We start from the raw sequence: 56,501 nt of genomic DNA, 5'->3' as shown, positions 1-56,501 counted from the left end.
AATCAAAGCCTCCTGTCAGCGCTGGCTGAACCGTCGCTCGCTCCGGCTCATCGAGCCGGAGCGCACACCGCCAGCCACACTCCCGCGGCAGCGTCCCGAAAAAGGGATGAGGGTGGAAGGGTCCGGGAAGGAGGGAGAACTCCTTCTCCCTCCTTCCTGGCCACGGCGGTCCCGCCCCTACGCCGCGGCGCCCCGCATCAGCCGCTCGCACAGTGCCACCAGCCGGTCGATCTCCGCCTCCGTGTTGTAGAGCGGCGCGGATCAGCGTCGGCAGCCCTCGTGCCTCGGCATCGAGGCGTGTCGAGGAAGGTTCCGAAGCGCCGATGCTGATGTGTGCCGCCCCGGCCCGCGCCACCACGTCGCGCGCCCGCTGCCCGTCCGGCGTGAAGCTCACGATGGCGGATGGGTCATGCCCCAGGTCGCGCGCGCACGGCGGCGCCGGGAATGGCTCGCAGGCCGTCGCGCAGCCGGTTGGCCAGGGCGCGGTGCCGGCATTGTGGAAGCAGGCGCGCCGCGCCGTGGCCGGCGTGTCGGCCCGCACACGTTCGAGGTCGATCATCCCGCTCCCATCCCCCTGCCCGGGATCCGGCGCAGCAGAGCAGGATTCCCCACCCGCTCAAGGCCGGGCGGGCTGACGTGGCGGGGTCGGTGCCCTAGATACTCGCCTGCGACACGCCACCCTCACCGAGAAGCAGGACGACGCGCATGAAGAACCTCAGCGGCATGCTCAAGCAGGCCCAGCAGATGCAGACCAAGATGCAGGAAATGCAGGCGAGGCTGGAGGCGCAGGTCGTCGACGGTCAGGCCGGCGCCGGCATGGTCAAGGTGTCGCTGTCGGGCAAGGGCGAGCTCAAGAGCGTCAAGATCGACCCCTCCCTCCTGTCCGCTGAGGAAGGCGAGGTGCTGGAGGACCTGCTGGTCGCCGCCCATGCCGACGCCAAGAACAAGGTCGAGGCGATCGCCGCCGAGGAGATGCAGAAGGCCACCGCCGGGCTGAACATCCCCGGCATGGGCGGCGGCCTCGGCGGCTTCAAGCTGCCGTTCTGAGCCTCACGCGCCGTGCGGCCGGTCTCGGGGGCCGGACCGCACGGGGCGCCTAGCGGCCGTAGATGCGGTCGAGCACCCGCGCCACCTCGACCAGGCGCTCGGCCGCCGGGTCGAAGCCGGCGCCGGCGGCGAGGCGCCCCGCCCAGTTCGCGGCGGCGCGGCCACCCCAGCTATCCGGCGGTTCCGCCAACACCTCGCGCGAGGTGCCGCGGTAGCGCTCCGCCACGAAGTCGTAGAAGGAGCCGTCGCGGTTGCGCAGCGCGGCCCCGCCCCCGGTGCCGTAGAAGCTGGCGCCGATTACCGCGTCGCAGCCCGCCGGCAGCTTCCAGGAACAGGCCAGTTGCACCGCCGTGCCGCCCGCCAGCTCGATCGTGGCCAGGGCGTAGTCCTCGACCTTACCGTCCTCCGGCCGCAGCACCGCGCCGCCCGAGAAGAGCCTGCCGGACACCGCCGTGACCTCCGGGAAGTCCAGCACCCAGAGCGCCAGGTCCACCAGGTGCACGCCCAGGTCCATCACGCAGCCGCCGCCCGAAAGCTGCGGGTCGTAGAACCACGCCTTGTCCGGCCCGTAGGCATTGTGGAACACGAGGTCCACGGCGAAGACGTGGCCGAGCTCGCCGCCCGCGATCACCTCGCGGATGCGCCGCATCCCCGCCGTCGCGCGATAGGACAGGTCCACGTCGAGCAGCCGGTCCGCCCGGCGCGCGGCGGCCACCACGGCCTCGGCCTCACCCGCCGTGCGGCCCAGCGGCTTCTGGCAGAACACCGCGGCGCCGCGCTCCAGCGCCTGGATCGACTGCTCCGCATGCAGGGCGGAGGGCGTGGCGATCACCACCCCGTCGAGTTCCAGCGCCAGCATGGCGTCGAGCGAGTCCACCCGCGCCGCGCCGGGCGCCAGCGCGGCCGCCTGGTCCAGCATCTCGGCGGATGGGTCGGAGATCGCCACCGCCTCCACCTGTCCGCCCTCGAGGATCGCCGCCATGCGGTGGCGCCCGATCCAGCCGGTGCCGAGGAAGCCCAGGCGCGGCCTGCGCCCCGTCATGCCGCTCACCGGAAGCTCACCAGCGCCTTGAGAAAGCCGTCCGGCCGGTCGCGCGTGGCGTCCAGCGCCTCGCCCAGCCGTTCCAGCGGGAAGCGGTGGGTGTAGAGCGGCGCGGGATCGAGACGCCCCGCCGCCACCGCCGCCACCGCCTCGCGGATGCCTTCGACGTAGACAGCCGGGTCACGCTCATGCGCGTTGATCACGTCGATGCCGCGCCAGTTCCACAGCCACATGTTGACCTGACGCGGCCCGTCCTGGTGATAACCCGCGACGATGAGGCGCCCGCGTTCGCGCACCAGTTCGCCCGCGAGGTCGAGCGGCCACTGCTTGCCAACCGCCTCGATCACCCGGTCGCAGAACTGGCCGCCGGTCAGCGTCTTCACCCGCTCGATGATCGCGTGGTGGTCCTCCATCGGGATCACCTCCGCCGCGCCCATCCGCCGCGCGAGGTCCAGCGACCAGGCGCGGCGCGAGATCGCGATCACCCGCGCCCCGGCATCGGTGGCCAGGCGGCACAGGATCGCGCCCAGGAAGCCGATGCCGACGATCGCCACCGTCTGCCCCGCCTCGATGCCGCTGCGGCGGAAGATGTTGAAGGCGCAGCCCAGCGGCTCGCCGGGGAAGGGCTGGTCCGCCAGCGCTTCGGGCAGCGGCACGAGGTTGCGGGCCTCGGCAAGGTCGTACTCGGCGAAGGAGCGGTAGCTCAGCGCCGCCACCCGGTCGCCGAGGCGAAAGCCCTCCACGCCCTCGCCCAGCGCATCCACCGTGCCCCAGCCTTCGTGGCCGAGCTCACCGGGCGCGGCCGGGAACTGCATCCAGTCCGGCCCGGCCCAGGGCGTGAGGTTGGAGGCGCAGACGCCGCAGCCTTCCAGCCGCAGCCGCACCTGCCCGGGCCCGGGTTCGGGACGCGCGACCTCCTGCACCTCGATCCGCCCCGGCGCCGTCAGCACCGCGGCGCGCATGGTCGCGACCGCCTCCGCCGCAACGGGGGCCGGAGGCGCTTCGGTCGTCACGCCCATGCGCCGTGCTCCCGCATCGTGGACTCCGCCGGGGTCACGCCCCCGGATGCAGCGGCATCAAACATCGTCGGTCCGGTCAGCACGTGCAGCTGTTCAGGCCGCCGCCACCTGGGCGGAGGCCGGGGCGTAGCGGCGGATCATGGAGGCGCAGAACTCCGCGAACTCCTCCTTCACCTGCGGCGCGCTGGTGTGGTGCGGCGCGATGCCGCGGTGTTCCGGCGTGAAGCAGAAGGTGACGGTGACGTCGAAATCCTGCAGCGCCTCCATCTGCCGGTCGAACCAGTCGAGCGCATTGGGCCGGAAGCTGTCGGCCCAGGACAGGCCGGTGCGCAGGTAGGTAACGCCCATGCGCTTCATCCAGGCCACGGCCTCGTCCAGCCGGTGATCCTGGTAGTGGAACCACTGGCACAGGCCCATCTGCGGCGCGTGCTTGCGGAAATGCTCGGCGGCCGGCTTGGGCGAGCCGTCCTCGCGCAGCAGCCCCATGTAGAAGTGGCGGTAGTAGGAGGAACCCTCCGCCTCACGGTGGCGGGTGGTGGCGCCCCAGGCCTGCGGCAGGTCATACAGGCTGTACCAGTGGATGCGCGGCGCCTTGCCGATCAGCAGCTCGGCGGTGCGGTTGAGCCCCCAGACCTGCACCTCCTCGGCCCCGAAGGTCGAGATGCCGACCTCGCTCACCCAGATCGGCTTATTGGTAACGGCGCGGATCTCCTCGATCTGCGACGGCCACTCGTCGATCTTCCACAGGTTCCAGTCGAGCGGGAAGCCGTGCACCGCCACCGCGTCCACCGAATCCAGCACGCCGCGTTCCTGCATGTTGCGCATGAAGCCCGGATCGATCGGCGAGATGCCGCCCAGCACGCGCGTCAGCTTCGGGTTCACCGCGTGGATGGCGTCGCCGGCGCATTTCGCCATGTCGGCGAACATCACCCAACCCGGATCGACCTCCTGGTCCCAGTGGGACTTGTTGTTGGGCTCGTTCCAGATCATCGCGGCTTCGATCACGCGCGCGGCTCCTTCGGGGGATAAACGGCGGCGGCGCCGTAGGGGGCCTCGACGCGCCGGCAAAGATAGACCTCCTGCTCCGGGTGCGCCTCGATCCGGAAGCCGGCGGAGCGCAGCATCGCCTCCGTCGCGGCGGCGTTGGGCACCCACCAGTTGGTCGGGTCGTGGGAATAGCTGTGCTCGACGAAGTGCAGCTTCGGGTAGCCGGGCTGGTCGAACACCGCCGTCTCGCTGAAGTCGTAGTCCCGCTCGACCGGCGCGACATCCTTGGCGCCGCGCTGCATCGACTGGAACAGCAGCATGTCGCCCGCCACGTGCTCGTGGATCAGGTCCAGCGCCAGCAGCGGGTGCCGCAGGTGATAGAGCACGCCCATGAAGATCACGAGGTCGAAGCGCTCGCCCAGCGCGCCCACGTCGTAGACCGACATCTGCCGGAACTCGATGTCGAGGCCGCTGACCTCGGCCGCGAAGCGCGCCTGCGCCAGGTAGCGCTCGTCCCAGTCGATGCCCAGCACGCGCGCGGCGCCGCGGCGCTTCATCTCCAGCGAGTAGAAGCCGCCGTTGCAGCCGATGTCGAGCACCGACTTGCCCGTCAGGTCCGCCGGCACGGCATGGGCGAAGCGACGCCACTTCTGCGCCGGGTAGTCGTAAAGGAAGTGGTTCGGCGCGGTCTTCACGCCGTTGAGGTCGATGTTGTGGAACCACTCGCCCAGCGCTTCGGCGCGGCGGCGGATCTCGTCGGGCGACAGCTTCGTGGCCTGGCTCATCGCGCCTGCCCTTCCATGATGGGGGTTTGGGCGCCGTCGAGGCTGCGCAGCACCGCCAGCAGCTCGTCCACGCGGTGGGCGCAGCTGTGCCGCGCCCGGATGGTTTGGAGGCCGCTGCGAACCAGGGACTCGCGCAAGCCCGGATCTTCCCGCAGCGCCCGCAGGTGCCGTTCCATCTCGGCCCCGTCGCGCGCCACCAGGAAGTCCTGCCCCGGGCGGAACAGGTTCTCGGCGTCACTCCAGGGCGCGGAAACCAGCGGGATGCCGCAGGCCAGCGCCTCGAAAACGCGGATGGTCGGGATGCCCGGCAGGGTTTCCACGTAGAAGCGGCGCGGCACGTGCACCGTGGCCAGGTGCCGCGCGAAAACCTCCGGCGCCCGGGCGTTCGGCAGCCAGCCGCGATACTGCACGCCGTAGCGGCCGAGCATCGCCAACGCCTCCTCCGGGTAGCGCACGCCGTAGATCTCGAGCGGCAAGCCCACCGCCTTCGCGGGCGCCAGCAGGAAGCGCTCCAGCTCGGCGCTGCGCTCCCCGTCGCCCCAGTTGCCGATCCAGACCAGCCCTTCGCGCGAGCCCTCGTGCTCGGGTGGGTGGAACAGGCGGGTGTCCGCGGCCTCGTGCCACACGAAGACGCGTCCTTCCCAACCCCAGCGCCGGTACACCTCGGCCAGGGTTTCGCCGAAGGCCAGCACCGCGTCGTAGCCCGACAGGTCGAAGCGGCGGATCGCTTCCGGCTCGCTCACCGCGCGATGGTGGGTGTCGTGGAACAGCAGGCGGAAGCGCGCCCCCTGCCGGCGCAGCCGCCCCACCGCGGCCACGAGCTCCGGCTCGTTCCACTCGTGGACAATCACCACGTCGGCGCCGTCGAGGTGTTGCTCCACCGCGGCCGCGTCGTCGAAGATTTCGGTGCGAAGTTCCGGGTACTTCATCCGGAAGGCGTCGAGCCCGGTCTCGCCGTGGTCGCGCAGGAGGTTTTCCAGGCTCCAGGCGCCGCGCGGCTCGATTGCCAGAACCTCGTGCCCGCGCGCCACGAGGTCACGCAGCACGCCGCGCAGGAAATGCGCGTTGCCGTGGTTCCAGCAGGACAGCAGGGAATGCGTGAGGTAGACGAATTTCATGCGCGCGGCCGCCCAGTCCGGCGGCCCTCCGCGATGCGGCCCGTCACAGCGGGGCCGCTTCCGCCCGCGCCGCGATCCCGTGCTGCGACCGCAGCCAGTCCGCCAGCGCGGCCAGCCCTTCGCGCCAGGGCCGGGCACGGCCGAGGCCCAATGCCCGCGTCGCCTCGGTGGTGTCGGACACGTAGTAGTGCTGGTCGCCCGCGCGCCAGCCCGAGAAGCTGGTTTCCACCGGGTGCCCGACGATCTCGGTGATCGCGGCCAGAACCTGCCGCAGGCTGACCGCATTGGCCGGCCCGCCGCCGAGGTTGAAGGCCCGCCCGCGCACCGCGTCGATGCGCTGCCACGCCGCGACGTAGGCCGCCACCGCGTCGCCGACGTCCATCACGTCGCGCACCTGATAGCCGTCGCCGTAGATGCTGATCGCCTCGCCGCGCAGCGCCCGGATCAGGAAATGCGCCACCCAGCCCTGGTCCTCGGTGCCCATCTGCCGCTGGCCGTAGATGCAGCTCATCCGCAGCACCGCGGTGGGAATGTTGAAGGACCGGCCGTAATCCAGCACGTACTGGTCCGCCGCACCCTTGGAACAACCGTAGGGCGTGTGGAAGTCGAGCGGCCGCGCTTCGCCGATGCCGCGAGCGCGCACCGCGGGATCGCTCGGCTGGTAGGCATCGCCCACCCGCTCCAGCGCCACGTCGGCGAGGTCGCCATACACCTTGTTGGTGCTGGCGAAGACCACCGGCACCGCCTCGCCCCGCTGCCGGAGGAGGTCCAGCAGCTCGAAGGTCGCGCGGAGGTTAATGTCGAAATCGGCGCCCGGGTCGGTCAGGCTCGTGGTCACGGCCACCTGCGCCGCGAGGTGGAACACCGCACTCGCGTCACGCACCGCCTCGCGCAGCGCATCCCCGTCGCGCACGTCGGCCACCATCGTGGTGATGCGCTCCGGATGGCGCGCCCGCAGCCATTCGAGGTTGCGCTCCACGCCGCGCCGCATCAGCGCGTCGAAGACCAGAACGTCGTGCCCTTCGCTCGCCAGGCGATCCGCGAGGTTGGAGCCGATGAAGCCCGCGCCGCCGGTCACCAGGATCGGCCGCCGCCCCGCACCCAGGCGCGGCGACGAAACGGCAGAAGCCGTCGTCATGCCACCAGACCCCGCAGCTCCAGCTCGTTGCGCGCCTGGCTCACCTTGTCCAGCGATTGCTGCCGCGCCACCCATTCCGCCAGCTCCGCCAGGTCGGCGGTGAAGTCGGTGCGCTCGGTGCGGTAGCCCAGCTCCTGCTGGATCTTGGTGATGTCGGGGATGTTGTGGCGGATGTCGCCCGCGCGCGTCTTGCCGGTGATCTCCGGCAGCAGCCCGTCACGCCCCATCGCCCGCGCGAGGTCGGCCGCTACCTCCTGCACCGTGCGGTCCACGCCGCTCGCCACGTTGTACACGCCGCCCACCGCCTTCGGGCTTTCCAGCGCCAGCAGGAAGGCGCGCGCCACGTCCTCGACATGCACGAAGTCGCGGCGCTGCAAACCGTCCTCGAAGATCATCGGCGGCTGGTTGTTCTGCAGCCGCGCCGCGAAGATCGCCAGCACGCCGGTGTAAGGATTCGAGAGCGCCTGCCCCGCGCCGTAAACGTTCCACAGCCGCAGCGCCACGCCTTCCATGCCGTAGGCATTGGTCAGCGTCAGCGTCAGCCGTTCCTGCACGTACTTGCCGATGGCGTAAACGGAAGCGAGGTTGGTGCGCTTCCATTCCGGCGTCGGCACCGGCACCAGCGGGCGCCCCTGCGCATCCACCGGGTCCCAGGGCGCGTCGGGGCCGCTGCGCGGCACACGCACCGCATCCTCGACCATGTTGCCGTCGGCGTCGCGGTACATCCCCTCGCCGTAAACGCTCATGGAGGAGGCCACCACGACGCGCTTCACCGGGTTCTCGATCAGCTGCTGGAACAGCACCGCGGTGCCGTGGTCGTTGACCGACACGTAGCGGTCCACCGCGTACATGCTCTGCCCGACACCGACCTCGGCCGCGAGGTGGACGATCTTGTCCACGCCCTTGATCGCGCGCCGCACCGCGTCGCTGTCGCGAACGTCGCCGCGGATGATCTCGACCTCGGAGTCGAGGCCGTCGGCGCCGCGATGCGCGTGCACCTGCTCCAGGAAGCTGTCGAGGACGCGGACGTGGTGGCCCTGCGCCAGCAGGGCGCGCGACACGTAGCGCCCGATGAAGCCGGCACCGCCGGTGATCAGGATCGTTTCCGTCAAGGCACGCTCTCCAGCAGGTTCAGCCCATCGTTCTGCCCGGCAACGGCCGTGCGGCAGCACCCGGCAGGGATCATGTGGTGGCAGCCGGAACACGCGGACAGTGGTCCCGCCCGGCGCCCGGCGAAGGACATTCGGCCTGGATTCTCACCTGATTTTGCCCGCTTGAACAGGGTCACGCGCCGTTCACATTTCCGTTGCGGCACTTCAAGGCAGGGGTTCCTTGATTGCCGCTTCATGAAGCCCGAAGCTACATTCAAGCTCAAGTGCATCCGGTGTCGCACTCCGTCCCTCCCGGGATCATGCGATCCCGGCAGATGGCTGAGGGGAGTGCAAGTTCTTGGCGCCTGATTCAACAGTTATGGCCGCAGCGTGAGCCGCCAGCCCCTCCGCGTGGCCATCGTCGGCGTCGGCAACTGCGCCTCGTCCTTCGTGCAGGGCCTGCATTATTACCGCGATGCCAGCGCGAACGAGCCGGTGCCGGGACTGATGCATGTTGAGCTCGGCGGCTACCACGTACGCGACATCGAGATCTCCGCGGCCTTCGACATCCACGCGGCCAAGGTCGGCCGCGACCTGTCGGAGGCGATCCTGGCGACGCCCAACAACACGCAGGTCTTCGCCGATGTGCCGGCGGCAGGCGTCACGGTGCAGCGCGGCAACACGCTGGACGGCATCGGCCGCTACCTGCGCGACGAGATCGAGGAAGCCGAGGCACCCGTCGCCGACGTGGCGGCGGAGCTGCGCCGCAGCGGCACCGACGTGGTGGTATCCTACCTTCCGGTGGGATCGCAGCGGGCCACCGAATGGTATGCCGAGGCGGCACTCGCCGCCGGCTGCGCCTTCGTGAACTGCATTCCCGTCTTCATCGCCTCCAACCCCGACTGGCGCCGCCGCTTCGAGGAGCGCGGGTTGCCGATCATCGGCGACGACATCAAGAGCCAGGTCGGCGCCACCATCGTGCACCGTACGCTCGCCAACCTGTTCCGCGAGCGCGGCGTGCGGCTCGACCGCACCTACCAGCTGAACTTCGGCGGCAATGCCGACTTCCTGAACATGCTGGAGCGCGAGCGCCTCGAATCCAAGAAGCTGTCGAAGACTCGCGCCGTTACCAGCGAGCTCGACGTGCCGCTCGCCCCCGATGACGTGCATATCGGACCGAGCGACCATGTTCCCTGGCTGACCGATCGCAAATGGGCGCAGATCCGCCTGGAAGGCACGGGTTTCGGCGGCATGCCGCTCAACGTCGAGCTCAAGCTCGAGGTCTGGGACTCGCCCAATTCCGCCGGCATCGTGATCGATGCGGTGCGCTGCGCGCGCCTGGCGCTGGATCGCGGCATCGGCGGCGCGCTGACCGGCCCGTCCTCCTACTTCATGAAGTCGCCGCCGCAGCAGTTTCACGACAACGAGGCGCGCGAGCGGACGCTGCGCTTCATCGCCGGCGAGGCGTGAGGCTTGCGCGCGGCCACCACGGTCTTTCTCGTGCGGCACGCCAGCCATGACCGGGTGGGCGACACGCTGTGCGGCCGCATCGCGGGGGTGAGGCTGGGCGCGGCCGGACAGGCGCAGTCGCGCGCCCTGGCCGGCTTCCTCGCGGCACAGCGGATCACCGCGCTCCTCAGCAGCCCGATGGAACGCGCCCGCGACACCGCCGCGCCGGTGGCCGAGCAGACCGGCCTCGCCGTGCGAATCGACGCGGGCTTCAACGAGATCGACGTCGGCGAATGGGCCGGCCAGCGCTTCGACGCGCTTGCCGGCGATGCGCGCTGGACGGAATGGAACCACCGTCGCGCGACCGCGCGGGCACCGGGCGGCGAAAGCATGGCCGAGGTGCAGCAGCGCGCCCTCGCCGCCCTGGCACAACTGGTGGCGGACCATCCGGGCGGCCGCGTCGCGGTGGTCAGCCACTGCGACGTGATCAAGGCCGTGCTTGCCGCCCATCTCGGGATGTCGCTGAATGATTACATGCGCTTCGAGATCGACCCCGCTTCCGTGAGCACCCTGGCGGTCTGGCCGCAGGACGGCGATCTGCGTGGCAAAATCCTGTCGCTCAACATCCATCCCGACATGCCGTCGCAGGCGGCCGCGGCATGAGGATCGCCTTCTACGGCTCCAGCCTGCTGTCCTCCTACTGGAACGGCGCGGCCACCTATTACCGCGGCCTGCTGCGCGACCTCGCGGCGCGCGGGCACCAGATCACGTTTTACGAGCCCGACGCCTTCGACCGGCAGAAGCACCGCGACATCGACCCACCCGACTGGGCCGAGGTGCGCGTGTACCCCGCCACGGCCGAGGCGCTGCGCGAGGTGGTGGCGGAAGCCGCGCGCGCCGACGTGGTGGTCAAGGCCAGCGGCGTCGGCGTCTTCGATGATGAGCTCATCACCGGCGTGATGGCCGCCGCGCGCCCCGACGCCATCCGGATCTTCTGGGACGTGGACGCGCCCGCGACCCTGGCCGAGATCCGCCCGGTTCCCGACCACGCGCTGCGCCGCACCCTGCCCTCGCTCGACCTGGTTCTGACCTATGGCGGCGGTCCGCCGGTGATCGCGGCCTATGAGGAACTCGGCGCGCGGCGCTGCGTCCCCATCTACAACGCGCTGGACCCCGAAACGCACCATCCGGTGCCGGCCGACGACCGCTTCCGCGCCGATCTCAGCTTCCTGGGCAATCGCCTGCCCGACCGCGAGGCACGGGTCGAGCAGTTCTTCCTCGACGCCGCCGCGCGCCTGCCGGAACGCCGCTTCCTGATCGGCGGCAATGGCTGGGACAGCAAGCCGATGCCCGCCAACGTCCGGCATCTCGGCCACGTCTATACGCGCGACCACAATGCCTTCAACACCTCCTCGCTGGCGGTGCTGAACATCGCGCGCGACAGCATGGCGGCCACCGGCTACTCGCCCGCCACCCGCGTCTTCGAAGCCGCGGGCGCCGGCGCCTGCCTGATCACCGATGCCTGGGTCGGGCTGGAGCTGTTCCTCACGGAGGGCGAGGAAGTGCTGGTGGCCCGCGACGGCGCGGACGTGGCCGAACACCTGCGGACCCTGACGCCCGAGCGTGCGCGTGCCATCGGCGAGGCCGCACTTCGCCGCGTGTTGCGCGAACACACCTATGCCCGGCGCGGCGCCGAGGTGGACGCGCTGCTGCGGCAGCAATCGGCGCTGCGCGCCAGTCGCGTGCCGGCATGAGCGCGCCCCTGCGCGTCGTGGTGCTGGGGCTCAGCCTCAGTTCCTCCTGGGGCAATGGCCACGCGACCACCTATCGCGCGCTGCTGCGTGCCTTCGCCGCGCGCGGCCACGACGTGCTGTTCCTGGAGCGCGACGTGCCCTGGTACGCGCCGCACCGCGACCTGGAACATCCCGATTTCTGCCAGCTGGCCTTCTACCGCGACCTCGAGGACCTCCGGCGCTGGGAAGCGGAGATCGCCGCGGCCGAGGTGGTGATCGTCGGCTCCTACGTGCCCGAGGGCGTGGCGGTCGGCCGCTACGTGCAGCGCGTGGCGCGCGGCGCCACCGGTTTCTACGACATCGACACGCCGGTAACGCTGGCCAAGCTCGCGCGCGGCGACGAGGAATACCTCTCGCCCGCCGTGATCCCGGGCTACGACGTGTACCTGTCCTTCACCGGCGGCCCGACGCTCGATCGGCTGGAACAGCAGTTCGGCTCGCCCGCGGCACGGCAGCTCTACTGCTCGGTGGATGCCGGGTCCTATCGTCCGCTGCCGCTCGCGCCGCGCTGGGACCTCAGCTACCTCGGCACCTACAGCCCCGACCGGCAGCCGACGCTGGAGCGCCTCTTGATCGAGCCCGCCCGCCGCGCGCCGGAGCTGCGCTTCGCCGTGGCCGGTCCGCAATACCCCGAGGGCATCGACTGGCCCACGAACGTCGAGCGTATCGACCATGTGCCGCCGGCGGACCACCCCGATTTCTACGCGCGCAGCCGCTTCACGCTCAACGTCACGCGCGCCGACATGATCGAGGCCGGCTACAGCCCCAGCGTCCGCCTGTTCGAGGCGGGGGCCTGCGGCGTGCCCATTATCTCCGACCTTTGGGACGGCCTCAACACGCTGCTGGAGCCCGGGCGCGAGATCGTGCTGGCCCGCACGGCTGAGGACGTGCTTGACACGCTCCTGAACCAATCGGAAGACACCCGCCTCGCCATGGGGCAGGCCCTCCGCGCCCGCGTCCTGGGCGAACACACGGCGGAACACCGGGCCGCCGAGCTCGAAACGCACCTGCGCGAGGCTGTCACACGCTCAGCCAAGCGCGGCGCCCCCCGCCACATCGATCAGTCCTCGGAGGGACAGGTGCTCTCGTGAAGAACGGCAAAGCAAAGCTCGCCCTCGTTGCCGGTGGCGCCGGATTCCTGGGCTCGCACCTGTGCGACCGGCTGCTGGCGGAAGGGATGGAGGTGCTCTGCCTCGACAACCTCCAGACCGGGCGGATGGAGAACCTCCGCCACCTGGAGCGCGACAGCCGCTTCAACTTCGTCCAGGCCGACATCTCGGAACCCCTGCCCGCCGCGCTGAGTGCCAGCCGGATTCGCCCGACGCGCATCTTCAACCTCGCCTGCGCCGCCTCGCCGCCGCACTACCAGGCCGATCCCGAGCACACGATGCTCACCAGCGTGCTGGGTACCCGCAGCCTGCTCCGCCTGGCCGAGGCCACGGGTGCGCGCTTCCTGCAGGCCTCCACCAGCGAGATCTACGGCGATCCGGAGATGCATCCCCAGCGCGAGGACTACTGGGGCAACGTCAACCCGACCGGTCCACGCGCCTGCTACGACGAGGGCAAGCGCGCCGCCGAAACACTGACCTTCGACTTCGGCCGTGCCCGGCGCGCCGAGGTCCGCGTGGTGCGCATCTTCAACACCTACGGCCCGCGCATGCGCGCCGATGACGGCCGCGTGGTCAGCAACGTCATCAACCAAGCCCTCGCCGACGAGGACATCACCATCTACGGCGATGGCTCCCAGACGCGTTCCTTCTGCTACGTGGACGACCTGATCGAGGGCATCTTCCGGCTGATGTCGCTCGACGCCACGCCACCCGGCGCCGTGAACATCGGCAACCCGGTGGAGCTGACGGTGTCGGACCTGGTGGAAAAGGTCCTGGCCATGACCGGCTCGCGCTCGCGGCTGGTGCGCTGCCCGCTGCCCGTGGACGACCCGCGCCGCCGCCGCCCGGACATCACCCGTGCGCGGGAGCTTCTGGGCTGGAGCCCGCGGGTGGCGCTGGCCGAAGGGCTCAAATCCACCATCGCCTGGTTCGAGCAGGACATGGCGCGGCCGCACCGTGCCGCGGCGCCGCAGCCTTCCGCCATCGCGCTCTGATCCGCGGCCAGGACTGAACCCCGCACCGCCGCCCGGGCGGTGCTGCGGCCGCACCTGCCGCGAGGCGCGAGGGCGACCATGCTGGTTTACGGCGACCTTGCCAGTTCCGAATCTTCGGACGCGGTGCTGCGGCGGCTGGAGGCGATGCTGCGCGACCTCGCGGCGATGCCGCCGGGCATCGCGCGGCACGGACATCTGGTGGGTGCCTTCATCGAGGCCGGCGCCCTGGCGCAGGGCGTGGCGGACGAGGCTTTTGCCCAGTCGGGCCAGGATGACCTCCCCTCGCCCGCCCTTCAGGCCGCCACGGCGCTGCTGACGGCCCTGTCGGGGGCGGTCGGACGGTCCTGGCATGGCGCCTTCCACGACCCCGCACCCCTGCCCTGGGCGGAGCTGCGGCGGCTCGGTGAGGCCGCACTGCCGGCGCAGCTGTCGCGGCGATTGGCGGAAGGCTTCGGCTTCTACGCCGTGTATCCGGAGGCCTTCCTGCAGGCCGCGGCACCGCTCGCCCCGGCACCGGACACCCGCGTGATCGGGCTGCGCAGCATCGGCACGCCGCTCTCAGCGATGGTGGCAACCGGCCTCGGCGCGGGGCCGCCGGTGACGCTGCGCCCCACGGGGCATCCTTTCGCGCGACAGCTCTCGCTCTCCGCCGGGGCCGAGGCCGCGTTGCTGGAGGGCGCCGACCGCTTCGCGGTGGTGGACGAGGGGCCCGGCCTGTCGGGCAGCAGCTTCGGCGCGGTGCTGGATTTCCTCGAGGATCGCGGCGTCGCGGCCGAGCGGATCACCGTGTTTCCCAGCCACCACGGCGCCCCCGGCCCGCAGGCGAGCGAGCGCCACCGGGCGCGCTGGCCCCGGCTCGACCGTCGGGTGGTCGGCTTCGAAACGCTGCTGCGCGACGCGCCGGAACCGGCGCACCGGCTGGAACACTGGGCCGCGACGCTGCTCGGCCCGCCCACGGCGCCGCTGCGCGACGTCTCGGGCGGCGGCTGGCGCGCGCTCCGCTTCGGCTCCGAGAACGACTGGCCCGCGGTTCACCCCTTCGCCGAGCGGCGCAAGCTGCTGTTCCAGGCCGCCGACGGCCCCTGGCTGCTGAAGTTCATCGGCCTCGGCCGCCACGGCGAGGAACAGGCGGAGCGCGCCCGCGAGCTCGCGGCGGCAGGCTTCTCGCCGCCCGTGGCCGGCTTCCGGCACGGCTTCCTGCTGGAACGCTGGATCGAGGATGCCCAGCCCCTCCACCCCGACGAGAACCGCGAGGGCCTGCTGGACCACCTGGCCCGCTACCTGGCCTTTCGCGCCCGCAGCTTCGGGTCGGGTGGTTCCAGCCATGACAGCCTCCCCGGCGCCACGGTGCGGGAACTGTGGCAGATGGCGCGCCACAACGCCGCCGAAGCCCTGGGCGACTCGGTGGCCAGCCTTCTCGACCCATGGCAGGAGGTGCTGCCCCGACTCGAGGCACGGGTGCGCCGCCTGCGCACCGACAACCGGCTGCAGTGCTGGGAATGGCTGCGCCTGCCGGATGGCGGGTTGCTGAAGACCGATGCGGTGGACCACGCCGCCGCGCACGATCTCGTCGGCTGCCAGGACCTGAGCTGGGACCTCGCCGGCGCCGCGGCCGAGATGGCGCTGACGCCGGATGAGCTCCACCGGCTGCACCGGCGGGTCGAGTCGCTGTCCGGCACGCCGGTGGACGAAACGCTGCTGGCCCTGATGCGGCCCTGCTACCTCGCCTTCCAGCTGGGCTCCTGGAGCATGGCGGCGCAGGCGAGCGACCCGGCCTCGGCCGACCACGGGCGCGCGGCGGGAATGGCGGCGCTCTACGGCCAGCAGCTGGCGCATCTCCTGCGCGGGGAAGCGGCTTCGCCACACCCCAGCCGATGAGGGGCTTTCCCTGCCCCGCCATCCGGGCTAGAGAGGCGGCGGGGACCCGTAGCTCAGCTGGATAGAGCGTTGCCCTCCGAAGGCAAAGGTCGTACGTTCGAATCGTATCGGGTCCGCCATTTTTCCTTATTGCTGCGGCTCAAACGCAGGCTACGGCGTCAGTTGCCGGCCGTCAGGCGCAGGCCGATCACGCCCGCCACGATCAGCCCGGCGCTCAGCAGCCGCCACGCCCCGGCCGGCTCGCCCAGCAGCATGATCCCCACCGCGAAGCTTCCGGCCGCGCCGATCCCGGTCCAGACCGCGTAGGCCGTGCCCATCGGCAGGCTCTTCATGGAAAAGGTCAGCAGAAAGAAGCTGATCAGCGAACTGACGATCGTCAGCGCCGCCCAGCCCCAGCGGCTGAAGCCCTCGGATTGCTTGGCGCTGTAGGACCAGACCATCTCCAGCAGACCGGCGCCGATCACCATGAACCAGGCCATGGCCTTCTCCCCTGTTCCGGAAGCCGAACCTGCCCCGATGGCCATCCGCCCGTGGGATGCAAAATCCTGTGCCCCCGCCCAGGGTTGCGGCGGCAGCGCCGCATTTCTGCGCGCGCGAACATCGCGCGTGCCCGCGGGCCCGGCGAAACGGGGCCTCCCCGTCGCGTCCGGCCGCGACGCGGTGCCGGCCCTGGCCCAACCCCGCAGGCACGCGCCAGGGGGTGCTTGCCAGCCGCCGGCGACCCCGGGATGATCGGCGCATGCTTTCCGATCAATCTCCCTTCGGCGGCGTGATCGGCGCCTTCCTGCTCGCCTTTCCGGCGCTCTTCTCCATCGTCAACCCGCTCGGCGCGGCGCTGATCTTCAGCCAGGTGATGGCCGACCGCAGCCCCGCCGAGCGCGCGATGCTGTCGGGCCGGGTGGGGCTCTACTCTCTCCTGGTGCTGCTGGTCTCGCTCTGGGTTGGCGCCTACGTGCTGAACTTCTTCGGCATCACGCTCGGCGCGCTGCGCGTCGCGGGCGGGCTGGTGGTGGCGATCCGCGCCTGGAGCCTGCTGATGGCGCCCGAGGAGCACGAGGCGCGCAAGGAGCAGCAGGCCGCCCCCGCCAGCGATGCCGAGGACGTGGCCTTCTTTCCGCTGACCATGCCCTTCACCACCGGCCCGGGCACGATCTCGGTGGCGATCACGCTGGGCTCGGCCCGTCCCGCCGGCGGCGCGGGCCTCTGGTCCTTCTTCGTCGGCGCCTCGGCGGCGGCGCTGCTGATCGCGCTGACGGTCTGGGTCGCGTATCTCTACGCCGACCGGCTGATCGCGCTGCTGGGGCAGAACGGCGCCCGCGTGGTGACGCGGCTGGCCGCCTTTCTGCTGCTCTGCATCGGCGTGCAGATCCTGAGCAACGGCGTGCAGGACCTGCTGGCGCCGGTGTTCCGCGGCGCGTCCTGAGGCGCGCTAGAGCAGATCCCGATCGGGTGGAATCACCTGATCGGGTGAAGCTGCTCAGGAAAACAACAGGCTGGAGCGATTTGCGTGAGCCAGGGCGAACGGAAATCGCTCTAGCGCGCCGCGGTTCCGGCCGGCGGACCGGCGGAGCCGCGCATCACCAGCTCCGGCAGCAGCAGCTCCGACACCGGCTCCCGCCCCGCCAGCAGGTCGATCACCTGCTGCCCCAGCATCTCGCCGAAGCGGCGCACGGAGGTGCGGAAGGTGGTCAGCGCCGGCACGGTCAGCGCCGCCATCGGCAGGTCGTCGCAGCCGATCACCGACACGTCGCGCCCGATCGCGCGGCCGGCGGCACGCAGCGCTTCCATGGCGCCGTAGGCCATCTCGTCATTGCCGCAGATCACCGCCGTGGGTGGCGCCTCGCCGCTCAGCAGCCGCCGCATCGCCGCCTGCCCACTGGCGGCGGTGTAGTCGCCTTCCGCCAGCAGCGCCGCGTCGGGAACGCGGTCTCGCGCGCGGTGCGCGTCCTCCCACCCCGCGCGGCGCTGCAGGCTGGCATGGACGGCGCCCGGCGTGTTGATCACCCCGACGCGCCGGTGCCCCTGGTCCAGCAGCCAGCCGGTGGCGGCCTCGCCGCCGCGGCGATGGTCGACATCCACGAAGGGATGCGCCGGCTCGGGCCCGGCCCGGCCCAACGTGGTGAAGGGAATGCCGCGGCGCGCGAGGTAGCCGACGCGCTCATCCGCCGGCCGCACGCGCGAGAAGACCAGCGCATCCGCGCGCCTGCCGTCCACGAGGCGCCGGAACACCTCCAGCTCGCCCTCGCCCGCCGGCGCGCCGGTGACCAGCAGGTCGAGCCCCGCCGCCGCCAGCGTGGTTTCCAGCCCGTTCAGCACCGGCAGGAAGTAGGGGTCGAGAAAGCCGCCGCCCGAGCGGGTCAGCACGAAGGCCACCGTGTCGGATCGCCCGCTGCGCAGCATCCGGCCGCCGAGATGCGGCGTGTAGCCCAGCTCCTCGGCCTTCTCGCGCACGCGCCGGCGCGTCGCCTCGGCCACGTCGGCGTGGCCGCTGAGCGCCCGCGACACGGTGTAGGTGGACAGGCCCAGCGCCGCCGCGAGGCCGCGCAGCCCTATCGGTGATGCCAAGGCGCCTCACCCTCAGCGGTGCGCAGCGCCGGCCAGGCCGTCGGATCGGAGGTCATGGCCGGCAGGTGCACCGCGAGGGTGCCGGGATCAAGCCTCCAGGCTGCGGAGGAACAGGCACATCGCGGCGGTCCAGGAGAAGCTGTTGCCGCCCAGCCCTTCGCCCGTGGTGGGATCGAAGTATTCGCCGAAGCCGCCCTGGCGCACCAGTTCCAGGCTGTCCCGCAGCACCCGTTGCGACAGCGCCGCCTGCCCGTTGCGCGCCAGACCGTCCAGCACCATCCAGTTCACCACCAGCCAGATCGGCCCGCGCCAGTAGCGGCGCGGCTCGAACTCCGGGGTGCCGGGCGCGAAGCTGGGCACGCCGAAGCGCACCTGTTCCAGCCAAGCTTCCAGGTGGCGGAGCAGCGCCGGGTGGCGCTCCGCCACGGTGGGATCGGCGTAGAGCGGCAGGAGGCCGGCGATGCCGGGCTTGCGGATCACCCGGTCATGGCGCGTGTCGCGGCCGTAGTAGAAGCCGTCCTCCGCATCCCAGCAGGCTTCGATCGCGGCCGCCGTGCGGGCGGCGAAGCCCTCGACCTCCACCGCACCCGCCTCGTCGCCCGCCCCGCGCAGCAGCGCGATCAGGTCGCGGTTGGCGCGCTGGAGGATGCTGTTGAAGCCGATATCGGCCACCAGGAAGGGCGCCGCGCCATGGAGCTTCGCCGGGTCGTAGTTCAGCGCGCGATAGCCGATCACGAGGTTGATGTAGCGGTCGTATTCCGGCCCGGTCGGCCGCACGCTGGCATGCGAGAAACCGGTGTCCTTGCGCAGGTGCGCCACCGAAGGACCGGGCTCCACCGCCGCCAGCGCCGCGTCCCAGACGGGGCTGTTGTCCATGCCGCTTTCCCAGGGGTGCACGATGGACACGAGGCCCGTGCCCTGCGGATCGCGCGCGCTGTAGAACCAGCGGTGGTAGCGCAGCAGCTTCGGCAGCAGCGCGCCCAGGCGCTCCGTCAGTCGCGGCGCGTCGCCGCGCTCGGTCAGGTATCGCACCACCGTGGCGGCCACGGGCGGCTGCGTGATGCCGGAGGTCTTCACCCGCCCGTTGCCCGCCTGCCAGACGCTGCTGTTGGGGAAGTAGGTGTCGTCGGCCTCGCGGAAGCTGATCTGCGGCACCATGCCGTCGGCCCACTGGCCGTCGAACAGCGTCTCGATCTCCACCCAGGCGCGGTCGGGATCGAACTGCGCGAAGCCCAGCGCCACGAGGCAGGAATCCCAGTTCCACTGCGCCGGATAAAGCCCCGAGGCCGTGGGCACGGTGTAGCCGCCGTGGTCGTTGGTGCGCAGGATGGCGATGGCCTGCTCGCGCAGATCGGTCATGGTGATGGTTCTTTCCCAATCTCAGGGCCCAACCTCAGGGCCCAGTCTCGGTGCGAGGTGGCTCTCAGTGCGACGCGGCGTCGCGCGCCACCGCGTCCATGGCGCGGGTGACGAGGCCGCGGCTGACGAGCAGCAGCAGCACCGCCACGACGTAGAGCGCGGCGGTGAGCGACAGCGCGAGGCCCAGGCCGATGCTTTCCGACAGCCAGCCGATCGCCACCGGCGCGATGCCGGCGCCGATGAAGCCCAGCGTCGTCATCAGCCCCACCGCGGTGGCGCGCGCCTCGGGCGGCACGATGTCGTGCATGGCGGCGTAGATCGAGCCGTCGAAGATGCCCTTGAAGAAGCCCGCCAGCAGCAGGCAGATCGCGAGCGGCAGCGCGGTCGCCAGGAAGCCGAAGGGCGCCAGGCAGATCGCCGCCAGGAACAGCCCGCCCGCCAGCACGTAGAAGCGCGCCATGCGGGTGCGCCGGATCGCCCAGTCCGCCACGGCACCGCTGCACAGCACCGCCACGAAGCCCGCGAGGTTGATGGTCAGCGCGCCGTAGAAGCTCGCCTGCGTCAGCGAGAACTGCAGCACGTCGCGAAAGAAGGTCGGCGCCCAGACCGTGACGCCGGTGCTGACAAAGGTCGCGCAGAAGAACACGCCGTAGAGCATCAGCGCCGCCGGCTGCGTCAGCACGATGCGATAAGAGGCACCGCCCTGCGCCGCGGCCTCGCGCTGCGCCGCGCGCGGGCTTTCGCGCATGGTGAACCACAGCACCGCCGCCAGCACGAAGCCCAGCGCGCCGTAGGTGTAGTAGGCCGCGTGCCAGTCGTAGCGTTCGGCGAGCCAGGCCGCGCCCAGCGTGCCCAGCCCGCCGCCCGCGAAGACCGCCGTCTGGTGGATCGCCAGCGCGCGGCTGCGCGTGTCGGGGCCGTGGTAGTCGCTGATCAGCGCCGTGCCGGAGGGGTAGTAGCTGGCCTCGCCCAGGCCGGTCAGCGCGCGCAGCACAATGAAGGCTCCGAAGCCACCGGCCAGCGGCGTGACGAAGGTCACCAGGCTCCAGACCACGAGGCCGCCCAGGATCACCAGCCGTCGGCTGAAGCGGTCGCCGAGATAGCCCGCGAAGCTGGCCGCGATGGCGTAGACCCACAGGAAGGCCGAGCTGAGCAGCCCGAGCTGCACGTTGTCGAGCGCGAAGTCCTGCCGCAGCTGCGGCATCACCGCGGTGATGGCGTTGCGGTCGGCGTAGTTCAGGAACGACACCAGCCACAGCATCAGCACCAGCGACCACTTGTAGCGGCCTCTCCCGACCGCCTCGCCCCGCAGGGCTGTCGCGCTGGCCATCGACGTTTCTCCCTTGGCTTGTCCGCCATCCCAGGGCGGTGGTCGCACTTACCTAAACGTTTATGGTCCTTCAACAGTTATAAGGGTTGTTTCGGGCTGCGGCCCTGCAACCGCCGGGCTTCCCCGGAAGCGCGTGGCCCTGCCCGCCTCCGCCGGAGCCTGCCTTTTCTTACGTTATCGAATCAACACCTGCGATGCCGCGGCAGCGCTCGCGCAACGCCACGCCGCCCTCCACCAGGAGGTTGATGTCGTTGGTGGCCACGATCAGCCGTGCGCCCAGTTCGGTCCCGTGCGAGCGGAGCAGCGCCTCCGGCAGGCCGATCACGCCGAACACCTTGTCATGCGCCCGCGCCGCCGCGGCGACCTCGCGGAACGCCGCCAGCACCTCCGGATGCTCGAGCTCGCCCGGAAGGCCGAGATCGGCGGCCAGGTCGTTGGCCCCCACCATCAGCGCGTCCACGCCGGGCATCGCCGCGATGGCCGCGGCCTCGGAGGTGCCGGCCGCGCTCTCGATCATGGTCACCACGGTGGTTTCGCGCTCCGCCGCCTCGGTCATCTCGCGCACCGGCGGCATCCGGAAGCCGAAGCCCGCCAGCGGCCCGGGCACGGAGCGCTTGCCCCAAGGCGCGAAGCGGCAGCGCTCCACCACGTGGTGCGCCTGCGCCGCCGACTCGACGTGCGGCACCACGATGCCCTCCGCCCCGCAGTCGAGCACGCGCGCGAGGTCGGGCGCGTCGGGGCCGCCCACCCGCACCAGCGCCGGCAGCCCCGCCGCGCGCGCCGCGATGCTGAGGGCCGCGACGTCGGCCAGCGCGATCGCCGAGTGCTCGGTGTCGATCAACAGCCAGTCGAAGCCGCAGGAGCGGGTCACGGCCACGATCTCGGCGGTGCGCAGCACGCAGGCGGCGAGGCCGATCGCCATGCCGCCCTCCCGCAGGGTCACGCGAAGCGGTTGGCTCATCGGAGTCTCCGGCAGGGGGCGCCCCGCAGGATGACCGCCCGATCCGCGCCGTGGAAGCACGCATTGCGCAGCGCGGCGAAACAGTGTTCGCCCGCGTCGCCGTATCACCCCCGCGGGGTGGCCCGCGTCGCCGGCGCCACCAGCACCTTGTCGCGATAGTTGCAGTGCGCCGCCGCCACGCAGCGCCAGCATTCCGGCATCCGCGCCTTGCACACGTAGCGGCCATGGAGGATCAGCCAGTGGTGCGCGTCGCGCAGCCACTCGGCCGGGCAGCGCTTCAGCAGTTCCCGCTCGACCTCCAGGACGTTCTTGCCCGGTGCCAGGCCGGTGCGGTTGCCCAGGCGGAAGATATGCGTGTCCACCGCCATCTCCGCCTGCTCGAAGGCGACGCTCAGCACCACCGAGGCGGTCTTGCGCCCCACGCCCGGCAGCGCTTCCAGCGCCTCGCGGTCGTTCGGCACCCCGCCGCCATGCCGGTCCAGCAGCTGCTGCGACAGCGCCACCACGTTGCGCGCCTTACCCTGCCACAGCCCGATCGTGCGGATGTGCCGCCCGACCTCCTCCACCCCCAGCGCCACCATCGCCGCCGGGGTGTCGGCCGCGGCGAAGAGGCCGCCGCGCTCCGGGTCGGTGGCACGGTTCACCGAGGCATCGGTCGCCTGGGCCGAAAGCACCACCGCCACCAGCAGCGTGAAGGGCGAGCGGAAGTGCAGCTCGGTCTCGGGAACCGGCGTCGCCGCGCGCAGGTCGCCCAGGAACAGCAGCGCCTGGGCCGCGGACATGCGGCGGGCGCGGCGCGGCGCGGCGGCGGTGCCGTGCAGCGGCGCCGGCTTGCGGCGCCGGGCGGGTGGGGACGAATCGCTTTCAACTGGCACGGCGCGCTCGCTGACCTATCTTGTGGGGTGCATGACACCCGATCCGGCACCGGAGAGCGAGGGAGACTCGCGAGAGCCCCACCGCGCGGCGGGTGGTCCCGCCCGCCCCCTGCCCATGCCGTTCGAGCCGGTGCCGTTCGAGCCCGTGCTGTTCGACGCGGTCACGATGCCGCAGCGGTCGGGAACGCCGCGCGGCTTCGCGGTGTTGTCGGGGCTGCTGCTCACCGCCTCGGGCACCACCGCGACGGTGTTCTTCCTGATGGGCGCCTGGCCGATCCTGGGCTTCATGGGCCTCGAGATCCCGCTGGTGCTGGTGCTGATCGCGCTGCACCACCACCGCGCCGGCCGCGCCTCGGAACGGGTCTCGCTGCGGGAAGACAGCCTGCGTATCCACCGCACCGATCCGGGCGGCCGGCACGAAAGCTTCGAGTTGCAGCCCTACTGGACCCGGGTGGACCTGCGCGAGGACCCGGCCACGGCCGGCACGCTGCGGCTGCGCTGCCGGGGCCGCAGCGTCGAGGTCGGACGCTGGCTGGCACAGGAGGAAAAGCGGGACTTCGCCCGCGCACTCGGCGATGCCCTGCGGCGGTACCGCGAGCCTCGCTTCAACAATCCGCAGCTGCGCGGGGACGGACGCGCGAGCTGGGGGGAGGAAGAGGCGACGCCCCTTCTGCCCGGCCTGCCTACTCGACCGGCGCCAGGCTCTTGATCAGGTCGAAGACCCGCTTGCGCACGGCCGGCTCGGTGATGCGGTAGTAGGCGCGCACCAGCTCCAGCGTTTCCCGACGGTTCAGGGCGTCGTCCTCGAAGCCTTCCTGCCCTTCGGCGAAGCCCGCGCCGTTGATGCGGCTGCGCGTCGAGTTGTTGCCGTAGGATCCCGGCATGTCGTCGAAGAAGAAGCCGATCGGCACGTCCAAGACCCGGGCAATGTCGAACAGGCGCGAAGCGCCGATCCGGTTCACGCCGCGCTCGTACTTCTGGACCTGCTGGAAGGTCAGGCCGAGGGCCTCACCCAGCTTCTCCTGGCTCATGCCGAGGAGCGTGCGGCGCAGACGGACCCGGCCGCCCACGTGGACGTCGATCGGGCTGGGTTTGTGCTCCCGATCGCCGCGATCGGAGCTTTCTTCGCTCAGCATCACCCTCTTCTTCTCCGCGCCCCCTGTCCTGCTGCCTGCGGGAGCCGGGGGGTTCTGAATGCTCCGCACCGTTGCCATCGCCTGCACCACGACAGTTTCCTCGTCACTTCCAACCATAAACTGCGCCCGCGTACACGATTTGTCAACTCTTTAGAAAAAATCTCTTTATTTGGACAAACTAGGGCTGTTCGCTGTTGTGAAGCGCCGCACCCTGCTCGTGTATCCCAGCAGGAAGGCCACCAGGGCGAGCAAACCGGGCACCCAGAGACCATGGCGTGCAAAGAAGGTGGGGGGCAGCGCACCCGGCAGATTGCGCGTCAGCACGCCGGTCTCGCCCAGCGCCAGCGCGCCGCGCTCCCGCCCGCGGGCGTCGAACACGGCCGAGATCCCCGTCTGCGCCGCGCGGGCGATCGGCAGCCCTTCTTCCACGGTTCGCAGCCGCACCGCCGCCAGGTGCTGGTAGGGCCCGGTGGAGGTTCCGAACCAGGCGTCGTTGGTAATGTTGAGCATCCAGGCAGGACGCTCCGCCGCCGCCACCGCGCCCGGAAAGATCACCTCGTAGCAGATCAACGGCGAGAAGCCGGGCAGCCCGGGGATGTCGAGCGTCACCGGTCCATGCCCGCCCGTGAAGTCCATGCCGCCCCGCACCACCCGCAGCGGTAGCAGGCCGGACAAGGGCATGTACTCGCCGAAGGGCACGAGATGGGTCTTGTCGTAGCTGCCCAGCAGCGCGGCGGAGCGGTCGATCGCCACCATGCTGTTGTAGACCGCCGTCGCCTGCCCCGCGTCGCTGAAATCCGCCCGCACCGTGCCGGCCAGGAGGAACCCGTTCTCCGGCAGTACCTCCGCCGCGTAGCGACGGGCATCGGGGTCCTGCGCCAACAGGAAAGGACTCGCGGTCTCGGGCCACACCGCCACGATCCGGTTGCCGGCAGGCGCCGAGGCCGCGGCGCGCGCGGCGCCCTCGCGCGTCAGCTCCAGGTAGCGGCGGAAGATCGGCCAGCGTGACGACGGGTCCCACTTCGCCTGCTGTGCCACGTTGCCCTGCACCAGCACCACGGTCACCGGCTGTTCCGGCGGCTCGGGCTGATCCAGCCGCCAGGCGCCCAGCCCGGCGAACGCCGCCAGCGTCACCGCCGCCGCCAGCACCCCCCGCCAGCGGAACAGCGGCGCCAGCGCCAGCAGCACCGTCACCAGCGACATGCCGTAGGCGCTGATCCAGGCCGCCGACTGCAGCGGCAGCGCGTCGAAGGCCCAGACGGTGCCCAGGAGGTTCCACGGGAACCCCGTGAAGAACCAGGCCTTGAGCATCTCCGCGCCCACCCAGGCGCCGGCGAAGGACAAGGCGCGGCGCCAGCCCGGCGGACTGGCCCAGGCCGCCAGCGCCGGCAGGATGGTGTAGGCGCCCATCGCCAGGGCCAGCGCCGGCACCGCGATCGGCACCGCCCACCAGAGCCGGTCGGCCTCGGTCAGGATCGCCTCGGTGATCCAGTACAGCCCGACCATCTGGAAGCCCCAGCCCCAGGCCCAGCCAATCAGCGCCGCACGCCGGCGCGTCGGCGCGAGCTCCAGCAGCAGCAGCAGCCCCGGCAGCGACAGCCACAGCACCGGCACGGCGAAGAAGGGAGGCAGCGCCAGCGCCGCGAAGGCGCCCAGCAGCAGCGAAAGCAGGAGGACGCGCCATGCGCGCCCCTCGGCGATGAATCGACGGGTGAGAATCAGCACGCGTCGCAGGTAGCGGGGTGCCGGGTGGCCGGCAAGCGAGGGGCTGACGGTCGTGATGCCCCGCCGCGACGTCGGGTTGCGGTGTTGTCCCGGGAAGGCAGGAGAAGGAATTCTCCCGCCTCCCCGGACCCCTCCACCCTCATCTTTTTTCGGGATGCTGCCGCGGGAACGCGGCGGATGTTGTGCGCTCAGGCTCATCGAGCCGGAGCAAGGAACGGTTCAGCCAGAGCTGACAGGAAGCTTGAGTATCTTGGGCAGCGCCAACGCCCGCCGTACCGCGACCGGCCTGCAGCGTTCCCGCGGCAGCGTCGCAGAAGAAGATGAGAGGGGGCCTGGGGGAGAGAATTCCTTCTCTCCCCCGGGACGGAGCAACGCCCGAAAGCGCCGCGCCTCAGATGTGCAGCGCGCGTCCATCCGCCGCCAGCGCCGCTTCCTTGACCGCCTCGTTCAGCGAGGGGTGGGCGTGGCAGGTACGCGCCACGTCCTCGGCCGAGGCGCCGAACTCGATCGCCATCACCATCTCGGCGATCAGCGTGCCGGCATCCGGGCCCAGGATATGGGCGCCCAGAACGCGGTCGGTCTGCTTGTCGGCGAGGATCTTCACGAAGCCGTCGGTCGACCCCATGGCGCGGGCACGGCCGTTGGCGGTGAAGGGGAACTTGCCAACCGTGTAGGCCTGCCCCCGCTCCTTCAACTGCTCCTCAGTCTCGCCCACCGTGGCGACCTCGGGCCAGGTGTACACGACGCCCGGGATGGCGGCGTAGTTCACGTGGCCATGCTGGCCGGCGATGATCTCGGCCGCGGCGACACCCTCTTCCTCGGCCTTGTGGGCCAGCATCGGGCCGGCGATCACGTCGCCGATCGCGTAGATGCCGGGCACGTTGGTGCGGAACTGCCCGTCCACCTTGACCCGGCCGCGCTCGTCGAGCTCGACGCCCGCGTCGGCCACGCCCAGCCCCTCGACGTAGGGGCGACGGCCGATGGCCAGCAGCACCACGTCGGCCTTGATCTGCTCAGCTTCGCCACCGGCGGCGGGCTCCACCGTCAGGGTCACGCCGTCGGCCGACTTCTCGGCCGCGGTGACCTTGCTCTTGAGCTTGAACTTCATGCCCTGCTTGCCGAGCACGCGTTCGAACTGCTTGCCGATCTCGTTGTCCATGCCGGGCACGAGGCGGTCGAGGAACTCGATCACCGTCACCTCGGCGCCGAGGCGGCGCCATACGGAGCCCAGCTCCAGCCCGATCACGCCGCCGCCGATCACCACCAGGTGACCCGGAACCTTCTCCAGCTCGAGCCCGCCGGTGGAGGTGACGATCTGCTTCTCGTCCACCTCGACGCCGCGCAGCGGCGCGCTGTCGGAGCCGGTGGCGATCACGATGTTCTTGGTCTCGTAGGTCTGGCCCTCGACCTCGACCTTGCCGGGCGCGGTAATCTTGCCTGCGCCCTTGAGCCAGGTGACCTTGTTCTTCTTGAACAGGAACTCGACGCCCTTGACGTTGGCGGCGACCACCTCGCCCTTGCGCGCCTGCATGCGGCCGAGGTCGAGGCTCACCTGCCCGACATTGATGCCGTGCTCGGCGAAGCTGTGCGAGATTTCCTCGAAGTTCTCGGAGGACTGCAGCAGCGCCTTGGAGGGGATGCAGCCCACGTTCAGGCAGGTGCCGCCCAGCGTCGCGCGCTTCTCCACGCAGGCGACCTTCATGCCGAGCTGCGCGGCGCGGATGGCACAAACATAGCCGCCGGGACCGGCGCCGATGACGATAACGTCGAAGCTCTCGGACATGATGGGTGCTGCGGTCCTGTCGCTGGAAGAAGAGGGTGCAAGGCGTAGCAGGGCTCGTGCGCGCCTTGAAGAGCGGGCAGCGCAGGTGAGACGGGCGTCGCACCGCCTTATCTGGGCTCGCCACCTCTAAGGCAGCAGCGGAATCGCACCGCCCGTCACTCGCACCGGCGGAAGCAGCCATGCAGCCGGCGGCACCATCCTGCCCCTTGCCGGCGACGGAGATCCAGCCATAACGTAACATTATAACATTCTGGAACTCCTGCCGTGCAGCGCCGCTCGCTCCTACCCCTCCTACTCGCCCCCTTGGCCGCCGGTGCCCTCCCGCGCCCCCTCCTGGCGCAGACCCAAGCCCCCGCGGCTGCAACGACGCCCCTGCCGGTGGTGGCATCCTTCTCGATCCTGGGCGACCTCGCGGCGCAGGTCGGCGGGTCGCGCATCGCCGTGCGGACGCTGGTCGGGCCAGATGGCGACGCCCACACCTACCAGCCGCGCCCCTCCGACGCGGCCGCGATCCGCGAGGCCAGGCTGGTGCTGCGCAACGGCCTCAACTTCGAACCCTGGCTGGACCGCCTCATCCGCTCCGCCGGCACGAAGGCGCAGGTCGTCACCGCGGCCGAGGGCGTCGCGACGCGCCGCATGACGGGCGAGGACGGACACGGCCACGACAGCACCGACCCCCATGCCTGGCAGAATATCGCCAATGCCCGGATCTACCTCCGCAACATCGCCGCGGCCCTCGCGGCGGCCGATCCGGAGGGTGCCGAGACCTACCGCGCCAACGCCAGCAGCGCCGACAGTCGCCTCGCCGCGCTGGACGAATGGGTGCGCGCGCAGGTCGCCACCGTGCCGGCGGAACGCCGCATCGTGATCACCAGCCACGACGCCTTCGGCTACTTCGGCGCGGCTTACGGCATCACCTTCGAAGCGCCCCAGGGCATGAGCACCGAGAGCGAGCCCTCCGCCGCCCAGGTCGCGGCGCTGATCCGGCAGGTGCGGGCCCGGCACGTCACCGCCGTCTTCGTGGAAAACATGACCAACCCAGCGACGCTCGACCGCCTCGCCAAGGATGCCGGGGTGACGGTGCGCGGCGAACTGTTCTCGGACGCCCTGTCCAGGCCGGGCGAAGGCGCCGAAACCTACGAGGCGATGATGCGGCACAATGTCGGGCTGCTGGTGCCGGCCATGCGCGGCGGCTGATCCATCGTGGTGCCGCTTCCGGGGGAGAGAAGGAATTCTCTCCCCCGGACCCCCACTCATCTTTTTCTGGGACGCTGCCGCGGGAACGTTGAAGGCCGGTCGCAGTACGGCAGCCACCAGCGCTGCTGAAAAGAATCAGGCTTCCTGTCAGCGCAAGCGGACCTGTCCCTCGCTCCGGCTCGATGAGCCGGAGCGCACAACGGCAGCCACGTTCCCGCGGCAGCGTCCTGAGAAAAGATGAGAGGGAGGGGTCCGGGGAGGGGGAGAATTCTTTCTCCTCCTCCCCGGGACAGAGCCACCACTCAATCCGGTCGAAGCAACCGCCCGCAGCCCTCAATCCGGGAAGTGGCAGGCCACCGGCCAGTCGCCGTCGCGGAACACGTTCTCCGGTACCTCGGCCGAGCAGATCGGGAACTGCGCCTTGGGGCAGCGCGTGTGGAAGGCGCAGCCGGTGGGCGGGTTCAGGGGGCTCGGCACCTCGCCTGACACGGGTGCCTCGCGGCGCTTGGCACCGGGAACCAGCCGCGGCACGGCCGAGAGCAGCGCGCGGGTATAGGGATGGCGGGGGTGGTCGAAGACCTGCCCGGTGACGCCTTCCTCGACGATCTTACCCAGGTACATCACCGCCACGCGCTCGGTCAGGTGCCGCACGAGGCGCAGGTCGTGGGTGATGAAGACCAGCGTCAGGCCCAGCTTCTCGCGCAGCTCGGCGAACAGGTTCACCACGCCCGCCTGCACCGACACGTCGAGCGCCGAGACCGGCTCGTCCGCCACGATCACGCGCGGGTTCACCGCCAGGGCGCGCGCGATGCCGATGCGCTGCCGCTGCCCGCCGGAGAACTCGTGCGGGCGGCGCTTGGCAGCCTCGGGCGGCAGGTTCACCGCGGCCAGCAGCTCCTCCACCCGGGCGGGAATAGCCTCACGCGGTACCAGCTGATGCACCCGCAGCGCCTCGGCCAGCGTGTCGCCCACCGTCAGCCGGGGGTTGAGCGAGCCGTAGGGGTCCTGGAACACCATCTGCACGTTGCGGTGGAAGCCGCGGCGCTCGGCCCCCTGGAGGGCCGAAACATCGCCGTCGTCGAACGTCACCTGCCCCGCGTCGGGCGCGTCCAGCCCCACCAGCAGCCGCGCCAGGGTGGACTTGCCGCAGCCGGACTCGCCCACCACGCCCAGCACCTCGCCCCGCCGCACCGACAGCGACACGCCGCGCAGCGCCTGTACCCGCCCGCCGCGCGGGGCACGAAAGGTCCGCACCACGTCGCGGGCGCGCAGCAGCACCTCGTCCGGCGGGCGGAAGGGCACCACTTCGTTCATCGCGCGGCCTCCGGGTGAGAGCGTCGCGCAGCCTCCGGCCGACTGAGGTTCATCGCACGGCCTCCGGCGGCTGAGAGCGTCGCGCGGCCCGCGGCCGACAGGCGGTTCATCGCGCGGCCTCCGGCCAGCGGGGCGGCAGTTCCTCGGCGGCGAGGCAGGCCGCCAGGTGCTCGGGCCCGAAGGGTTCCATCTGCGGCACGCCGGTGTTGCAGGCCGGCAGCACGTAGCGGCAGCGCGGCGCGAAGGCGCAGCCCGGCGGCATGGCGCGCGGGCTGGGCGGCATGCCCGGCACCGGGTTGAGCCGCGTGCCCGCCGCGTCCTCGCCTGGCATCGCGCCCAGCAGGGCGGCGGTATAGGCGTGGCGCGGATGGGCGAAGATGCGGTCCGCCGCGCCATCCTCCACCACCCGGCCCGCGTACATCACCGACACGCGGGTGCAGGTTTCGGCCACCACGCCCAGGTCGTGCGTGACCAGGATCATGGCCATGCGGTGCTCCTCCACCAGCCGCCGCAGGAGGCGCAGGATGCCGTCCTGCACCGTGACGTCGAGGGCGGTGGTCGGCTCATCCGCCAGCAGCAGCTTCGGCCCCGGCGCCAGCGCGATGGCGATCATCGCGCGCTGGCGCATGCCGCCGGAGAATTCATGCGGGTAGCTGTTCAGCCGGTCACGCGGGCTGGGAATGCCGACCTCGGCCAGCAGCGCCTCGGCCCGGGCGCGCCGCGCCCGGCGGCCGAGGTCCGGATGGTGCGCGAGGAGGCTTTCCTCGATCTGCGCGCCCACCGTCATCACCGGGTTCAGCGCCAGGCCGGGTTCCTGGAAGATCATCGCGACCTGGCCGCCGCGCACGCGCTGAAGCTCGCGTGGGTTCATCCGCAGCAGGTCCTGCCCGTTCCACAGAACCTCGCCCCGCACCTCGGCGTGGTGCGGCAGCAGGCCCGGGATGGCGCGCAGCGACACGCTCTTGCCCGAGCCGCTCTCGCCCACCAGCCCCAGGATCTCGCCGGGCGAGACCGCGAGGTCGGTGCCGTGGACGATCTCGATGCCGCCCAGCGACACGCGCAGGTCGCGCACCCGCAGGCCCCTGGTGGCGGTTGCCGCACTGGTCGCGGCCACGCCCGTCATCGCCGCGCTCATATGGTCACGCCCTTCAGCCCGTACCCAGGCCGCCCTGCCCGTCCGGCGGCCCTCACCGGCGGATGTCCATGCGATCGGCCAGCCCGTCGCCCAGCAAGGAAAAGCCCAGCCCGCACAGCACAACCGCGGCGCCGGGAAACAGCGCGATCCAGGGCGCCTGCGTCAGGAAGTTCTTGCCGTCCGCCACCAGCACGCCCCACTCCGCCTCAGGCGGCTGCGCGCCTAAGCCCAGGTAGCCCAGCGAGGAGCCCAGCAGGATCGCCAGCGCCATGTCCGACACGGCATAGGCCAGCACCGGCCGCACCGCGTTGGGCAGCACGTGCCGCCCCAGGATGCGCGCGGTGCCGTAACCCAGGCCGCGCGCCGCGGCGACGTGGTCGGCGGCCGACACCACCGCGACCTCGCCCCGCATCAGCCGGGCATAGGGAACCCAGCCGGCAATGGCCACCGCGATGTACATGTTGCCCAGGCCCGGCCCCAGCACCGCCACGATGGCGATCACCAGCACCAGGAAGGGAAAGGTCACCACGAGGTCCATGGCGCGACCCAGCGCCGCCTCGGCCAGGCCGCCGACGTAGCCGGCGATCAGCCCCAGCGTGCCGCCCACGATCATCGGCCCCAGCACCGCCAGCACCGCGATCTGCAGGTCCACCCGCGCCGCCCAGATGGTGCGCGACAGGATGTCGCGGCCGAACTGGTCGGTGCCGAACCAGTGGTCGGCGGAAGGCGGCGCCAGCAGCGCGGTGAAGTCGAAGGCCAGCGGGTCGTAGGGCGCCACCCATTGCGGCACCAGGGCGCAGATCAGCACCGCCAGCAGGATCAACCCACCCGCGAGAAGCGCCCTCATGCGCGCCGCCGCTGCGTGGCGCGCGGGTCGAGCCAGGCGGTCACGAGGTCGGTGGCGAGAAACGTCACCGACACCAGCACCGCCAGCACCAGGGTGAGCCCCTGCACCACCGGGTAGTCGCGCGCGAAGATGCTGTCGACCATCAGCCGCCCGACGCCGGGCACCGCGAAAACGCTCTCGGTGACCACCGCACCGCCCAGCAGCCCGCCGATATGCAGCCCGATCAGCGACACCGTGGCCGCGGCCGCCGGGCGCAACACGTGGGAGCGCAGCACCACGCGCTCCGGAATGCCCTTGGAGCGCGCGAAGGTCACGTGCTCCGCGCGTAAGGTGCCCAGCAGCGAGGCGCGCAGCGAGCGCGTGATCACCGCGGTGAAGCTCAGCGCCAGCGTCAGCGCCGGCAGGAACAGGTAATACAGGTGCGACAGCGGCGTTTCGCCGTAGCCGCCCACCGGGAACAGCCCCCACTGCGCCGCGAAGATCGTCAGCAGCAGCAGGCCCAGGAAGAAGATCGGCGCGCTCAGCCCCACCTGCAGGCCGCCGCGCACCGCGAGGTCGGGCCATTGCCCGGCGCGCAGCGCCGACATCACCGCGAGCGGCAGCGACAGCACCAGCGAGATCACCACCGCCATCGCCGCCAGCAGCGCCGTGACCGGCAGCCGCTCGGCGATCAGCCGCGTCACCGGAACGCGGGCCGCGATGGAATCCCCCAGGTTCCCGTGCGCGAGCTGCCCCAGGTAGGACCAGAGCTGCTCGATCGGCGAACGGTCGAGCCCGAGCTCGCGCTGCAGCCGGCCCACCGCCTCGTCGGTCGCCCGATCACCCAGCAGCGCCGAGACCGCGTCACCCGGCATGGCGCGGGCCAGGAAGAACACCGCCAGCACCGCCAGCGCCAGGGTGGGCAGCATCTGCAACACCCGGCGCCCCGCGTATCGCCACACGCCCCTCAGCGCTCCACGGAAGCGGCGGCGAAGATGTTGTTGCCCAGCGGGATCTGCACGAACCCCTGCGCGTTCTTGCGGAAGGCCACCGGGTAGGGCGTCTCGTAAAGGTAGAGGATCGGCGCCGCGGCGTTGTAGTGCTCCTGGATCTCGCGGTACTGCGCCGCCCGCTTCTCGTTGTCGGTCTCCTTGCCGCTCGCGACGAAGAGCTCGTCGATGCGCGGGTCGTGGAAGCCGGAATGCAGGCTCTCGATGTTCGGGAAATAGGCGAAGTACGAGGTGATCTGCGCCGGGTCGGAGATGTCGTTGGTCCAGGCCGCGGTGCGCATCTGGAAGTCGCCCTTGTTGTAGCGCGCCGTGCGGGTCGCGCTGTCCAGCAGCTCGATGCGCAGCCGCACGCCGATCGCGGTCAGCATCTGCTGCACCGCGGTCAGGTCGTTGGCGTCGTCCTGGTTGCCCGACAGCGCCATGCAGCTGACCTCGAAGCCGCTGCCATAACCGGCCTCGGTCATCAGCGCCTTGGCCTTGGCGATGTCGTAGGGATAGAGCGGCGACGGCCCGTAAAACAGCGGCGTGGTGGCCGACATGAAGGAGCGCATCGGCTTGCCCAGGCCTTGCGTAGTGATGGCGATCACCGCGTCCTTGTTGACGGCCATGTTCATCGCCTGCCGCACCCGCTGGTCGCTCAGCGGGTTCTTGGCGCCGTTGTACTCGGGCCGGCAGTTGAAGGTCAGGTAGCGCACGCGGGTCGAGGGCCAGAGCTCCATCCGGATGTTCGGATCGGCCTGCAGCTCCTTCACCCGGGCGTAGGGGATGAACTCCGTGCCGTCGAGCTCGCCGGCCTTGAGCTTGAGCAGCCGCGTGGCGTCGTCGGGCACGATCTCGAAGCGCAGCTCATCGAGGTAGGGCAGCGCCTGGCCCTGCGCGTCCTTGCGCCAGTGGTTGGGGTTGCGGCGCAGCACCATGGCCTGCCCGCGCCGCCACTCGGTCATCACGAAGGGGCCGGTGCCGATCGGCTTCTCGGCGAAGGCCTTCACCTTGTCGTCCAGCGTGGCGCCGGCGGCGGCCTCCACCAGGCGCTGTGGCAGGATGCCGGTGTTGAAGGTGGCCAGCGCCGCCAGCAGCGTGGCGTCGGGGTTGTTCAGGTGGACCGTCACCGTGTCGCCGCTGCCCTCCACCCCGCTGACGGAGCTCAGCAGCGAGCGCCAGGGGCCGCCCTTGCGCGCGCGCTCCAGCGACCAGACCACGTCCTCGGCGCGCAGGGCCGCGCCGTCGGCGAACTGGACGCCGGGGCGCAGCGTCAGGGTCAGCGTCTTGTTGCCGTCGCTCCAGTTCCAGGCGGTGGCCAGGCCCGGCTCCACACCCTTGCCGTCGGCCGTGGGCTGCAACAGCGTGTCGAAGAGGTTGGTCAGCACCCAGATGTCGGTGTTCGCATCATTGAGCACCGGGTCGAGGAACTGGCTGTCGGCGTAGCGCCCGTACACCATCCGGCCGCCGCGCGTCGCCGCCTGCGCCACCCCGCCAGGCAGCACCGCCGGTGCCACGGCCAGCGCCGCGAAACCGCCGAACAATGCGCGGCGGGTCAGCTCGAAAGGGTGTGTCATTGGACGGCTCCCGGAAACTGCGCGAGGCTGTTCCGGGGATGGCCATACTGTCAACGCGGCTGCCACGGATTTCCGCTGCCGCCTTGGGCAGCGCCGTGCCCTGGCTGACCATGGCGGCGGCAACTGCCGTTCAAGGGCTGGGCAACCGCCGCGGGCACGGCTTACGGCGGCCGTGGAGCGACCGCCGGAGCCTGCGGCGGAGGCAGCGACCGGGCCCGCCCAGGGCCGCCGTCGCCGAGCCCCACCTGACCCGCTCGACGTCCCGGGGGCAGGGCACCGGGGGCGATCCCGGCCCACACATGCCGGGGTCAACCTGCCCTGGACCAAGGTGCCGGGACTTGGTTCTCCGGGTCCGGCCTGAGCAGGCTCGGCGCGCCAGGGTTCGGCGCGCTGGAACTCAGCGCACTGGGGTTCAGCGAACTGAAGTTCAGCGCACGGGGGTTCAGCGCACCGGGGTGCCGCCCGCGGCGACACGGTCCGGGGCGACGCGGCCCGGCATGTGGCCGCGCGTGCGGGTGTCGGGCATGGCGACCGCCGCCACCAGCGCCACGGCCACCATGGCCACCACGTACCAGGCGAAGGCCCACTCGATGCCGCTGCTCTTGAGGGACAGCGCCACGCTCTCGGCCGTGCCGCCGAAGGCAGCGTTGGCGATGGCGTAGGGCAGGCCCACGCCCAGCGCCCGCACCTCGATCGGAAACAGCTCCGCCTTCACCAGCCCGCTGACCGAGGTGTAGCAGCTGACGATCACGAGGCAGCCCAGCACCAGCCCCAGCGTCGGCCAGAAGCCCATCGGCTGCCCCAGCGCGTTCAGCAGCGGCACGGTGCAGACCACGCCCAGCACGCCGAAGGCGATCAGCATCACCTTGCGCCCGATGGCGTCCGACAGCGCCCCGAAGACCGGCTGCAGCACCATGAACACGAACAGCGCCACCACCATCAGCCGCGTCGCCACCGGCACCGGCATCCCGGCGGTGTTGACCAGGTATTTCTGCATGTAGGTCGTGAAGGTGTAGAAGGCGAGGCTGCCGCCCACCGTCAGCCCCAGCACCACCAGCAGCGGCAGCGGGTGGCGCAGCAGCGCGCGGATCGAGCCTGCCTCCTTGCGGGATCGGCTGGCCTCGGTCGTGGTCTCGTGCAGGGTGCGGCGCAACACCATCGCCACCACCGCCGCGACGGCGCCGATCACGAAGGGGATGCGCCAGCCCCAGGCGCGGATCTCGTCGGCCGTGAGCACCTGCTCGATCAGGAAGATCACCAGCACCGCCAGCAGCTGCCCGCCGATCAGCGTGACGTAGTGGAAGGAGGCGAAGAAGCCGCGGTGCCGGTCGCCCGCCACCTCGCTCATGTAGGTGGCGCTGGCCCCGTACTCGCCGCCCACCGCCAGCCCCTGCGCCATGCGCGCCAGCAGCAGCAGCGCCGGCGCCACGATGCCCGCCGTGGCATAGGTCGGCAGCACCGCGATCAGCAGCGAGCCGCCGCACATCAGCAGCACCGAGATCAGCATGGAGAAGCGCCGGCCCTTGCGATCGGCCAGCCAGCCGAAGAGCCAGCCGCCGATCGGGCGCATCAGGAAGCCGATGGCGAAGACGGCGGCGGCGTTGAGCAGCTGCACCGTCGGGTCCTCGTTGGGAAAGAAGGCGCGCGCGAAGTACAGCGCGGTAAAGGAGTAGGCGTAGAAGTCGTACCACTCCACCAGGTTGCCAGAGGCCGCCGCCATGATGGCGGTGATGCGATGGCGCGTCTCGTGCACCTCGCCTTCCCGGATTGCTCCATGGTCCATCAAACGGCCTCCTTCAGGGTGGAAAGGTAAACCACCATGACCTGACCCGGCTGTCAGCAGGATGCTGCCCCGGAAGCGGCCGCAGCGCACGCTTCCCGTGCCGGCCGCGGCGGCGGCGCCACAGCCACCCCCCAACAGGCGGCCCCACAGGCGCCTCCTCCTCGCAAGCCATCGCAAGGGTTGCCCAAAGGGTCGCCCAAGGATCGCCAGAACCCCGCGCGCACGAAAAAGGGCGGGAGCCGAAGCCCCCGCCCTCCAACAGTCACCGCTTTCGCGGATGCGGTCAGATCGACAGCATCAGGCGGCGCGGGTCCTCGATGCTTTCCTTGACGCGCACCAGGAAGCTCACCGCCTCCTTGCCGTCCACGATGCGGTGATCGTAGCTCAGCGCCAGGTACATCATCGGGCGCACCTCGATCTTGCCGCCCACCACCATGGCCCGCTCCTTGATGGCGTGCATGCCCAGGATGCCGGACTGCGGCGCGTTCAGGATCGGGGTCGAGAGCAGCGAGCCGTAGATGCCGCCGTTGGTGATGGTGAAGGAACCACCCGCCAGCTCGTCGATCTTCAGCTGGCCGTCACGGGCGCGCTTGCCGAAGGAGCCGATGGCCTTCTCGATCTGCGCGAAGCCGAGCTCCTCGGAATTGCGCAGCACCGGCACCACCAAGCCGTTCGGGCCGCCCACCGCGATGCCCATGTGGACCGACTTCTTGTAGACGATGTCGTCGCCGTCGATCTCGGCATTGACCGCCGGGAACTCCTGCAGCGCCGCCACGCAGGCCTTCACGAAGAAGCTCATGAAGCCGAGCTTCACGCCGTGCTTCTTCTCGAAGCTGTCCTTGTACTCGGCACGCAGCGCCATCACCGCGCTCATGTCCACCTCGTTGAAGGTGGTGAGCATGGCGGCGGTGTTCTGCGCCTCCTTCAGGCGGGTCGCGATGGTCTTGCGCAGGCGGGTCATCTTGACCCGCTCCTCGCCCTCGCCCAGCGCGCGCGGCGCCTTCGGCGCGGCGGGCTTTGGGGCTTCCGGCGCCGGGCGGCTCAGGAAGGCCATCACGTCGCCCTTGGCGATGCGGCCGTCCTTGGCGCTGCCCTCGCCGACCTGCGCGGCCGACACGTTGTTGTCGGCCATCATCTTGGCCGCCGCCGGCAGCGGTGCGTGCTCGGCACCACCGGGGCGCGACACGGGCCCCGTGACGGGACGCGCTTCCTCGACCTTGGGCTGCGCGGGTGCCGCCGCCGCGGGCTGCGGCGCCGGGGCGGGCGCGGCAGGCTTGGCGGGGGCGGCAGCGGCGCCGGCACCGGCCGCGATGGAGCCCAGCAGCGCGCCGACCTCGACCTCGGCGCCCTCGTCGGCCGCGATGGCCTCCAGCACGCCGGCGGAGGGAGCGTTGACCTCGACGGTGACCTTGTCGGTCTCCAGCTCCACCAACGGCTCGTCGGCCTTCACCGCCTCGCCGGCCTTCTTCAGCCAGCGCGCCACCGTCGCGGTGCTGACGCTCTCACCCAGGGTGGGAACCAGGATATCGCTCATTGTCTTCCGTCCTGCTCAGGAAAGGCTGAGGGCCTGTCCGACCAGGGCCTCCTGCTGTTGCGCGTGGGTCTTGGCGGAACCCGTGGCCGGGCTCGCGGCGGCGACGCGGCCCACGTATTCCGGCCGCTTGGCGGCGATGTCCAGGCCCTTCAGAACCTTCTCGATACGACGGTCCATGAAGGTCCAGGCGCCGTTGTTCTCCGGCTCCTCCTGGCACCACACCACCTCGGCGTTCCGGTAGGGCGCCAGCACGGTGGCCAGCGCCTTGGCCGGGAAGGGGTACATCTGCTCGACCCGCACGATCGCCACGTTCTTGTTGTCGGCGTCGCGGCGCGCCTGCAGCAGGTCGTAGTAGACCTTGCCGGTGCAGAGCACGACGCGCTTCACCTCTTCCTCGGGCGCGATGGCGTCGATCTCCGGGATCACCGGGCGGAAGCCGGTGCCGGGGCCGAACTCGCTGAGCGAAGACACCGCCAGCTTGTGCCGCAGCAGCGACTTGGGCGTCATCTGCACCAGCGGCTTGCGGTAGTTCGCCCGCATCTGCCGGCGCAGCGCGTGGAAGTAGTTGGCGGGCGTGGTGATGTTCACCACCCGCATGTTGTTCTCGGCGCAGAGCTGCAGGTAGCGCTCGAGGCGGGCGGAGGAATGCTCCGGCCCCTGCCCCTCGTAGCCGTGCGGCAGCAGCATCACCAGGCCCGACATGCGCAGCCACTTGGTTTCGGCCGAGGCGATGAACTGGTCGATGATCACCTGCGCGCCGTTGGCGAAGTCACCGAACTGGCCTTCCCACAGCACCAGCGTCTGGGGGTCCGCCAGCGAGTAGCCGTAGTCGAAGCCCAGCACGCCGAACTCGCTCAGCAGCGAGTTGAAGGCCTCCATCCGCGGCTGCTCCGCGCGGATGTTGTTCAGCGGCACGTATTCCGCCTGGGTCTTCTGGTCGATCAGCACGCAGTGGCGCTGCGAGAAGGTGCCGCGCTGCACGTCCTCGCCCGACAGGCGGACGCGGTGGCCGTCGAGCAGCAGCGTGCCGAAGGCCAGCGCCTCGCCGGTCGCCCAGTCGATGTTCTCGCCGCTCTCGATGGCCTGCTTCTTGGCCTCGAGCTGACGGGTGATCTTCGGGTTGACGTTGAAGTCCGCCGGCACGCGGGCCAGCGCCGCGCCGACCTCGCGCAGCGTGTCGAGGTTGACCGCCGTGCCGTCCTCGGAATCCGCCGTTTCGGCGCCGGCCGCCTTCAGCCCGGACCAGTGGCCTTCCAGCCAGTCTTCCTTGTTGGGCTTGAAGCTCTGCGAGGCCTGGAAGGCTTCCTCCAGCTTGGCGTTGTAGGCGTCGAGCATGCCCTGCACCTCGGCCTCGCTCAGCGAGCCCTCGGCCACCAGCTGCTGCCCGTACTTCACGCGCGCCGTCGGGGTTTCCTTGATGCGCGCGTACATGGTCGGCTGCGTGAAGGCCGGCTCGTCGGTCTCGTTGTGGCCGAAGCGGCGATAGCACACGATGTCGAGCACAATGTCGGCGCGGAACTGCAGCCGGTACTCGGCGCACAGGCGGGCGCAGAACACCACCGCCTCGGCGTCGTCGCCGTTCACATGGAGGATCGGCGCCTGCACCGCCTTGGCCACGTCGGTGCAGTACAGGCCGGAATAGGCGTGCGCCGGGGTGGTGGTGAAGCCGATCTGGTTGTTGGTCACGACGTGGATCGTGCCGCCGGTGCGGTAGCCGATGAGCTGGCTCATCGCCAGGGTCTCGTACACCACGCCCTGGCCCGCGAAGGCCGCGTCGCCGTGCAGCAGGATGCCCATCACCGAGGAGCGGGCCTTGGTGTCACCCGCCATGTCCTGGCGCGCGCGCACCTTGCCGATCACCACCGGATCCACCGCCTCGAGGTGCGAGGGGTTGGGCTGCAGCGACAGGTGAACCTTGTGGCCCTCGATCTCCACGTCGGTGGAGGTGCCCAGGTGGTACTTCACGTCGCCCGAACCCTGGAAGGACTCCGGGTTGGCGGACACGCCCTTGAACTCCGACAGCAGCTGCACGTAGGGCTTGCGCACCACGTTCACCAGCGTGTTCAGGCGGCCGCGGTGGGCCATGCCGATCACCACCTCGGACACCCCGCCCTTGGCGGCGGTCTCGATCACCGCCTGCACCGCCGGGATGGTGGCCTCGCCACCCTCGAGCCCGAAGCGCTTGGTGCCGACGTACTTCTTGGCGCAGAAGGCTTCCCAGCCCTCGGCCTCGGTCAGGTCCTCCAGGATCGCGGCCTTCTCGGCCTTGCTGAAGGCGCCCTTCCAGGGGGCGTTCTCGATCCGTGCCTGGATCCAGCTCTTCTGCTCGGGATCCTGGATGTGCATGAACTCGACGCCGATCGGCCCGCAGTAGGAAGCGCGCAGCACGGCGAGGATCTCGCGCAGGGTCGCGCTCTCACGCCCCAGCACGCCGTTGATGAAGATCGGACGGTCGAAGTCGGCCTCGGTGAAGCCGTAGCTGGCCGGGTCCAGCTCGGAATGCCGCTTCTTCACCTGCAGGCCCAGCGGGTCGAGGTCGGCCTCGAGGTGGCCGCGGACGCGGTAGGCGCGGATCAGCATCAGCGCGCGCAGCGAGTCAAGCACCTGCTGGCGGGTCGCCGCCGGGTCGGCCGCAACAGCCGCGGCCGCGGCGGGGGCCGCCTTGTCTCCCTTGGCGCCCTTGGCGGGCGGGGCCACCGGCTCCTCGGGCGCGAAGCCGCCGCGCGGGCGGGGGGCCCAGGAAGCGCCGGTCGCGTCTTCCAGCACCGAGCGGGCATCGTCGTTGAGCGCCGCGAAGAGTTCCTGGAAGGAGGAGTCGACGCTGTCGGGCCGCTCCACCCAACGCGCGTAAAGATCCGCGAGGAAGGCCGCGTTGGCCCCTGTCATCGCGGTCGCGAGGATGTCCACACCCGGCATCACACTTCCTCCTTGCAGCCTGGCCAAAGCGGTCGGCCGCCCGATCCCATGCAAGAACGCCGCCGCTATAAATCGACGGCCTGCGGAAACATAGTCGCGTTGGCTATAGAAAGGCAGTTCCGGGTGACAAGGCTGTTGCCCGGAGGACGCAGGGCGCGCGCGCGCAGGCGGGCGGCGCTCCCGCGGGGCGGCCGGGCGGGGGGCGGGTTTCCCCGCCCCTGCCCGGCCCGGGACCGGTCAGCCCTTGACGGCCTTGGTCATGGTGGAGCCCAGCGCCGCCGGGCTGTCGGCCACGTGGATGCCCGCCGAACGCATCGCGTCCATCTTGGCCTCCGCCGTGTCCTTGCCGCCCGAGATCACGGCACCGGCATGGCCCATGCGACGGCCCGGAGGGGCGGTCACGCCGGCGATGAAGCCGACCACGGGCTTGTAGTTGGCGCTGCCGGGCTTGTTCTCGCGGCCCAGGAACTCGGCCGCCAGGATCTCGCTCTGGCCGCCGATCTCGCCGATCATCACGATCTGCTTGGTCTCGTCGTCCTTGAGGAAGAGCTCCAGCACGTCGATGAAGTCGGTGCCCTTGACCGGGTCGCCGCCGATGCCGACGCAGGTGCTCTGGCCCAGGCCGGCCGCCGTGGTCTGCGCCACCGCCTCGTAGGTCAGGGTGCCCGAGCGCGACACCACGCCCACCGAGCCGCGCTTGTGGATGTGGCCCGGCATGATGCCGATCTTGCAGGCTTCCGGCGTGATCACGCCCGGGCAGTTCGGCCCGATCAGGCGGGACTTGGAGCCCGACAGCGCGCGCTTGACCTTGACCATGTCCAGCACCGGGATGCCCTCGGTGATGCAGATGATCAGCGGCACCTCGGCGTCGATCGCCTCGAGGATCGAGTCGGCCGCGAACGGCGGCGGCACGTAGATGACCGAGGCATCGGCGCCGGTCCGCTCCACGCACTCGGCAACCGTGTTGAACACCGGCAGGTCGAGGTGCGTCTGCCCGCCCTTGCCCGGCGTCACGCCGCCCACGTAGTTGGTGCCGTAGGCGATGCCCTGCTGGGCGTGGAAGGTTCCCTGGGCTCCGGTGAAGCCCTGGGTCATGACCTTGGTGTGCTTGTCGACGAGAATAGCCATGGCGTCAGGCCGCCTTCTTCACGGCATCGACGACCTTCTGGGCGGCGTCGGCCAGGTTATCCGCGGGGATGATCGCCAGCCCCGATTCGGCCAGGAGCTTCTTGCCCTGTTCCACGTTGGTGCCCTCGAGGCGCACCACCAGCGGCACCTTGAGCGTCAGGTTCTTGGCCGCCTCGATCACGCCGCTGGCGATCATGTCGCACTTGGCGATGCCGCCGAAGATGTTGACCAGGATGCCCTTGACGTTGCTGTCCGAGGTGATGATCCGGAAGGCTTCCGTCACGCGCTCGGCAGTCGCGGTGCCGCCCACGTCGAGGAAGTTCGCGGGCGAGGAGCCGTAGAGCTTGATGATGTCCATGGTGGCCATCGCGAGACCCGCGCCGTTCACCATGCAGCCGATCTCGCCGTCCAGCGCGACGTAGTTCAGGTCGTTCTTGACCGCGTCGAGCTCCTTGGGGTCCATCTCCGTGTCGTCACGGAGCGCCTCGAGGTCCTTGTGGCGGAACAGCGCGTTGTCGTCGAAGCTGACCTTGGCATCCAGCGCCACGATCTCGCCCGCGCCGGTCACCACCAGCGGGTTGATCTCGACGATCGCCATGTCGAGCTTGGTGAAGGCCTCGTACATCGCGGTCACGAACTTGGTGAACACGCCGACCTGCTTGCCCTCGAGGCCCAGGCCGAAGGCGAGCTCACGCGCGTGCCAGCCGGAAATGCCCGACGCCGGGTCCACCGCGACCTTCAGGATCTTCTCGGGGTGGTTCTCGGCCACCTCCTCGATCTCCATGCCGCCCTCGGTGGAGGCCATGATGGTGATGCGCGAGGTTTCGCGGTCCACCAAGAGCGACAGGTACAGCTCGCGCTTGATGTCGCAGCCGGCCTCGACGTAGACCTGATTGACCACCTTGCCCTCAGGGCCGGTCTGCTTGGTCACCAGCGTGTGGCCGATCATGGCGGCCGCCGCTTCCTTGGCGGCCTCGGGCTTCACGACGCGCACGCCGCCCTTGCCGTTCGGATCGTCGGTGAAGCGGCCGGCGCCGCGGCCACCGGCGTGGATCTGCGACTTCACCACCACCACGGGGCCCGGCAGCTTCTTCGCCGCGGCCTCGGCCTCTTCCGGGGTCTTGGCGACGTAGCCGTCGAGCACCGCAACGCCGTAGCGCTTCAGCAGCTCCTTGCCCTGATACTCATGGATATTCATGCGTGTTCCACTTTCCTTGAAAGGGAAAGGGCCGGGTGTGTGCCACCCGGCCCTCTTAACTTCAAACGCCGAGCTTCTTGAAATCCTCGACGAGCTTCTTCACCGCGTCGCAGGACTTGTCGAAGGCCGCCTTCTCCTCGGGCAGGAACTCGACCTCGACGATCTTCTCGACGCCGCCGGCACCGATCACCACCGGCACGCCGACGTAGAACTCGTTCTGCCCGTACTCGCCGTTCAGCATCACGGCGCAGGGCAGGACGCGCTTCTTGTCCTTCAGGTAGCTCTCGGCCATCGCCACGGCGGAGGCGGCCGGGGCGTAGAAGGCCGAGCCCTTCTCCAGCAGCTTCACGATCTCGCCGCCGCCATTGGCGGTGCGGTGCACGATCGCGTCGATGCGCTCCTGCGTGGTCCAGCCCATCTTGATCAGGTCGGGCACGGGAATGCCGGCCACCGTGGAGTAGCGGGTCAGCGGCACCATGGTGTCGCCGTGGCCGCCCAGCACGAAGGCCGTCACGTCCTCGACCGAAACCTTGAACTCCTCGGCCAGGAACAGGCGGAAGCGGGCGCTGTCCAGCACGCCGGCCATGCCGACCACCTTGTTCGCCGGCAGGCCGGACTTCTGCTGCAGCGCCCAGACCATGACGTCCAGCGGGTTGGTGATGCAGATCACGAAGGCGTCCGGGGCGTACTGCTTGATGCCCTCGGCCACCTGGCCCATCACGCCGGCGTTCTTGGTGAGCAGGTCGTCGCGGCTCATGCCCGGCATGCGGGGGAAGCCGGCGGTGACGATGACGACGTCCGCGCCCGCGATGGCCGCGTAGTCGGAGCCGCCCGACATGGCGCTGTCGAAGCCGTCAACGGGGCTGGACTGCATGATGTCCAGCGCCTTGCCCGCCGCCACGCCACCGAAGACGTCGAACATGACGACGTCGCCAAGTTCCTTGAGGCCGATGAGGTGAGCGAGCGTGCCGCCGATATTTCCGGCGCCGATCAGGGCGATCTTGTTGCGGGCCATGGGAGTTCCTTGGGAAAAAGGATCGTGGGGGTACCAGAAGGCCGCCCGACCCCTTAGACCCGCAGCACCCGCCCGGCAAGGCGCCCATGCCGCCCCGAAGCGCCTCCTTTACGCAGATGCAGCATTGTATGGATCAGGTCATGCCTGCCCCGCTGTGCAGGAGGGGCTTAAACCCCGCGCCCCGGTCGCTCCAGCCTCCGTCCGCGCCCGGACCCTGCGCGGTGCCGGAGCCCTTCGCCATCGCCGATGGCCAGGGCGAAGCCCGTCCAGGATAAGACCCGCCCCGAGTAACGCCCGCCCCGGATAAGGAAAGAGCGCCGCCGGGTCCCCACCCCGCGACGCTCCCCTTGTATCGACCCCGCGCTCAGCCGGGTCTCATAGCCTTCCGGCCCGGCCGACTCGCCTCAGAGCGGCATGCAGCGGATCGTGTCGGTATGCCCGCGCGCCAGCGTCGCCAGCGTGCCTTCCGGGCAGGCCATCTGCTCGGCATCGACGTCCGGCAGGCCGGAATGCCAGGTCCGACGCGGCTGCGCCGCCTGAGCCGAGGGCACGAAGCCCGCCAGCCGCGCGCCGGTGCAGCGCCCCCGCGCGTCGCGGCGCAGGCAGGTGTTGGAGGCCACGGCGCGCATCTCGCTGCGGTTCATCTGCATCCGGCTGGCCACGGTGCGGGTGGCGTGGCCGCCCTTGCGGCCGGTCGCGGCCATCACCGTACGCGTGCGCGCCATCCCGCGCGCGGCGGTGGCCACGCGACGCGGTGCGGCGCCACGGCTGACCACCATCCTTTGCCGCGTCGCGGCGCCCGCGTGGCGGCCGGCCGTGGCCACCTGCGCGGCGGCAGGCCGGGCGGTGCGCGCCCGCGTCGCCACCACCGCCTTGGCGCCGGCCCGGCCGACGGAGACCGTGCGGCTGTTGGTCGTATGGGCTCCTTCGCCCCGGCGCGCGGCCTCGGCGTCCCCAACGCCGAAACCCACCGCCAGCAGAAGGCCCGCGAGTGCTAACAGAGTTCTCAGGCGCATGTTTTCCCCCTTCATGCGTCTTGGGTGATGTGCGGCAGCGCCAGGTAGTCCTGGCTCTGCATCTCCATGAGGCGGGACGCGGTGCGCTGGAACATGTGCGCGTTCTCGCCCCGCTCATAGAGGGTGTCGGGCGTCGCCGCGGCACTCGCCACCAGCTTGCAGCGGTGCTCGTACAGGGCGTCGATCAGGGTCACGAAGCGGCGGGCGCGGTCGAAGTTCTCCGGCCCCAGCCGCGGCACGCCATCGAGGATCAGCGTGTGGAAGCGCGCCGCGATGGCCAGGAAGTCGGCCGGCCCCAGGAAGGAGCCGCAAAGCTCGTCGAAGCCCGCGCGCCCGACCTCGCCCACCGCTTGCGGGATCACCACCTCGCGCCCCAGCACCAGCAGCTTCACCGGCTCGCCATGATCGCGCCCGGTCAGTTCCCGGAAGGCGGCGTCCAGCGCGCGCTCGGCGCGGGCGTCGTCGGGCTGGTGCCAGGTCGGCAGGCCCCGCACCCGGTCGCGGCGGTAATCCTGGCGGCTGTCCAGCACCAGCAGCTCGGTGCGCGCCTTGATCAGCGCGATGAAGGGCAGAAAGGCGTCGCGCCCGGGCCGGCCCTTGAACAGGTCGTCCGGCGCGGTGTTGGAGGTCGCCACCACCACCACGCCGCGCTCGAACAGCGCCGCGAAAAGGCGGCCCAGGATCATGGCGTCGGTGATGTCGTGGACCTGGAACTCGTCGAAGCACAGCAGCGACGCGGTTTCCACGATCGTGTCGGCCAGCGGCGGGATAGGGTCGTCGGCGCCCGGGTTCGCCTGCTTCCACTGGTGGATGCTGCGGTGGCAGTCCTGCATGAACTGGTGGAAGTGGATGCGGCGCTTGCGCTCCACCTCGGCCGTTTCGAAGAACAGGTCCATCAGCATGGACTTGCCCCGCCCCACCTCGCCCACGAGGTAAAGGCCGGTCGGCGCCTGCGTCGTGGCGGCCGCGGCGGGGCGGCGGCCGAACAGCCGGCCGATCAGCCCGCCTCCGGCGGCGGGTGCCGGGGCGCGGTGCGCCACGTAGCCGCGGGTGCGCTGCCACAGCTCCTGGAGGCGACGGGCCGCGTCCTCCTGGGCCGGGTCCTCGCGCAGGGTGCCCGCCGCGACGCGCGCGCGATAGGCCGCAAGCGGCCCGGCCGCGCTCGTGCCGCCTTGCCCCGCCACTGCCTGCCCCGAAAGAGAACCGTCCATCGCGAGGGGTTGGTAGCCCTCCGCGACCCCGCTCGCAACTGCGTGAATGGTTACGGGTGGCCGCCACGCCGCCCCGGCATGGCCGGAGCGGGGCGTCACCCCCGCGTCACCGCTCCACCTGACGGCCGGGGCCGCGTGCGGTTTCCGTCAGGTCAGGGCACGCTCGCCGCCGCCGGGCAGGGAACCGTCCGCTCCGGCACCGCCTCCCCCAAACCTCCGCCACGTCTGGCCGGGCGGCCCTTCCGGCGACCTCGTCCGCCCTCAGGCCTCGGTGTGGTCCCGTCCCTCACCGCTGCGCATCAGTGCCATCGTCTCGTCGCGGGTGGTCTGCAGCGTGACCTTGTCGTCATCCACCAGCGACACGTCGGCCAGCGCGATCTCGCACATCCTGCCGCCGGCGACCGCCAGCCGCAGCCGGCCGGCATCCAGCCCGCCCACCGTGCCGAGCGGCACGCCGTTGCAGTCCACCACGGGCATGTTGTCGCGGATCAGGGTGGTATCGGCCATGGCGACCTCGTCCTCGTTCAGCTGAGAACAGGAACGCCCAAGGCCCCGAACGGGATGCGGCCCGCCCCGTGAAGGGCGGGCCGCATCCGTCGAAACCGTCAGCCCCCGGTGCCGGGGGCGAACCGTCAGCCCTCGCGGTCCACCAGGTCCAGCTTGATCTGGCCGATCGCCGCGGCCGGGTTCAGCCCCTTCGGGCAGGTCCGGGCGCAGTTCATGATGGTGTGGCAGCGGTACAGGCGGAACGGGTCCTGCAGCTGGTCCAGACGCTCGCCGGTGTGCTCGTCGCGCGAGTCGGCGATCCAGCGATAGGCCTGCAGCAGCACGGCCGGGCCGAGGTAGCGATCGCCGTTCCACCAGTAGCTCGGGCAGGCGGTGGAGCAGCAGAAGCACAGGATGCACTCCCACAGCCCGTCGAGCTTGGCGCGCTCCTCCTTCGACTGGAGGCGCTCGCTATCGGGCGGTGGCGGGGTGTCGGCCTTCAGCCAGGGCTCGATCGAGCGCAGCTGCGCGTAGAGCTGCGACAGGTCGGGCACCAGATCCTTCACCACCGGCATGTGCGGCAGCGGGTTGATCTTCACGTCGCCCTTCACGTCCTCGATGGGCTTGAGGCAGGCGAGCGTGTTCAGCCCGTCGATGTTCATCGAGCAGGAGCCGCAGATACCCTCGCGGCAGGACCGCCGGAAGGTGAGCGTCTGGTCGACCTCGTTCTTGATCTTGATCAGCGCGTCCAGGACCATCGGCCCGCACTTGTCGAGATCGACCTCGTAGGTGTCGTAGCGCGGGTTCTCGCCCGTGTCCGGGTCCCAGCGGTAGATCTTGAAGGAACGGACGTCCTTCGCCCCCGCCTCGGCCGGATAGGTCTTGCCGACTGAGACCTTGCTGTTCTTCGGCAGCTGGAAAGTGGCCATCGGTCCTCGCTCCTCAGTACACGCGCGGCTTGGGCGGGAAGACCGAGACCTCGTTGGTCAGGGTGCGCATCTTCACGTCGCGGTAGCTCAGCTCGACCTTGCCCGTTTCGGTGCAGGTGGCCAGCGTGTGCTTCATCCAGTTCTGGTCGTCGCGCTCGGGGTAGTCCTCGTGCGCGTGGGCACCGCGGCTCTCGTGGCGGGCCTCGGCGCCCACCATGGTGCACATCGCGTTGCCCATCAGGTTGTGCAGCTCCAGCGCCTCGGCCAGGTCGCTGTTCCAGATCAGCGAGCGGTCGGTGACGCGCAGGTCGGGAAGGCCGGTCCAGACCTTCTCCATCTTCTCCACGCCTTCCTTCAGGCTCTCGGCGGTGCGGAACACCGCCGCGTGGTCCTGCATGGTGCGCTGCAGCTTGGCGCGCAGCTCGGCGGTGGTGGTGTCGCCCTTGGCGTAGCGGACATGGTCGAGGCGCGACAGCGCCGCGTCGCCCGCATCGGCCGCCAGCGGGGCCTGCGCCGCGCCCGGCTTGATCGTTTCGGCCGCCCGGTGCGCCGCGGCGCGCCCGAACACCACGAGGTCGAGCAGCGAGTTGGTGCCCAGGCGGTTGGCGCCGTGCACCGACACGCAGGCCGCCTCGCCCACCGCCATCAGGCCCGGCACCACCGCGTCCTGGTCGTCGGCCGTGGGGCGCAGGACCTCGCAATGGATGTTCGTGGGGATGCCGCCCATGTTGTAGTGCACGGTGGGGAGCATCGGGATCGGCTCCTTGGTCACGTCCACGCCGGCGAAGATCTTCGCCGTCTCGGAAATGCCCGGCAGGCGCTCGTGCAGCAGATCCGCGCCCAGGTGCTCCAGGTGCAGGTGGATGTGATCCTTCTGCGGGCCGACGCCGCGGCCCTCGCGGATCTCCATCGACATGGCGCGGCTGACCACGTCGCGGGACGCCAGGTCCTTGGCCGTCGGGGCGTAGCGCTCCATGAAGCGCTCACCCTCGGAGTTGGTGAGGTAGCCACCCTCGCCGCGCGCGCCCTCGGTCACGAGGCAGCCCGAGCCGTAGATGCCGGTCGGGTGGAACTGCACGAACTCCATGTCCTGCATCGGCAGGCCGGCGCGCAGCGCCATGCCGCCGCCGTCGCCGGTGCAGGTATGGGCCGAGGTGCAGGAGAAGTAGGCGCGGCCGTAGCCGCCGGTGGCCAGCACCACGGTCTGCGCCCGGAAGCGGTGGATCGTGCCGTCCTCGAGGTTCCAGGCCATCACGCCGCGGCAGGCGCCTTCCTCCATGATGAGGTCGAGCGCGAAGTACTCCACGAAGAACTCGCAGTTGTGCTTCAGCGACTGCTGGTACAGCGTGTGCAGGATGGCGTGGCCGGTGCGGTCGGCCGCGGCGCAGGCGCGCATGGCCGGCGTCTTGCCGTAGTTCTGCATGTGGCCGCCGAAGGGCCGCTGATAGATCTTGCCGTCCTCGGTGCGCGAGAAGGGCACGCCGTAGTGCTCGAGCTCGATGATCGCGGGCACGGCCTCGCGGCACATGTACTCGATGGCGTCCTGGTCACCCAGCCAGTCCGACCCCTTCACGGTGTCGTACATGTGCCAGCGCCAGTCGTCCTCGCCCATGTTGCCGAGCGAGGCGCCCACGCCGCCCTGCGCCGCCACCGTGTGCGAGCGGGTCGGGAAAACCTTGGTGATGCAGGCCACCTTGAGGCCCGCGGCGCCCATGCCGAAGGTGGAGCGCAGCCCGGCGCCGCCGGCCCCCACCACCACCACGTCATAGGTATGGTCCACCACCCGGTAGGCCGCGCCGCCGATACCCGGCTTGCTGATCGCGTTCATCTCAACCGCCTCGTCCGAAGCCGGTCCGCGCGGTCAGTGGGGATGCGGCGGGATCACCTGTCCCACCCGCCCCGGGGCCGCCCGGCACCTTGATGTCTGGAAGGAACCGCCCGCAGCGGCCCCGCCCAAGGGAAATGGTGTCTGTCCGGCGTTTCACCAGCACCGCGCGGCGGTGCGGCGGCGAAACGCCGGCATGCTCAAACCGCGATGCGCAGGACCGCCAGCGCGGCATAGAGCGCCAGCACGGTGCAGACCGCCTTCTGCAGCAGGTTGTAGGCCTTGCGCTTGCTCTCGGGCCGCACGTAGTCCTCGATCACCACCTGCAGGCCCGAGGCCGTGTGCTGGAAGCCGATGCCGATGAACAGCAGCAGCAGCACCGCGTGGAAGGGCTGCGCGATCCAGGAGATCACCCGCTCGTAGGGCGCGCCGGCCAGCGTCGCCACGCCGTAGGTGAACCACAGCGTCAGCGGCAGCAGCGCCAGCGAGGACACCCGCTGCATCCACCAGTGGTGCGTGCCACCCTTGGCCGAGCCCAGGCCGCGGACGCGGCCGAGCGGGCTCTGGAGGCGGGTGACGTATTGTTCTTGCGTCTTCATGCTCGGTCGCCCTTGCGCTTCAGCGGAGCCACGCCACGAGGGCGACGATCCAGGTGACGACGGTCAGCACCGCGGTGCCGATCAGCACCATGCGACCGCTGCGATAGGTCGCGGGAATGTCGTAGCCGCGGCCGTAATCCCACACGAGGTGGCGGATGCCGTTCAGCGTGTGGAACCAGGCCACCACGGTCAGCCCGGCCAGCACGATCACGCCCAGGAAGGAACCGCTGAACCACTGCACCCAGCCGAAGGCGCGCGGGCCCGAGGCCGCGGCGGCCAGCCACCACACCATGTAGATGAGGCCCACGGTCCAGGCGACGCCGGTGATGCGGTGCGAGATCGAGAGCGCACTCGTCATCTGCAGCATGTCGTAGGATTGCAGGTGCGGCGAAATCGGACGCCGGACGTGGCTGCCGTCGGAACGCTGGCCGTTGAACATCGCCTCGCGTGCGTCGTGCCCGGCTGCCATGATCTGTTCCCCGTGGTGGCGGGTCGGCAGTGCCTGGGCCCGGCTGTGGACCGGGCGGGCGACGGCCCGCGTGTTCTACGGCCTGCCTTTTAGGTTACAGTTTCCGGCAGCGTCAACGCACTGCACAAAATTCGCCGGGCGCCGACTGCGCCGCGACTCGCACGCTTTCTCGTGCTGACTTCCGCCGAAACAAGGAGAACAGCGTCACGCCCGCCGATTTCTTGCGAGTCTGTCGCAAATACTAGGGCGGACGCACCCCACGTCTGCGCTGCTCACAGGGCTCCCATGGCGTTTCGCAAGCCCGGACGGCGCCGCTGCGGCTGCGAAAAAGGGGGCGGGAATGGCCCGCCCCCGCCATCACACGGCCTTACCAGCCTCCGCCGTAGCCGCGCCCACGGCCGTAGCCATAGCCGTAGGACGGCCGCTGCGGCGTGGTCACCGCGCCGCCGATCGCGCCGATGGCGCCACCGATCAGCGCACCCTCGCCGGCATTGCCGCCGGTCAGCCCCGCCACTGCCGCGCCGCCGCCGGCACCCAGCAACCCGCCGCCCAGCGCCCGCTGCCCGGGGCTGTAAGGGTCGGTGCAGGCCGCAAGGCCCAGAAGCGCCAGGCCAACCGCACCCGCCCGAAGAACTCCACGCATCCTCATCTCCTCCAACCGTTTCCGATCTGGGCCGAGCTTCGGCACGAGTCTGGGCAGCTTTGCGGCAGGGCCTGGACGGAACGGAGGTAAATTACGGCGCCTTCATGGAAGGCGGGACGATGCCCGCCTCCCCGGAGCCCCAACCCTCCGCCCACGAACCGGGTCGGGTTCGCGGGCCGTCCTCAGGCCGCTTCGCGCATCAGCAGGCCCTGACGGACCATCTCCTCGGCGATCTGCACCGCGTTCAACGCCGCGCCCTTGCGCAGGTTGTCGGCCACGCACCAGAAGGCCAGCCCGTTCTCCACCGTCGGGTCCCGGCGGATGCGCGACACGTAGACCGCGTCCTCGCCGGCGCACTCGACCTGGGTGACGTAGCCGCCATCCTCATGCCGGTCGAGCACCACCACGCCCGGCGCCTCGCGCAGCGCCTCGGTGGCCTCTTCCACGGTGATCGGGCGCTCGAACTCGACATGCACCGCCTCGCCATGGCCCACGAAGACCGGCACGCGCACGGCGGTGGCGAAGACCTTAATGTCGGGATCGAGGATCTTGCGGGTCTCGACGGCCATCTTCCACTCTTCCTTGGTGGCGCCGTCGTCCATGAACTTGTCGATGTGCGGGATGCAGTTGAAGGCGATCGGCTTGGTGAACTGCTCCGGCGTCGCCGCGTCGTTCACGAAGATGCCGCGCGTCTGGCTGAACAGCTCATCCATCGCTTCCTTGCCCGCGCCCGACACCGACTGATAGGTCGACACCACCACCCGCGTCGCCTTGGCCAGGGCGTGCAGCGGCTTGAGCGCCACCACCATCTGAATGGTCGAGCAGTTCGGGTTGGCGATGATGCGACGCTTGCGGAACTGCTTCAGCGCCTGCGGGTTCACCTCGGGCACCACCAGCGGCACGTCATGGTCCATGCGGAACTGCGAGGTGTTGTCGATCACCACGCAACCGGCCTCGGCCGCGCGCGGCGCGTGAACGGCCGAGATCGCGGCGCCGGGCGAGAACAGCGCCAGGTCGGTGCCCTTGAAGTCGTAGCGGTCCAGGCTCTGCACGGTCAGGACCTTGTCCTCGCCGAAGGACACCTGGGAGCCCGCGGAACGGCCCGAGGCCAGCGCCACGACCTCATCCACCGGGAACTGGCGCTCGGACAGCGTCTTGAGCATCTCGCGCCCCACCGCACCGGTGGCGCCGACGACCGCGACCTTGAAGCCCATGAGCTGTTTCTTCCTGCGAAAACCGTTGCGAGGCGGGACTTAGGTCCCCGCCCCCCGCCGGCGCAACCCCGCCCCGCTCCGTCCCCTGCCATGCCTCCGACGCCGCCGAGCCGTCATACCGTGGCCAGGAGAGGCGCTGCCTCTCCCGGGCCCTCTCCGCTCAGGGTGGCAGGGCCACCCCGAGACCCCGCCGAGGGTTTGGCGCCGCTTGGTAACCGCAGGTGCTGCGGTTTGATCGGGTGGTACGGGTGGTAAGCGTGTTCGGGCGGAGCCGTGCGCATGTTCAGGTGACCAACCAGGCCGGTAAGGAGGGTGCCCAGTGCCGATCCGGCCACGCGCGTGTTCAGGCAGGGCATGGAGAAGAATCTATCAGGCCGCGCGGGCTGCCCTCGCAGTCGCCGGAGAGCCAGGCTCTCCGGCGCAAGCCGACCGAGGGATGGGCAAGCGCCTGATCGCGGAGGCGCCAACTCCCGGGAGGTCCAGGAACCTCAGGTTCCTGGCGGCTGGGGGTTCGGGGGAAGGCGGAGCCATCCCCTGACACAGCGCCACGCCCGAACACCCGGACGAAGGGAAACACACCGAAACCGTTGCGCACCCATCTCGACGCTGGCGTGATGGCTCATGCGGCCCCATCTTGTCACACAACATGTCCCTGACCCGACGCGCCGCGCTCGCCACCGCGGCCAGCCTCCCCCTCGTCCCGCCGGCGCTGCGCGCGCAGCCTTCGGCCGGGCTTCCCGCCACCGAGAAGCGCCTGTTCAACGCGGGCCTCTGGCGGCTGCCCAACGGCCTGCGCGTGGCGCATGTCGAGAGCTGGCGTGCCCCGGTCGTGGCGCACTACCTGTATTACGGCGTGGGCGCGGGCGACGACCCGGCCGGGCGTTCCGGCACGGCGCACTTCCTCGAGCACATGATGTTCAAGGGCAGTCCGTCCGTGGCCTCGGGCGAGTTCAACCAGCGCGTGGCGCGCGAGGGCGGGCAGGATAACGCCTATACCTCTCGTGATGTGACCGCCTACCACCAGACGGTGGAGGCTTCGCGCCTGAAGCTGATGGCGCACATGGAGGCCGACCGCCTGCGCGCCGTGGCGCTCCCTCCGGATGAGGTTGAGCCGGAGCGCAACGTCATCCTGGAGGAGCGCCGCCAGCGCACCGACGCCAACCCGCGCGCCCGCTTCCAGGAAGCCTACGGCGCCGCGATGTGGGGCCGGCAGCACTGGCACGGCCGCCCGATCATCGGCTGGGAGGAGGACATCCGCGCCATCTCCCGCGACGACCTGCTGAACTTCCACAGCCGCTGGTACGCGCCGGGCAACGCCGTGCTGGTGGTGGCGGGCGCCGTGCACGAGGACGAGCTGCGCCGCGTGGTCGAGGACGAGTACGGCGGCGTTCCCGCCCGCGAGGCCAACCACCGCGACCGCGCCGCACCCCCCGCGGCACCGCTGGAACACCGCCTCGTGCGCAACGACGCGCAGGTGCAGGAAGCGCAGATCATGCGCTCCTGGATCGCGCCGACGCTGACGGCCGGCGACACGGCCCAGGCCGAGCCGCTGGAGGTCTTCTCGCACCTCTTCGGCGGCGGCCCTGGCTCGCGCCTCCATAAGGCGCTGGTGGAAGGCGGCCTCGCCGTGTCGGCCGGCTGCTACTACGACAGCGACGACCTCGGCGCCGGCAACCTCGTGCTCTACGCCATTCCGCGCCGCGACGTGGCGCCGGCGAAGCTGGAAGCGGCGCTGGAGGCGGAGGTCGCCAAGCTGCTGGAAAACGGCGCCACCGAGCTGGAGGTCGCGCGCTCCATCCGCCAGGTCACCGCCGGCGCGCTGCTGGCGCTGGACGGCTTGGGCGCCGCACCCCGCATGTTCGGCCACGTCCTGTCGATCGGCCTCGGGCCGGAGGTGGTGGAGTTCTGGCCCGCCCGCATCCGCGCCGTCACGGCGGATCAGGTGAACGCCGCCGCCCGCGCCGTGCTGCGCAACCCGTCCATCACCGGCTGGCTGCTGCCCGAAGGAGTGAGCGCGTCGTGAGCGATACGTTGACGCAAGCTCCCGCCCCCGCGGGCTTCACCCTGCCGATCCGCGAGATCCGCTCGCCCGGCGGCATCTCCGCCTGGCTGGCCGAGGATCATTCGGTGCCCGTGGTGTCGCTGGCCTGGGGCTGGGACGGCGGCGCCTCGCTCGACCCCGAGGGGCAGGAGGGCGCCGCCGCGGTGGCCGCCGCGCTGCTGACCGAAGGCGCGGGCGACCTCAACGCAGCCGACTTCCAAGACGCGCTGCGCGACGCCGGCATCGGCCTGTCCTTCCATGGCGACCGCGACGGCTTCGAGGGCGGCTTCCGCGCGTTGCGCAGCCCGCCCGGCACCGCCGAGGGCGACGCCCTGCCCGAGGCCGTGCGCCTCGCCCGCCTCGCGCTGACGGCGCCGCGCTTCGACGCCGAGGCCGTGGAGCGCGTGCGCGCCCGCTCCATCGCCGGCGCGCGGCAGGCGCTGGAAGGCCCGCGCGGGCAGGCCAACCGCGCCTTCTGGGCCAACAGCTTCCCCGCCAGCCCCTATGCCCGCCCGCCCGGCGGCACCGCCGAGAGCCTGGCCGCCCTGCCGGCCGACGCGATCCGCGCCGCGGCCGCGCGCCACCTGCGCCGCGCCGGCCTGCAGGTCACCGCCTCGGGCGCCATCACCGAGGCGGAGTTCGGCCGCGCCCTCGACGACCTTTTCGGCGCCCTGCCCGACAGCGACGCCCCCGTGGCCCCGCCGCTGCCGCGCTTCGCCCTGCCGCCGCTGGCCACCGGCGGCGCCCAGGTGGTGACCGTGGATGCGCCGCAATGCGCGGTGATCTTCGGCCAGCCCGGCCTCGCGGTGAGCGACCCTGACTGGGAAGCGGCGCAGGTGGTGCTGCGCGTGCTGGCCGGCGGCGGCTTCTCGTCGCGCCTGATGACCGAGGTCCGCGTCAAGCGGGGCCTGAGCTACGGCATCGGCGCCGGGCTCGACACCGTGGCGCGGCAGGGGCTGATCCTGGGCTCGGTCGCCACCGAGAACGCGCGCGTCGCCGAAACCCTGACCGTGCTGCGGGCCGAATGGGCGCGGATGGCGGCGGAAGGGCCGAGCGAGGAAGAGGTGCGCGACGCGGTGGCCTTTCTCACCGGCAGCCTGCCGCTGCAGTTCACCGACAGCCGCCGCACCGCCTCGATCCTGCTCAGCCAGCGCCGCAACAACCGCGCGCCGGACTGGCTGGCCGGCCGCCCGGCGCGACTCGCGGCGCTGACGCAGGATAAGGTGACCGAGGTGTCGAAGCGCCTGCTGCAGCCCGAAGCCCTGGGCGCCGTGGTGGCGGGCAAGCCGCAGGGCCTCTGACCGGCCGGGCGCGCCGGCCGCAAACCCCGCCGGCCGCGTGCCCCCGACCCGACCGGCCGCCGCCCCCGGCGCCGCGTCGCCCCCCCCCTCCTCGCGCGGCGGCGTGCCGCGACGCCGCGCCACGGGAGGCCCCCCAAGGGAAACCCCCAGGGAAACCTTCAGGGGACCCCCCCCAGGGGAAACCCCAGGCGGAACTGTTGACGTCGCGCGCCCCGCGCCGCATCCCCGGTGCAACGCCGGGCGCGACCGTGCGCTCAGGTGGCAGGAGGGGGAGACGCGCTCCCCCATGACTGCAAGATGCCACGGGAGAGACGGTTCGCATGTCGCAGGATGCCTGGGGCCTCATCGCCACGCTCGCCCGCGCCCCTGAGGCCGCGGCGATCCGCCCGCTCTTCGCCGCAGACCCGCGTCGCGCCGAGCGATTCACCTTCCGTGCCGACGGGCTGCGGCTCGACCTCAGCAAGACGTCACTCAGCGACGAGGTGCTGGACGCGCTGCTGGCGCTGGCCGCCGCGCGCGACCTCGGCGGCCGGCGCGCCGCCATGGCCTCGGGCGCGCACATCAACAGCACCGAGGACCGCGCCGTGCTGCACATGGCGCTGCGCGGCGCGCCCGGCCGCTACCGCGACGGCGCCGAGGATGCCTCGGGCGCGGTGCACGACACGCTGGCCGCGATGCGGCGCTTCACGGAACGCGTGCATGCGGAAGCGCGCTTCACCGACGTGGTGAACATCGGCATCGGCGGCTCCGACCTCGGCCCGCAGATGGTGGCCCGCGCGCTGCACCGGCACGACAGCCCGATGCGCGCCCACTGGCTCAGCAACGCCGACGGCCATGCCTGGGAAGCGATGCGCCACACCCTCGACCCCGCGCGCACGCTGGTGCTGGTGGCTTCCAAGACCTTCACCACCGCCGAAACCATGAGCAACGCCCACCTCGTGCGCCACTGGCTGCGCGACGCGCTGGGCGA

The 56,501-nt window shown here is 70.8% G+C and carries 49 protein-coding genes and 1 tRNA gene (1 of these 50 only partly in view); 14 read left to right on the top strand and 36 right to left on the bottom strand.

The genetic code is table 11. The features are described from left to right. Positions 1-705 precede the first annotated feature (705 nt). A complete protein-coding gene (locus ACFFGY_RS21040) occupies positions 706-1,047 on the top strand; it encodes a YbaB/EbfC family nucleoid-associated protein (RefSeq protein WP_377046500.1) in 342 nt (113 codons plus the stop codon). A gap of 49 nt (positions 1,048-1,096) precedes the next feature. Here ACFFGY_RS21040 and ACFFGY_RS21035 read toward each other — a convergent pair whose 3' ends face one another. The 7 genes from ACFFGY_RS21035 to ACFFGY_RS21005 form a co-directional block, all read right to left on the bottom strand. Next, complete coding sequence (locus ACFFGY_RS21035) at positions 1,097-2,089, bottom strand: Gfo/Idh/MocA family protein (RefSeq protein ID WP_377046499.1); 993 nt, start codon at positions 2,087-2,089, stop codon at positions 1,097-1,099. 5 nt (positions 2,090-2,094) lie between these two features. Continuing rightward, positions 2,095-3,108 carry an MDR/zinc-dependent alcohol dehydrogenase-like family protein gene (locus ACFFGY_RS21030; protein ID WP_377046498.1) on the bottom strand — a complete coding sequence of 338 codons (1,014 nt, stop codon included), beginning with the start codon at positions 3,106-3,108 and terminating at the stop codon, positions 2,095-2,097. A gap of 93 nt (positions 3,109-3,201) precedes the next feature. After that, positions 3,202-4,113: a glycosyl hydrolase gene (locus ACFFGY_RS21025; protein ID WP_377046497.1), complete on the bottom strand. Its 912-nt coding sequence runs from the start codon at positions 4,111-4,113 to the stop codon at positions 3,202-3,204. Then, positions 4,110-4,880 carry a TIGR04290 family methyltransferase gene (locus ACFFGY_RS21020; protein WP_377046496.1) on the bottom strand — a complete coding sequence of 257 codons (771 nt, stop codon included), beginning with the start codon at positions 4,878-4,880 and terminating at the stop codon, positions 4,110-4,112. The genes ACFFGY_RS21025 and ACFFGY_RS21020 overlap by 4 nt, the downstream gene beginning before the upstream one ends. Next, entirely contained in the window at positions 4,877-5,998 is a 1,122-nt protein-coding gene (locus tag ACFFGY_RS21015) for a CgeB family protein (RefSeq protein ID WP_377046494.1), read from the bottom strand. The genes ACFFGY_RS21020 and ACFFGY_RS21015 overlap by 4 nt, the downstream gene beginning before the upstream one ends. Before the next feature lie 43 nt (positions 5,999-6,041). Next, positions 6,042-7,136: an SDR family NAD(P)-dependent oxidoreductase gene (locus ACFFGY_RS21010; RefSeq protein WP_377046493.1), complete on the bottom strand. Its 1,095-nt coding sequence runs from the start codon at positions 7,134-7,136 to the stop codon at positions 6,042-6,044. Then, a complete protein-coding gene (locus tag ACFFGY_RS21005) occupies positions 7,133-8,248 on the bottom strand; it encodes an NAD-dependent epimerase/dehydratase family protein (RefSeq protein WP_377046492.1) in 1,116 nt (371 codons plus the stop codon). Before ACFFGY_RS21005 ends, ACFFGY_RS21010 begins: the two co-directional genes overlap by 4 nt. Positions 8,249-8,617: 369 nt before the next feature. Between ACFFGY_RS21005 and ACFFGY_RS21000 the strand changes: the two genes are divergently transcribed. The 7 genes from ACFFGY_RS21000 to ACFFGY_RS20970 all read left to right on the top strand — a co-directional run bounded on the left by ACFFGY_RS21000 (position 8,618) and on the right by ACFFGY_RS20970 (position 15,570). Then, a complete protein-coding gene (locus ACFFGY_RS21000; RefSeq protein ID WP_377046491.1) occupies positions 8,618-9,697 on the top strand; it encodes an inositol-3-phosphate synthase in 1,080 nt (359 codons plus the stop codon). 3 nt (positions 9,698-9,700) lie between these two features. After that, on the top strand, positions 9,701-10,339 hold the full coding sequence (locus ACFFGY_RS20995; RefSeq protein ID WP_377046490.1) for a histidine phosphatase family protein: 639 nt from the start codon (positions 9,701-9,703) through the stop codon (positions 10,337-10,339). Beyond that, positions 10,336-11,430 (top strand): CgeB family protein, encoded by a 1,095-nt coding sequence (locus ACFFGY_RS20990; protein WP_377046489.1) that lies wholly within the window; start codon positions 10,336-10,338, stop codon positions 11,428-11,430. Before ACFFGY_RS20995 ends, ACFFGY_RS20990 begins: the two co-directional genes overlap by 4 nt. Continuing rightward, complete coding sequence (locus ACFFGY_RS20985) at positions 11,427-12,560, top strand: CgeB family protein (RefSeq protein WP_377046488.1); 1,134 nt, start codon at positions 11,427-11,429, stop codon at positions 12,558-12,560. The genes ACFFGY_RS20990 and ACFFGY_RS20985 overlap by 4 nt, the downstream gene beginning before the upstream one ends. Next, positions 12,557-13,573, top strand: a complete 1,017-nt coding sequence (locus ACFFGY_RS20980; protein WP_377046487.1) for a UDP-glucuronic acid decarboxylase family protein — start codon at positions 12,557-12,559, stop codon at positions 13,571-13,573. Before ACFFGY_RS20985 ends, ACFFGY_RS20980 begins: the two co-directional genes overlap by 4 nt. Before the next feature lie 78 nt (positions 13,574-13,651). After that, entirely contained in the window at positions 13,652-15,451 is a 1,800-nt protein-coding gene (locus ACFFGY_RS20975) for a hypothetical protein (protein WP_377046486.1), read from the top strand. A 42-nt stretch (positions 15,452-15,493) separates the two neighbouring features. After that, positions 15,494-15,570: transfer RNA gene (locus ACFFGY_RS20970), tRNA-Arg, on the top strand. 39 nt (positions 15,571-15,609) lie between these two features. Here the strand turns inward: ACFFGY_RS20970 and ACFFGY_RS20965 are convergent. Beyond that, positions 15,610-15,930, bottom strand: a complete 321-nt coding sequence (locus ACFFGY_RS20965; RefSeq protein WP_377046485.1) for a DMT family transporter — start codon at positions 15,928-15,930, stop codon at positions 15,610-15,612. 260 nt (positions 15,931-16,190) lie between these two features. Between ACFFGY_RS20965 and ACFFGY_RS20960 the strand changes: the two genes are divergently transcribed. After that, complete coding sequence (locus ACFFGY_RS20960) at positions 16,191-16,874, top strand: MarC family protein (RefSeq protein ID WP_377046484.1); 684 nt, start codon at positions 16,191-16,193, stop codon at positions 16,872-16,874. A gap of 110 nt (positions 16,875-16,984) precedes the next feature. Here the strand turns inward: ACFFGY_RS20960 and ACFFGY_RS20955 are convergent, their stop codons facing one another. The 5 genes from ACFFGY_RS20955 to nth form a co-directional block, all read right to left on the bottom strand. Then, positions 16,985-18,016 carry a LacI family DNA-binding transcriptional regulator gene (locus tag ACFFGY_RS20955; protein ID WP_377046483.1) on the bottom strand — a complete coding sequence of 344 codons (1,032 nt, stop codon included), beginning with the start codon at positions 18,014-18,016 and terminating at the stop codon, positions 16,985-16,987. Positions 18,017-18,103: 87 nt separating this feature from the next. Further along, on the bottom strand, positions 18,104-19,375 hold the full coding sequence (locus tag ACFFGY_RS20950) for an MGH1-like glycoside hydrolase domain-containing protein (protein ID WP_377046482.1): 1,272 nt from the start codon (positions 19,373-19,375) through the stop codon (positions 18,104-18,106). A 64-nt stretch (positions 19,376-19,439) separates the two neighbouring features. After that, entirely contained in the window at positions 19,440-20,705 is a 1,266-nt protein-coding gene (locus tag ACFFGY_RS20945; RefSeq protein ID WP_377046481.1) for an MFS transporter, read from the bottom strand. 169 nt (positions 20,706-20,874) lie between these two features. Further along, the gene (locus ACFFGY_RS20940; protein ID WP_377046480.1) at positions 20,875-21,666 is read right to left on the bottom strand and encodes an HpcH/HpaI aldolase family protein; all 792 of its coding nucleotides are present in this window, start codon (positions 21,664-21,666) and stop codon (positions 20,875-20,877) included. A gap of 104 nt (positions 21,667-21,770) precedes the next feature. Continuing rightward, the gene (gene nth, locus ACFFGY_RS20935) at positions 21,771-22,448 is read right to left on the bottom strand and encodes an endonuclease III (protein ID WP_377046620.1); all 678 of its coding nucleotides are present in this window, start codon (positions 22,446-22,448) and stop codon (positions 21,771-21,773) included. A gap of 223 nt (positions 22,449-22,671) precedes the next feature. On the opposite strand from nth, the gene ACFFGY_RS20930 reads away from it, so the two are divergent. Beyond that, entirely contained in the window at positions 22,672-23,250 is a 579-nt protein-coding gene (locus ACFFGY_RS20930) for a DUF2244 domain-containing protein (protein ID WP_377046479.1), read from the top strand. On the opposite strand, the gene ACFFGY_RS20925 is transcribed toward ACFFGY_RS20930, so the two are convergent. From ACFFGY_RS20925 to lpdA, 3 genes are all read right to left on the bottom strand, one after another. After that, on the bottom strand, positions 23,225-23,677 hold the full coding sequence (locus tag ACFFGY_RS20925; RefSeq protein ID WP_377046478.1) for a helix-turn-helix domain-containing protein: 453 nt from the start codon (positions 23,675-23,677) through the stop codon (positions 23,225-23,227). The two genes, ACFFGY_RS20930 and ACFFGY_RS20925, sit on opposite strands and share 26 nt — an antisense overlap. A gap of 165 nt (positions 23,678-23,842) precedes the next feature. After that, positions 23,843-25,402, bottom strand: coding sequence for an apolipoprotein N-acyltransferase (lnt, locus tag ACFFGY_RS20920; RefSeq protein WP_377046477.1), 1,560 nt, complete (start codon positions 25,400-25,402; stop codon positions 23,843-23,845). A gap of 391 nt (positions 25,403-25,793) precedes the next feature. Continuing rightward, positions 25,794-27,185 (bottom strand): dihydrolipoyl dehydrogenase, encoded by a 1,392-nt coding sequence (gene lpdA / locus ACFFGY_RS20915; protein ID WP_377046476.1) that lies wholly within the window; start codon positions 27,183-27,185, stop codon positions 25,794-25,796. A 264-nt stretch (positions 27,186-27,449) separates the two neighbouring features. Here lpdA and ACFFGY_RS20910 point away from each other — a divergent pair, with 264 nt between their 5' ends. After that, positions 27,450-28,382 (top strand): metal ABC transporter substrate-binding protein, encoded by a 933-nt coding sequence (locus ACFFGY_RS20910; RefSeq protein WP_377046475.1) that lies wholly within the window; start codon positions 27,450-27,452, stop codon positions 28,380-28,382. Positions 28,383-28,715: 333 nt separating this feature from the next. Here ACFFGY_RS20910 and ACFFGY_RS20905 read toward each other — a convergent pair whose 3' ends face one another. The 20 genes from ACFFGY_RS20905 to ACFFGY_RS20810 form a co-directional block, all read right to left on the bottom strand. Beyond that, complete coding sequence (locus ACFFGY_RS20905; protein WP_377046474.1) at positions 28,716-29,696, bottom strand: ABC transporter ATP-binding protein; 981 nt, start codon at positions 29,694-29,696, stop codon at positions 28,716-28,718. 106 nt (positions 29,697-29,802) lie between these two features. Further along, positions 29,803-30,831: an ABC transporter ATP-binding protein gene (locus ACFFGY_RS20900; protein WP_377046473.1), complete on the bottom strand. Its 1,029-nt coding sequence runs from the start codon at positions 30,829-30,831 to the stop codon at positions 29,803-29,805. Positions 30,832-30,883: 52 nt separating this feature from the next. Beyond that, positions 30,884-31,678, bottom strand: a complete 795-nt coding sequence (locus tag ACFFGY_RS20895; protein ID WP_377046472.1) for an ABC transporter permease — start codon at positions 31,676-31,678, stop codon at positions 30,884-30,886. After that, positions 31,675-32,619: an ABC transporter permease gene (locus ACFFGY_RS20890; RefSeq protein ID WP_377046471.1), complete on the bottom strand. Its 945-nt coding sequence runs from the start codon at positions 32,617-32,619 to the stop codon at positions 31,675-31,677. The genes ACFFGY_RS20895 and ACFFGY_RS20890 overlap by 4 nt, the downstream gene beginning before the upstream one ends. Before the next feature lie 5 nt (positions 32,620-32,624). Next, positions 32,625-34,223, bottom strand: coding sequence for an ABC transporter substrate-binding protein (locus ACFFGY_RS20885; RefSeq protein WP_377046470.1), 1,599 nt, complete (start codon positions 34,221-34,223; stop codon positions 32,625-32,627). Between the two features lie 442 nt (positions 34,224-34,665). Continuing rightward, a complete protein-coding gene (locus ACFFGY_RS20880; RefSeq protein WP_377046469.1) occupies positions 34,666-36,006 on the bottom strand; it encodes an MFS family transporter in 1,341 nt (446 codons plus the stop codon). A 283-nt stretch (positions 36,007-36,289) separates the two neighbouring features. Then, positions 36,290-37,540 carry a 2-oxoglutarate dehydrogenase complex dihydrolipoyllysine-residue succinyltransferase gene (gene odhB, locus ACFFGY_RS20875; RefSeq protein ID WP_377046468.1) on the bottom strand — a complete coding sequence of 417 codons (1,251 nt, stop codon included), beginning with the start codon at positions 37,538-37,540 and terminating at the stop codon, positions 36,290-36,292. Positions 37,541-37,555: 15 nt separating this feature from the next. Next, complete coding sequence (locus ACFFGY_RS20870; protein WP_377046467.1) at positions 37,556-40,456, bottom strand: 2-oxoglutarate dehydrogenase E1 component; 2,901 nt, start codon at positions 40,454-40,456, stop codon at positions 37,556-37,558. A gap of 237 nt (positions 40,457-40,693) precedes the next feature. Next, positions 40,694-41,584 (bottom strand): succinate--CoA ligase subunit alpha, encoded by an 891-nt coding sequence (gene sucD, locus ACFFGY_RS20865; RefSeq protein ID WP_377046466.1) that lies wholly within the window; start codon positions 41,582-41,584, stop codon positions 40,694-40,696. Positions 41,585-41,588: 4 nt separating this feature from the next. Further along, the gene (gene sucC, locus ACFFGY_RS20860; protein WP_377046465.1) at positions 41,589-42,782 is read right to left on the bottom strand and encodes an ADP-forming succinate--CoA ligase subunit beta; all 1,194 of its coding nucleotides are present in this window, start codon (positions 42,780-42,782) and stop codon (positions 41,589-41,591) included. 61 nt (positions 42,783-42,843) lie between these two features. Beyond that, entirely contained in the window at positions 42,844-43,797 is a 954-nt protein-coding gene (gene mdh, locus ACFFGY_RS20855) for a malate dehydrogenase (protein WP_377046464.1), read from the bottom strand. A 404-nt stretch (positions 43,798-44,201) separates the two neighbouring features. Next, positions 44,202-44,813, bottom strand: a complete 612-nt coding sequence (locus ACFFGY_RS20850) for a hypothetical protein (RefSeq protein ID WP_377046463.1) — start codon at positions 44,811-44,813, stop codon at positions 44,202-44,204. A gap of 11 nt (positions 44,814-44,824) precedes the next feature. Further along, positions 44,825-46,024, bottom strand: a complete 1,200-nt coding sequence (gene zapE, locus ACFFGY_RS20845; protein WP_377046462.1) for a cell division protein ZapE — start codon at positions 46,022-46,024, stop codon at positions 44,825-44,827. Positions 46,025-46,285: 261 nt separating this feature from the next. Further along, the gene (locus ACFFGY_RS20840) at positions 46,286-46,531 is read right to left on the bottom strand and encodes a DUF2171 domain-containing protein (RefSeq protein WP_377046461.1); all 246 of its coding nucleotides are present in this window, start codon (positions 46,529-46,531) and stop codon (positions 46,286-46,288) included. A 125-nt stretch (positions 46,532-46,656) separates the two neighbouring features. After that, positions 46,657-47,439, bottom strand: coding sequence for a succinate dehydrogenase iron-sulfur subunit (locus ACFFGY_RS20835; protein ID WP_377046460.1), 783 nt, complete (start codon positions 47,437-47,439; stop codon positions 46,657-46,659). A gap of 13 nt (positions 47,440-47,452) precedes the next feature. Next, positions 47,453-49,267 (bottom strand): succinate dehydrogenase flavoprotein subunit, encoded by a 1,815-nt coding sequence (sdhA, locus tag ACFFGY_RS20830; RefSeq protein ID WP_377046459.1) that lies wholly within the window; start codon positions 49,265-49,267, stop codon positions 47,453-47,455. A 197-nt stretch (positions 49,268-49,464) separates the two neighbouring features. Continuing rightward, positions 49,465-49,863 (bottom strand): succinate dehydrogenase, hydrophobic membrane anchor protein, encoded by a 399-nt coding sequence (gene sdhD, locus ACFFGY_RS20825; protein WP_377046458.1) that lies wholly within the window; start codon positions 49,861-49,863, stop codon positions 49,465-49,467. A gap of 19 nt (positions 49,864-49,882) precedes the next feature. Continuing rightward, positions 49,883-50,332: a succinate dehydrogenase, cytochrome b556 subunit gene (gene sdhC / locus ACFFGY_RS20820; RefSeq protein WP_377046457.1), complete on the bottom strand. Its 450-nt coding sequence runs from the start codon at positions 50,330-50,332 to the stop codon at positions 49,883-49,885. Between the two features lie 367 nt (positions 50,333-50,699). Beyond that, a complete protein-coding gene (locus tag ACFFGY_RS20815; protein WP_377046456.1) occupies positions 50,700-50,975 on the bottom strand; it encodes a hypothetical protein in 276 nt (91 codons plus the stop codon). A 182-nt stretch (positions 50,976-51,157) separates the two neighbouring features. After that, positions 51,158-52,189 carry an aspartate-semialdehyde dehydrogenase gene (locus ACFFGY_RS20810; protein ID WP_377046455.1) on the bottom strand — a complete coding sequence of 344 codons (1,032 nt, stop codon included), beginning with the start codon at positions 52,187-52,189 and terminating at the stop codon, positions 51,158-51,160. A gap of 646 nt (positions 52,190-52,835) precedes the next feature. Here ACFFGY_RS20810 and ACFFGY_RS20805 point away from each other — a divergent pair. The 3 genes from ACFFGY_RS20805 to pgi form a co-directional block, all read left to right on the top strand. Beyond that, complete coding sequence (locus ACFFGY_RS20805) at positions 52,836-54,212, top strand: M16 family metallopeptidase (protein ID WP_377046454.1); 1,377 nt, start codon at positions 52,836-52,838, stop codon at positions 54,210-54,212. Further along, a complete protein-coding gene (locus tag ACFFGY_RS20800; protein WP_377046453.1) occupies positions 54,209-55,531 on the top strand; it encodes a M16 family metallopeptidase in 1,323 nt (440 codons plus the stop codon). The genes ACFFGY_RS20805 and ACFFGY_RS20800 overlap by 4 nt, the downstream gene beginning before the upstream one ends. A gap of 320 nt (positions 55,532-55,851) precedes the next feature. Beyond that, positions 55,852-56,501, top strand: the beginning of a protein-coding gene (gene pgi, locus ACFFGY_RS20795) for a glucose-6-phosphate isomerase (RefSeq protein ID WP_377046452.1). 952 nt of this gene lie beyond the right edge of the window; 650 of the gene's 1,602 nt are visible here — the first part of the coding sequence; its start codon is at positions 55,852-55,854; its stop codon lies off the right edge, out of view.

This window comes from Roseomonas elaeocarpi, assembly GCF_042433915.1.
Taxonomy (GTDB): Bacteria; Pseudomonadota; Alphaproteobacteria; order Acetobacterales; family Acetobacteraceae; genus Roseomonas; species Roseomonas elaeocarpi.
Note: the sequence above shows the minus strand (reverse complement) of the source record. Positions and strands in the feature narration are given on the sequence as shown.

Bases quoted from the DNA above. Each gene is read 5' to 3' on its own strand.
- ACFFGY_RS21040 (WP_377046500.1), top strand. From the start codon at position 706: ATGAAGAACCTCAGCGGCATGCTCAAGCAGGCCCAGCAGATGCAGACC.
- ACFFGY_RS21035 (WP_377046499.1), bottom strand. From the start codon at position 2,089: ATGACGGGGCGCAGGCCGCGCCTGGGCTTCCTCGGCACCGGCTGGATC.
- ACFFGY_RS21030 (WP_377046498.1), bottom strand. From the start codon at position 3,108: ATGGGCGTGACGACCGAAGCGCCTCCGGCCCCCGTTGCGGCGGAGGCG.
- ACFFGY_RS21020 (WP_377046496.1), bottom strand. From the start codon at position 4,880: ATGAGCCAGGCCACGAAGCTGTCGCCCGACGAGATCCGCCGCCGCGCC.
- ACFFGY_RS21015 (WP_377046494.1), bottom strand. From the start codon at position 5,998: ATGAAATTCGTCTACCTCACGCATTCCCTGCTGTCCTGCTGGAACCAC.
- ACFFGY_RS21010 (WP_377046493.1), bottom strand. From the start codon at position 7,136: ATGACGACGGCTTCTGCCGTTTCGTCGCCGCGCCTGGGTGCGGGGCGG.
- ACFFGY_RS20990 (WP_377046489.1), top strand. From the start codon at position 10,336: ATGAGGATCGCCTTCTACGGCTCCAGCCTGCTGTCCTCCTACTGGAAC.
- ACFFGY_RS20985 (WP_377046488.1), top strand. From the start codon at position 11,427: ATGAGCGCGCCCCTGCGCGTCGTGGTGCTGGGGCTCAGCCTCAGTTCC.
- ACFFGY_RS20975 (WP_377046486.1), top strand. From the start codon at position 13,652: ATGCTGGTTTACGGCGACCTTGCCAGTTCCGAATCTTCGGACGCGGTG.
- ACFFGY_RS20965 (WP_377046485.1), bottom strand. From the start codon at position 15,930: ATGGCCTGGTTCATGGTGATCGGCGCCGGTCTGCTGGAGATGGTCTGG.
- ACFFGY_RS20960 (WP_377046484.1), top strand. From the start codon at position 16,191: ATGCTTTCCGATCAATCTCCCTTCGGCGGCGTGATCGGCGCCTTCCTG.
- ACFFGY_RS20950 (WP_377046482.1), bottom strand. From the start codon at position 19,375: ATGACCGATCTGCGCGAGCAGGCCATCGCCATCCTGCGCACCAACGAC.
- ACFFGY_RS20945 (WP_377046481.1), bottom strand. From the start codon at position 20,705: ATGGCCAGCGCGACAGCCCTGCGGGGCGAGGCGGTCGGGAGAGGCCGC.
- ACFFGY_RS20940 (WP_377046480.1), bottom strand. From the start codon at position 21,666: ATGAGCCAACCGCTTCGCGTGACCCTGCGGGAGGGCGGCATGGCGATC.
- nth (WP_377046620.1), bottom strand. From the start codon at position 22,448: ATGTCCGCGGCCCAGGCGCTGCTGTTCCTGGGCGACCTGCGCGCGGCG.
- ACFFGY_RS20925 (WP_377046478.1), bottom strand. From the start codon at position 23,677: ATGCTGAGCGAAGAAAGCTCCGATCGCGGCGATCGGGAGCACAAACCC.
- lpdA (WP_377046476.1), bottom strand. From the start codon at position 27,185: ATGTCCGAGAGCTTCGACGTTATCGTCATCGGCGCCGGTCCCGGCGGC.
- ACFFGY_RS20905 (WP_377046474.1), bottom strand. From the start codon at position 29,696: ATGAACGAAGTGGTGCCCTTCCGCCCGCCGGACGAGGTGCTGCTGCGC.
- ACFFGY_RS20900 (WP_377046473.1), bottom strand. From the start codon at position 30,831: ATGAGCGCGGCGATGACGGGCGTGGCCGCGACCAGTGCGGCAACCGCC.
- ACFFGY_RS20895 (WP_377046472.1), bottom strand. From the start codon at position 31,678: ATGAGGGCGCTTCTCGCGGGTGGGTTGATCCTGCTGGCGGTGCTGATC.
- ACFFGY_RS20885 (WP_377046470.1), bottom strand. From the start codon at position 34,223: ATGACACACCCTTTCGAGCTGACCCGCCGCGCATTGTTCGGCGGTTTC.
- ACFFGY_RS20880 (WP_377046469.1), bottom strand. From the start codon at position 36,006: ATGGACCATGGAGCAATCCGGGAAGGCGAGGTGCACGAGACGCGCCAT.
- odhB (WP_377046468.1), bottom strand. From the start codon at position 37,540: ATGAGCGATATCCTGGTTCCCACCCTGGGTGAGAGCGTCAGCACCGCG.
- ACFFGY_RS20870 (WP_377046467.1), bottom strand. From the start codon at position 40,456: ATGCCGGGTGTGGACATCCTCGCGACCGCGATGACAGGGGCCAACGCG.
- sucD (WP_377046466.1), bottom strand. From the start codon at position 41,584: ATGGCTATTCTCGTCGACAAGCACACCAAGGTCATGACCCAGGGCTTC.
- sucC (WP_377046465.1), bottom strand. From the start codon at position 42,782: ATGAATATCCATGAGTATCAGGGCAAGGAGCTGCTGAAGCGCTACGGC.
- mdh (WP_377046464.1), bottom strand. From the start codon at position 43,797: ATGGCCCGCAACAAGATCGCCCTGATCGGCGCCGGAAATATCGGCGGC.
- ACFFGY_RS20850 (WP_377046463.1), bottom strand. From the start codon at position 44,813: ATGCGCCTGAGAACTCTGTTAGCACTCGCGGGCCTTCTGCTGGCGGTG.
- zapE (WP_377046462.1), bottom strand. From the start codon at position 46,024: ATGGACGGTTCTCTTTCGGGGCAGGCAGTGGCGGGGCAAGGCGGCACG.
- ACFFGY_RS20840 (WP_377046461.1), bottom strand. From the start codon at position 46,531: ATGGCCGATACCACCCTGATCCGCGACAACATGCCCGTGGTGGACTGC.
- ACFFGY_RS20835 (WP_377046460.1), bottom strand. From the start codon at position 47,439: ATGGCCACTTTCCAGCTGCCGAAGAACAGCAAGGTCTCAGTCGGCAAG.
- sdhA (WP_377046459.1), bottom strand. From the start codon at position 49,267: ATGAACGCGATCAGCAAGCCGGGTATCGGCGGCGCGGCCTACCGGGTG.
- sdhD (WP_377046458.1), bottom strand. From the start codon at position 49,863: ATGAAGACGCAAGAACAATACGTCACCCGCCTCCAGAGCCCGCTCGGC.
- sdhC (WP_377046457.1), bottom strand. From the start codon at position 50,332: ATGGCAGCCGGGCACGACGCACGCGAGGCGATGTTCAACGGCCAGCGT.
- ACFFGY_RS20815 (WP_377046456.1), bottom strand. From the start codon at position 50,975: ATGCGTGGAGTTCTTCGGGCGGGTGCGGTTGGCCTGGCGCTTCTGGGC.
- ACFFGY_RS20810 (WP_377046455.1), bottom strand. From the start codon at position 52,189: ATGGGCTTCAAGGTCGCGGTCGTCGGCGCCACCGGTGCGGTGGGGCGC.
- ACFFGY_RS20805 (WP_377046454.1), top strand. From the start codon at position 52,836: ATGTCCCTGACCCGACGCGCCGCGCTCGCCACCGCGGCCAGCCTCCCC.